General features: G+C 53.9%; 52 protein-coding genes (1 of these 52 cut by a window edge). 35 read left to right on the top strand and 17 right to left on the bottom strand.

Annotation, left to right across the window (positions count from 1 at the left end; genetic code table 11):
* Positions 1-623: 623 nt before the first annotated feature.
* From BS640_RS04125 to agp, 4 genes are all read left to right on the top strand, one after another.
* Positions 624-1,580, top strand: a complete 957-nt coding sequence (locus tag BS640_RS04125) for an extracellular solute-binding protein (RefSeq protein ID WP_017489872.1) — start codon at positions 624-626, stop codon at positions 1,578-1,580.
* 29 nt (positions 1,581-1,609) lie between these two features.
* The gene (locus BS640_RS04120; RefSeq protein WP_084911988.1) at positions 1,610-2,377 is read left to right on the top strand and encodes a molybdate ABC transporter permease subunit; all 768 of its coding nucleotides are present in this window, start codon (positions 1,610-1,612) and stop codon (positions 2,375-2,377) included.
* Between the two features lie 269 nt (positions 2,378-2,646).
* Positions 2,647-3,258, top strand: coding sequence for a lipid IV(A) palmitoyltransferase PagP (gene pagP, locus BS640_RS04115; RefSeq protein WP_206600908.1), 612 nt, complete (start codon positions 2,647-2,649; stop codon positions 3,256-3,258).
* A 141-nt stretch (positions 3,259-3,399) separates the two neighbouring features.
* Positions 3,400-4,695, top strand: coding sequence for a bifunctional glucose-1-phosphatase/inositol phosphatase (gene agp, locus BS640_RS04110; protein WP_017489868.1), 1,296 nt, complete (start codon positions 3,400-3,402; stop codon positions 4,693-4,695).
* 258 nt (positions 4,696-4,953) lie between these two features.
* Here agp and sseA read toward each other — a convergent pair whose 3' ends face one another.
* From sseA to BS640_RS04095, 3 genes are all read right to left on the bottom strand, one after another.
* The gene (gene sseA, locus BS640_RS04105) at positions 4,954-5,793 is read right to left on the bottom strand and encodes a 3-mercaptopyruvate sulfurtransferase (RefSeq protein WP_084911984.1); all 840 of its coding nucleotides are present in this window, start codon (positions 5,791-5,793) and stop codon (positions 4,954-4,956) included.
* A gap of 38 nt (positions 5,794-5,831) precedes the next feature.
* The gene (locus tag BS640_RS04100) at positions 5,832-6,383 is read right to left on the bottom strand and encodes a GNAT family N-acetyltransferase (protein ID WP_084911981.1); all 552 of its coding nucleotides are present in this window, start codon (positions 6,381-6,383) and stop codon (positions 5,832-5,834) included.
* Positions 6,384-6,483: 100 nt separating this feature from the next.
* Entirely contained in the window at positions 6,484-7,281 is a 798-nt protein-coding gene (locus BS640_RS04095) for a helix-turn-helix transcriptional regulator (RefSeq protein WP_017489865.1), read from the bottom strand.
* Between the two features lie 124 nt (positions 7,282-7,405).
* On the opposite strand from BS640_RS04095, the gene BS640_RS04090 reads away from it, so the two are divergent.
* On the top strand, positions 7,406-8,176 hold the full coding sequence (locus BS640_RS04090; RefSeq protein ID WP_084911979.1) for a class I SAM-dependent methyltransferase: 771 nt from the start codon (positions 7,406-7,408) through the stop codon (positions 8,174-8,176).
* A gap of 44 nt (positions 8,177-8,220) precedes the next feature.
* Here BS640_RS04090 and BS640_RS04085 read toward each other — a convergent pair whose 3' ends face one another.
* Positions 8,221-9,144: a DUF808 domain-containing protein gene (locus BS640_RS04085; protein WP_017489863.1), complete on the bottom strand. Its 924-nt coding sequence runs from the start codon at positions 9,142-9,144 to the stop codon at positions 8,221-8,223.
* A 375-nt stretch (positions 9,145-9,519) separates the two neighbouring features.
* Here BS640_RS04085 and BS640_RS04080 point away from each other — a divergent pair, with 375 nt between their 5' ends.
* The 9 genes from BS640_RS04080 to ppnP all read left to right on the top strand — a co-directional run bounded on the left by BS640_RS04080 (position 9,520) and on the right by ppnP (position 16,807).
* Positions 9,520-9,795, top strand: a complete 276-nt coding sequence (locus tag BS640_RS04080) for a YdgH/BhsA/McbA family protein (protein WP_017489862.1) — start codon at positions 9,520-9,522, stop codon at positions 9,793-9,795.
* A gap of 449 nt (positions 9,796-10,244) precedes the next feature.
* Entirely contained in the window at positions 10,245-10,823 is a 579-nt protein-coding gene (locus BS640_RS04075; RefSeq protein ID WP_017489861.1) for a class I SAM-dependent methyltransferase, read from the top strand.
* A 119-nt stretch (positions 10,824-10,942) separates the two neighbouring features.
* Positions 10,943-11,467 carry a shikimate kinase AroL gene (aroL, locus tag BS640_RS04070; RefSeq protein WP_017489860.1) on the top strand — a complete coding sequence of 175 codons (525 nt, stop codon included), beginning with the start codon at positions 10,943-10,945 and terminating at the stop codon, positions 11,465-11,467.
* 102 nt (positions 11,468-11,569) lie between these two features.
* Entirely contained in the window at positions 11,570-11,761 is a 192-nt protein-coding gene (locus BS640_RS04065) for a YaiA family protein (protein ID WP_017489859.1), read from the top strand.
* Between the two features lie 337 nt (positions 11,762-12,098).
* The gene (locus BS640_RS04060) at positions 12,099-12,863 is read left to right on the top strand and encodes an IclR family transcriptional regulator (protein ID WP_026110250.1); all 765 of its coding nucleotides are present in this window, start codon (positions 12,099-12,101) and stop codon (positions 12,861-12,863) included.
* A 119-nt stretch (positions 12,864-12,982) separates the two neighbouring features.
* Positions 12,983-14,578: an OPT/YSL family transporter gene (locus BS640_RS04055; protein ID WP_017489856.1), complete on the top strand. Its 1,596-nt coding sequence runs from the start codon at positions 12,983-12,985 to the stop codon at positions 14,576-14,578.
* A gap of 147 nt (positions 14,579-14,725) precedes the next feature.
* A complete protein-coding gene (locus BS640_RS04050) occupies positions 14,726-15,655 on the top strand; it encodes a DUF1177 domain-containing protein (protein ID WP_017489855.1) in 930 nt (309 codons plus the stop codon).
* A 4-nt stretch (positions 15,656-15,659) separates the two neighbouring features.
* Positions 15,660-16,337: an AroM family protein gene (locus BS640_RS04045; protein WP_017489854.1), complete on the top strand. Its 678-nt coding sequence runs from the start codon at positions 15,660-15,662 to the stop codon at positions 16,335-16,337.
* A gap of 179 nt (positions 16,338-16,516) precedes the next feature.
* Positions 16,517-16,807, top strand: coding sequence for a pyrimidine/purine nucleoside phosphorylase (gene ppnP / locus BS640_RS04040; protein WP_017489853.1), 291 nt, complete (start codon positions 16,517-16,519; stop codon positions 16,805-16,807).
* 82 nt (positions 16,808-16,889) lie between these two features.
* Here the strand turns inward: ppnP and rdgC are convergent, their stop codons facing one another.
* Positions 16,890-17,804 carry a recombination-associated protein RdgC gene (rdgC, locus tag BS640_RS04035; protein ID WP_017489852.1) on the bottom strand — a complete coding sequence of 305 codons (915 nt, stop codon included), beginning with the start codon at positions 17,802-17,804 and terminating at the stop codon, positions 16,890-16,892.
* A gap of 209 nt (positions 17,805-18,013) precedes the next feature.
* Here rdgC and mak point away from each other — a divergent pair, with 209 nt between their 5' ends.
* Positions 18,014-18,934 carry a fructokinase gene (gene mak, locus BS640_RS04030; protein WP_017489851.1) on the top strand — a complete coding sequence of 307 codons (921 nt, stop codon included), beginning with the start codon at positions 18,014-18,016 and terminating at the stop codon, positions 18,932-18,934.
* Positions 18,935-18,995: 61 nt separating this feature from the next.
* Here mak and eat read toward each other — a convergent pair whose 3' ends face one another.
* Together eat and BS640_RS04020 are read right to left on the bottom strand one after the other, a co-directional pair.
* Positions 18,996-20,360 carry an ethanolamine permease gene (eat, locus tag BS640_RS04025; RefSeq protein ID WP_017489850.1) on the bottom strand — a complete coding sequence of 455 codons (1,365 nt, stop codon included), beginning with the start codon at positions 20,358-20,360 and terminating at the stop codon, positions 18,996-18,998.
* Between the two features lie 55 nt (positions 20,361-20,415).
* On the bottom strand, positions 20,416-21,729 hold the full coding sequence (locus BS640_RS04020) for an aspartate aminotransferase family protein (RefSeq protein ID WP_084911976.1): 1,314 nt from the start codon (positions 21,727-21,729) through the stop codon (positions 20,416-20,418).
* A 271-nt stretch (positions 21,730-22,000) separates the two neighbouring features.
* Between BS640_RS04020 and BS640_RS04015 the strand changes: the two genes are divergently transcribed.
* The 3 genes from BS640_RS04015 (at position 22,001) to BS640_RS04005 (ending at position 25,757) form a co-directional block, all read left to right on the top strand.
* Positions 22,001-23,011 carry a phosphotransferase enzyme family protein gene (locus BS640_RS04015; protein ID WP_084911974.1) on the top strand — a complete coding sequence of 337 codons (1,011 nt, stop codon included), beginning with the start codon at positions 22,001-22,003 and terminating at the stop codon, positions 23,009-23,011.
* Between the two features lie 248 nt (positions 23,012-23,259).
* Complete coding sequence (gene qhpR, locus BS640_RS04010) at positions 23,260-24,273, top strand: AraC-like transcriptional regulator QhpR (RefSeq protein ID WP_225741561.1); 1,014 nt, start codon at positions 23,260-23,262, stop codon at positions 24,271-24,273.
* A gap of 419 nt (positions 24,274-24,692) precedes the next feature.
* Positions 24,693-25,757 (top strand): O-antigen ligase family protein, encoded by a 1,065-nt coding sequence (locus tag BS640_RS04005; protein WP_227952583.1) that lies wholly within the window; start codon positions 24,693-24,695, stop codon positions 25,755-25,757.
* A 45-nt stretch (positions 25,758-25,802) separates the two neighbouring features.
* On the opposite strand, the gene sbcC is transcribed toward BS640_RS04005, so the two are convergent.
* Positions 25,803-29,057: an exonuclease subunit SbcC gene (sbcC, locus tag BS640_RS04000; RefSeq protein WP_084911968.1), complete on the bottom strand. Its 3,255-nt coding sequence runs from the start codon at positions 29,055-29,057 to the stop codon at positions 25,803-25,805.
* Complete coding sequence (gene sbcD, locus BS640_RS03995; protein WP_084911965.1) at positions 29,054-30,292, bottom strand: exonuclease subunit SbcD; 1,239 nt, start codon at positions 30,290-30,292, stop codon at positions 29,054-29,056. Before sbcD ends, sbcC begins: the two co-directional genes overlap by 4 nt.
* Positions 30,293-30,512: 220 nt before the next feature.
* Here sbcD and phoB point away from each other — a divergent pair, with 220 nt between their 5' ends.
* The 5 genes from phoB (at position 30,513) to proY (ending at position 37,504) form a co-directional block, all read left to right on the top strand.
* Positions 30,513-31,202, top strand: coding sequence for a phosphate response regulator transcription factor PhoB (gene phoB / locus BS640_RS03990; protein WP_017489843.1), 690 nt, complete (start codon positions 30,513-30,515; stop codon positions 31,200-31,202).
* 86 nt (positions 31,203-31,288) lie between these two features.
* Positions 31,289-32,608 carry a phosphate regulon sensor histidine kinase PhoR gene (gene phoR / locus BS640_RS03985; RefSeq protein WP_084911962.1) on the top strand — a complete coding sequence of 440 codons (1,320 nt, stop codon included), beginning with the start codon at positions 31,289-31,291 and terminating at the stop codon, positions 32,606-32,608.
* Positions 32,609-32,916: 308 nt separating this feature from the next.
* Positions 32,917-34,017 carry a cobalamin-independent methionine synthase II family protein gene (locus BS640_RS03980; protein ID WP_017489841.1) on the top strand — a complete coding sequence of 367 codons (1,101 nt, stop codon included), beginning with the start codon at positions 32,917-32,919 and terminating at the stop codon, positions 34,015-34,017.
* Positions 34,018-34,632: 615 nt separating this feature from the next.
* Complete coding sequence (gene brnQ / locus BS640_RS03975) at positions 34,633-35,952, top strand: branched-chain amino acid transport system II carrier protein (protein ID WP_084911960.1); 1,320 nt, start codon at positions 34,633-34,635, stop codon at positions 35,950-35,952.
* Positions 35,953-36,115: 163 nt separating this feature from the next.
* On the top strand, positions 36,116-37,504 hold the full coding sequence (proY, locus tag BS640_RS03970; RefSeq protein WP_026110246.1) for a proline-specific permease ProY: 1,389 nt from the start codon (positions 36,116-36,118) through the stop codon (positions 37,502-37,504).
* A gap of 122 nt (positions 37,505-37,626) precedes the next feature.
* On the opposite strand, the gene ggt is transcribed toward proY, so the two are convergent.
* The 3 genes from ggt to BS640_RS03955 all read right to left on the bottom strand — a co-directional run bounded on the left by ggt (position 37,627) and on the right by BS640_RS03955 (position 40,947).
* Positions 37,627-39,402 (bottom strand): gamma-glutamyltransferase, encoded by a 1,776-nt coding sequence (gene ggt / locus BS640_RS03965; RefSeq protein WP_017489838.1) that lies wholly within the window; start codon positions 39,400-39,402, stop codon positions 37,627-37,629.
* Positions 39,403-39,633: 231 nt separating this feature from the next.
* The gene (locus BS640_RS03960) at positions 39,634-40,236 is read right to left on the bottom strand and encodes a peroxiredoxin C (RefSeq protein WP_017489837.1); all 603 of its coding nucleotides are present in this window, start codon (positions 40,234-40,236) and stop codon (positions 39,634-39,636) included.
* A gap of 129 nt (positions 40,237-40,365) precedes the next feature.
* Positions 40,366-40,947, bottom strand: coding sequence for an ACP phosphodiesterase (locus BS640_RS03955; protein WP_017489836.1), 582 nt, complete (start codon positions 40,945-40,947; stop codon positions 40,366-40,368).
* A gap of 268 nt (positions 40,948-41,215) precedes the next feature.
* On the opposite strand from BS640_RS03955, the gene queA reads away from it, so the two are divergent.
* The 5 genes from queA (at position 41,216) to secF (ending at position 46,868) form a co-directional block, all read left to right on the top strand.
* The gene (queA, locus tag BS640_RS03950; RefSeq protein ID WP_017489835.1) at positions 41,216-42,286 is read left to right on the top strand and encodes a tRNA preQ1(34) S-adenosylmethionine ribosyltransferase-isomerase QueA; all 1,071 of its coding nucleotides are present in this window, start codon (positions 41,216-41,218) and stop codon (positions 42,284-42,286) included.
* 147 nt (positions 42,287-42,433) lie between these two features.
* Positions 42,434-43,558 carry a tRNA guanosine(34) transglycosylase Tgt gene (gene tgt, locus BS640_RS03945; RefSeq protein WP_017489834.1) on the top strand — a complete coding sequence of 375 codons (1,125 nt, stop codon included), beginning with the start codon at positions 42,434-42,436 and terminating at the stop codon, positions 43,556-43,558.
* A 117-nt stretch (positions 43,559-43,675) separates the two neighbouring features.
* Entirely contained in the window at positions 43,676-44,008 is a 333-nt protein-coding gene (gene yajC / locus BS640_RS03940; protein WP_017489833.1) for a preprotein translocase subunit YajC, read from the top strand.
* A gap of 27 nt (positions 44,009-44,035) precedes the next feature.
* On the top strand, positions 44,036-45,883 hold the full coding sequence (secD, locus tag BS640_RS03935; RefSeq protein ID WP_084911957.1) for a protein translocase subunit SecD: 1,848 nt from the start codon (positions 44,036-44,038) through the stop codon (positions 45,881-45,883).
* A 70-nt stretch (positions 45,884-45,953) separates the two neighbouring features.
* Positions 45,954-46,868, top strand: a complete 915-nt coding sequence (secF, locus tag BS640_RS03930) for a protein translocase subunit SecF (protein ID WP_051040038.1) — start codon at positions 45,954-45,956, stop codon at positions 46,866-46,868.
* Between the two features lie 95 nt (positions 46,869-46,963).
* Here the strand turns inward: secF and BS640_RS03925 are convergent, their stop codons facing one another.
* The gene (locus BS640_RS03925) at positions 46,964-47,527 is read right to left on the bottom strand and encodes a DUF3251 domain-containing protein (protein WP_017489831.1); all 564 of its coding nucleotides are present in this window, start codon (positions 47,525-47,527) and stop codon (positions 46,964-46,966) included.
* Positions 47,528-47,677: 150 nt separating this feature from the next.
* Between BS640_RS03925 and nrdR the strand changes: the two genes are divergently transcribed.
* The 6 genes from nrdR (at position 47,678) to pgpA (ending at position 52,040) form a co-directional block, all read left to right on the top strand.
* Positions 47,678-48,127, top strand: a complete 450-nt coding sequence (gene nrdR / locus BS640_RS03920; RefSeq protein WP_009638660.1) for a transcriptional regulator NrdR — start codon at positions 47,678-47,680, stop codon at positions 48,125-48,127.
* Positions 48,128-48,168: 41 nt separating this feature from the next.
* Complete coding sequence (gene ribD / locus BS640_RS03915; protein WP_017489830.1) at positions 48,169-49,296, top strand: bifunctional diaminohydroxyphosphoribosylaminopyrimidine deaminase/5-amino-6-(5-phosphoribosylamino)uracil reductase RibD; 1,128 nt, start codon at positions 48,169-48,171, stop codon at positions 49,294-49,296.
* Between the two features lie 179 nt (positions 49,297-49,475).
* On the top strand, positions 49,476-49,946 hold the full coding sequence (ribH, locus tag BS640_RS03910; RefSeq protein ID WP_017489829.1) for a 6,7-dimethyl-8-ribityllumazine synthase: 471 nt from the start codon (positions 49,476-49,478) through the stop codon (positions 49,944-49,946).
* A gap of 20 nt (positions 49,947-49,966) precedes the next feature.
* Positions 49,967-50,380, top strand: a complete 414-nt coding sequence (gene nusB / locus BS640_RS03905; RefSeq protein ID WP_017489828.1) for a transcription antitermination factor NusB — start codon at positions 49,967-49,969, stop codon at positions 50,378-50,380.
* A 92-nt stretch (positions 50,381-50,472) separates the two neighbouring features.
* Entirely contained in the window at positions 50,473-51,459 is a 987-nt protein-coding gene (thiL, locus tag BS640_RS03900) for a thiamine-phosphate kinase (protein ID WP_017489827.1), read from the top strand.
* Between the two features lie 86 nt (positions 51,460-51,545).
* Positions 51,546-52,040, top strand: a complete 495-nt coding sequence (pgpA, locus tag BS640_RS03895; RefSeq protein ID WP_026110245.1) for a phosphatidylglycerophosphatase A — start codon at positions 51,546-51,548, stop codon at positions 52,038-52,040.
* A 72-nt stretch (positions 52,041-52,112) separates the two neighbouring features.
* Here pgpA and BS640_RS03890 read toward each other — a convergent pair whose 3' ends face one another.
* From BS640_RS03890 to xseB, 4 genes are all read right to left on the bottom strand, one after another.
* Positions 52,113-53,087 carry an aldo/keto reductase gene (locus tag BS640_RS03890; protein WP_017489825.1) on the bottom strand — a complete coding sequence of 325 codons (975 nt, stop codon included), beginning with the start codon at positions 53,085-53,087 and terminating at the stop codon, positions 52,113-52,115.
* Between the two features lie 159 nt (positions 53,088-53,246).
* Entirely contained in the window at positions 53,247-55,109 is a 1,863-nt protein-coding gene (dxs, locus tag BS640_RS03885) for a 1-deoxy-D-xylulose-5-phosphate synthase (protein ID WP_026110244.1), read from the bottom strand.
* A 68-nt stretch (positions 55,110-55,177) separates the two neighbouring features.
* Positions 55,178-56,107, bottom strand: coding sequence for a (2E,6E)-farnesyl diphosphate synthase (gene ispA, locus BS640_RS03880; protein WP_017489823.1), 930 nt, complete (start codon positions 56,105-56,107; stop codon positions 55,178-55,180).
* 6 nt (positions 56,108-56,113) lie between these two features.
* Positions 56,114-56,356, bottom strand: coding sequence for an exodeoxyribonuclease VII small subunit (gene xseB / locus BS640_RS03875; protein WP_009638651.1), 243 nt, complete (start codon positions 56,354-56,356; stop codon positions 56,114-56,116).
* 246 nt (positions 56,357-56,602) lie between these two features.
* On the opposite strand from xseB, the gene thiI reads away from it, so the two are divergent.
* Positions 56,603-57,671: the 5' portion of a tRNA uracil 4-sulfurtransferase ThiI gene (gene thiI / locus BS640_RS03870; protein ID WP_017489822.1), read on the top strand. Its footprint extends 380 nt past the window's final position; only the first 1,069 of its 1,449 coding nucleotides appear in the window; its start codon is at positions 56,603-56,605; its stop codon lies off the right edge, out of view.

Raw genomic sequence — 57,671 nt, 5'->3', positions numbered from 1 at the left:
CTTCATAGGCGATGTCCCGGGTTGCAGGGAAGTCGGGATATTCAACGGCATTGTTGAAATGGGTCAGGCATTTTTGGTCGAAGCGCGCTTTTTAATCTTTGAGCCAGCGATATTTCGCTTTCAAATATTTGCGGTCTGATCACGTCGTCCAGAAAATGGAGATCGTTAATCACCTCTTTAAGATACTCTCTTTGAATCTGATATTTCTTTTGGTTTTGCTCTAAACTGCGTTTTGATGCTGTATTTTTCAGAGGGATGGGTGGGTAAACCAAAAATCATACTGGCGCGTCAACGGACTTATTCGATTATCGATATAACAGAGTTTATCCAATGACGTAGGGCATAAATAATTATTGCACACCGTCGATATATTATTGCTGACCGGAAGAAAGGGTGCGGAGAGGATATTGCCAAGAGCAGAAATAATGCCTGTCGATCTCATTAAATTCTCTTTTGATATTATTATGTGGGCTCTTTTTTTATTTTAAAAACAATAAGGAAGAGGGCCAATAAAATAGGCCATTTGGGCGAATTAGAATATTGAATTTTGCTCAAAATGTCGCTTGATTTCTGAGAGGTCAAACTTTATCGTTGTATATCATAATGCATAACGGTGGCTTATCGTGCGTGAATTCTCCAATAAAAATCTCAATAAGAAATTAAAGAATCTCGGTTCTGGCCTGATGTTGGCCTCTATGGCATTCGCCAGTGCATCGGCAATGGCGCAGGACAACATCAACGTGACTTACGCCGGCTCGATGGGCGTGGTAATGGACAAATACCTTGGGCCCACCTTTGCCAAACAGGAAAAACTGAATTATCAGGGGCAGGGGCAGGGTGCATACGGCATGGCGAACCTGTTGGCGTCTAAAAAAGTGGTTGCCGATGTGTTTGTTTCAATCACACCGGGTCCTATTGATGTGTTGAAAAAGGCCGGTCTGGTAGACACCTCGGTACCCGTTGCGAGCACCAGCATGGTGATTGCCTATAATCCGAAGGGCAAGTTTGCCCAACTGTTTGCGGCGATAAAAGACCACAAGCCTGGCGCAGAGCCTTGGTGGAAGGTGCTGCAAACGCCGGGGCTGCACTTTGGCCGCACCGATCCTGCCACGGATCCCCAGGGGCAAAACATCATTTTCACCATGATGTTAGCCGAGAAATACTATCATCAGCCGGGTCTGACCAAAAAAGTGCTGGGTGAGACGACAAACCCTTCGCAAGTGCTGGCTGAAGGCGGTTTGTTGACTCGTCTCGAGGCGGGTCAGGTTGATGCCGCCTCGGGTTACGAAAGCGCGACGCGTTCGGCTAAACTGCCGTATATTGTGTTGCCGGACGAAATAAACCTGAGCAACCCTGAAATGTCTGCCAAGTGGTACGACAGTGTTAGCTTCAACATCAAGGACAGCGCAGGCAAAGAGAAAACCCTGCATACCCAACCGCTGGTGTTCTATGCCGCAGTGTTGAAGAATGCGCCAAATCCTGCGGCGGCGAAGCGTTTTGTCGCCTTTATGCAGAGTGCAGAAGGGCAGAAAATTTTCAGTGAAAATGGCTACGATAAACCTAAAGGCCATGATTATTAATCAGAATCGTGCATAACCAAGGTCGCCGGATGATCAGTCTGTGGCTGGCCATCCCGGCCCTTGCCCTGTTAGCTATTCCCTTTATCACCCTCGTCTCGGTCACACCGTGGCGAGGATTTCATCTTGCCTATGGCGACTGGCATTCGGTCAGTATTTCGTTGGGGCTAAGCGCGGTTTCGATTCCGATTATCGTGGTACTGGGCATTCCTCTTGCGCTTTGGATGTCGCGCAGCCAGAGCCGTTGGCGTCCATGGGTTGAGGTCGCTGTGATGGTGCCGCTGCTGACGCCGCCGTTGGCGATGGGCATACTGTTGGTATCCGCCTTTGGTCCTTACGGCACTGTTGGGGAAAACCTCTCGCGGTTGGGTATTTCGCTGACCAATAACGCGGGCGCTTTTGTGCTGGCGCAAGTTTATGGTGCGCTGCCTTACTTTGTGATGTCTGCTCGCGCCGCTTTCGAAGGCGTGCCTGCCGACGTTGAGGAGGCCGGTAAAACGCTGGGCGCCTCGCGCTGGCAGATCCTCACCCGCCTGACGCTGCCGATCGCCTCGCGCGGACTGGCGACGGGATTAGCGATAGCCTGGGTGAGGGTTATTGGCGAGTTTGGCATTGTGATGGTGTTTTGCTACTTCCCCCAGGGGATTCCGGTAAAACTGTTTATCAACCTGCAAAATGACGGCGTAGATTCGGTTTATTCTCTGCTGTGGATACTGTTGATTACTACTCTGCCATTTCCTCTGTGGTGTTTTTCGCGGATGGGAAATCGGAAGAAGGGCAATATGACGTTGGCAGAGTGAACAACGCAATAATTTCCCTGCGAAGATTAATTAATAATTTTCCTATATCGATTATTTTTTAAAAAAAGTAATGGTTATATTTTTGGCTTTATCAATTCTAACCTTTTATTGAAATATTTTTTATTCCCTCGCAGTCATCATGATTATCCCTATTTCTTCCAGTTAATTAAATTTTTAAGTGTTATGAAAGACGCTGTTTATTATATTGCATGGATTTTTACGTTATTGTAGGTGCTGTAGTATTGAATAATGATAGCCAAATGGTTTGTATGCGTATAAATAAAAAAATTTCCAAAACATTATTTATTGGATTATGCCTGACGGCCACGCCGGGGATGGCCGCCTCCTCACTCAACTCGACCATGTCGACAACTCCACCAGCGACGCAGCAGTCCGGATTCAACGGTGGGTGGGCTTCGTGGAAGAACGACGTTTCGAGCACCTGGAATGCCTCACCCGACCGGGATCTCTACCTACCGGTCATTACCTGGCATAACCGTGCCACCTACGACCGTGCCAAGATTGATAAATACAACGAGCGTCCCTGGGGCGGTGGTTACGGTATTTCTCGCTATGATGAAAACGGCGACTGGCACGGTCTCTACATGATGGTTTTCAAAGACTCATTTAACCAATGGGAGCCCATTGGTGGTTATGGCTATGAGAAGATCTGGCGTCCGGTGCAGGGTCAGAATTTCAGGCTCGGTTTAGGCTATACCGCCGCCATGACTGCGCGTGATAACTACAAATATATTCCTTTGCCACTCGTGCTGCCGCTGGTCTCTATCGGCTATCAGCGTCTGACCTTCCAGGCGACCTATATTCCGGGCACACACAATAATGGCAACGTGTTCTTTGGCTGGTTAAAGTTCCAGTTCTAAAACTTTCTCCTGTGGAATCAGCGCTGTGAGCCAGATCCCCCTCTGACACAGCCTGATCCTTTATGCTTGATTTCCCTTGTTTTTATGAGCCTTAACCCGCTATAAACATTAAGAAGTCATTTAATTCATCAGGAGAAACACGTGAAAAGAACGTCCCGTCTTGCGCTTTTAACTACCCTGGCCTGCGTCATTTCTGCTTCCCTGCCTGCTGTCGCTGCCGACAATAATCTCTCTTTAGAACAGGTGCTTATCTTTAGCCGCCACAGCATTCGCGCGCCGCTCTCTAACTATAATAATGCGTTGGGCAATGCGACCACCCACACCTGGCCAACGTGGAGCACCGAAGGTGGACTTCTGACCCCGAAAGGCGGGCAGGTTGAAGAGCACGTTGGGCAGTATTACCGCCAGTGGTTAGCGAAAAATAATCTGCTGCCGGCCAAAGGGTGTCCGCAACCGGGCGAGGTTTTCACCTACGCTAACAGCCTGCCGCGTACCATTGATACTGCCAAACATTTCCTCATCGGCGCATTTCCGGGTTGCTCGCTTCCTGTGGTGAATCGCGTTGAAGTCGGGAAAATGGATCCGGTGTTTAATCCGATTATCACCGCCGACGTTACGGATCAGTTTAAACAGGCGGCGATCGACGCCACCAATAAGTCAGCTGGACAGGCCGGACTCGATGGCCTGAATCAGCGTCTGACGCCGAACTATGCGTTGGTTGAAAAGGTCATGGATTTCAAAAATTCCAAAACCTGCAAGCAGGATAAGGTCTGCTCTCTTGCAGCACAGCCTTCGAATCTGGTGATCAATCAGGGCAAGGAACCGGGGATTTCGGGACCGCTGTCGTTGGGCACCGGAATTAGCGATGCCTTCATGCTGCAATATTATGAGGGTTTGCCGGAGAAGGACGTTGCGTGGGGCCAGATAAAAACGCCTGAGCAGTGGCGTCAGGTTGAGGAATTCAAAAATGCAGACCAGAAGGCCATCTTCAGCTCTGAGCAAATTGGTAAGAATGCCGCAGCCCCAACGCTGACGTTTATGTCAGGCGTGCTGGATAAATCGCAGGCTAAAACCGCCGATCAGCAAGCGGCGCAGCAGGCTCGGGTGACGTTGTTAGTCGGTCATGACTCGAATATTGCCGCCTTTGTTTCGGCGCTCAAGATTAAAGATTTCACTCTGCCGGGTCAGTATGAGCGTACACCTATCGCCGGAGCCGTGGTTTTCCAACGCTGGCATGATAAGAAAACTGACAAAGATCTGATAAAAATCGAATATGTATATCCAACTGCGATACAAATCCGTAACAACAGCACTTATAGCTTAAAAAATCCGTTACACCGCGTTGTTTTACAAGCTGAAGGCTGTCCTATTGATAATAAAGGATTTTGTTCAGCGGACGTCTTCAATCAAGTGCTGAAGGATTCCTTAAAAAACTAAGTTTTTCCTTATTTAAACAACTTGGATCTCATTTAATTACATTTAAGTAACAACATTGTGAATGATTCGATCTACAATGGTTGCCAGTGACACCCCAGAAGAAAGAAAGACTCTCTCTGATAGACCAGTTTGTTCTGCCCGTACCTCTGTGCGGGCTTTTTTTTGCCCGTAATAAATGCGTCTAAGGCTTTTTAAGGGAGGGCGTGCTGGAGGAGAGTAAAACTCGCAGGCGCATGGCCTGCGGGCAATAGCGTTCTTTTATTGGGTTTCAATCGGGTAATCTTTATTGATGTCGCCCCATTCCGCCCATGAACCGTCATAAATCAGCACGTCTTCAGCGCCAATCAGGTGCAGACCAAACAGCAGTGCGGCGGCGGTAACGCCTGAACCACAGCTGGAGATAGTGGGTTGCGTAGTATCAACCCCAAGACGCGAGAAGGTCTCTTTCAATGCCTGGGGTGATTTTATCCGACCGTTTTCAGTGAGTTCGGTGAAGGGTACGCTGAGGCTACCGGGAATATGGCCACCGTGCAGTCCCGGACGCGGCTCGGGCTGCTCGCCCCTGAAGCGTCCCAGAGAACGTGCATCAATAATTTGCACCTTCCCGAGTGCCTGCTTGACCTGTTCGGCGCTGACGACCACTTGGCTCTCCAGCCTGGCCTCGAAGTTGGCGGGAGGCAGCTTACGCTCCCCGCCTTCAGTCCGCTTGCCTTCCTTGAGCCAGGCGTTGAGGCCACCGTCCAGAATACGCACGTTGTTTGCGCCAAAGCGAGTCAGCATCCACCACACGCGCGGGGCGCTGAACAGATCACCTTCGTCGTAGAGTACGACAGCGCTGTTATTACTGATTCCGCGTTCGCTCATTGACTTACTGAATGCTTCAGCGTCAGGCAGCATATGCGGCAGGCCAGTGCTGCAATCAGAAATATCATCAACCTCGATATAGACTGCGCCAGGAATGTGCGCCTCAAGGTATTTACCATGAAAATCAATGGGCGGGTTAATGCCCGGCTTAGACTTGCGGCAGTCGATAATCACCAGACCTGATTGATCAAGATGTGAAGCCAACCAGTCGGTTGAAACGATAGATGAACTCATTATTCCTCGATCCTATTCTAATAGTGGTAGTGTCGACATTACGTCAGATCGCCGGGGATCAGTGAGTAAATCCACGCGTTGCTGGGCTGTCCATGAAAGTAAAGCCCGTTGCGATGCAGTCCTTCTTTGACCGCCCCAGACTTTTCGGCCACTCGGCAGCTGCGATGATTTTTTTCCATGGCGACTATCTCGAGTCTCGTCATGCCGAGCTCGTTAAAGGCAAAACGGGCAATGGCCTTCACTGCGGTCACAGCCAGCGATCTTCCGGTAAAATCACTGCGTATCCAGTAACCTATATTGGCGGTTTTATATTCGGGAACAATACGGTTAAGGGCTATAGAGCCAATTATTTTACCGCTGGCGAGGTCAAAAAGGCAGAAGCGATACTCCTGCCCTCGTTGCCTTTTTACATAGGAGTCAATGAGGTAAGTTCGGCTGTCTTCAAGGCTATAGCCGGTGGAACACCAGCTTTCCCATGCGGAAATATCTGCCATTGAAGACTGAATAGCATCAAAGTGCAAGGGCGCTTCCAATTCTGTCGGTACGCGTATCTCCATGCTCTCATCTTGATAAATCAGACGGCTCGTCATTTCCTTTCTCTCCCTCATTACTCGCCTCCTCGGCGTGAGATTCAGACTCACACATTCACTGAGATAATGTCAATCGAGCGATGCACAACGCGGAAGCTGCTTATGAATCAGAGGTTTGCTCGACCAGCATGACCAGTTTTAACTCATTGCTACCGGCCGGGAAAAAGGTTTGTTGCAGATAACGCACCGGCCCTTGTGAAGGGTGCATGAACAGCCGTTCTCCGCCTTCACGCGCCAGCACTTCCTGCTGCATCCACCATTGATTAAATACGCTGCTTTCTTCACGCAGGCTCAGCACCGTTTGGCGAATCTCATCTAAGTGGGCGTAGTGACTGGTTTCGGCACGAAATTCGGCGACGATGCGTTGCGCACGCGCCTCCCAGTTGACTAACAGCGTGCGCGCCAAGGGGTGAATGAACATAAACCGCAACAGGTTAGGACGATCGTCTCGGTCCAGCCAGCCGTAAAAAAGCTGCTCGGTTTGGGCATTCCAGGCCAGCATATTCCAGCAGCTGTCCAACAGATAACCGGGGCAATTGAGCTGATGCACGCACTGAGTGAGAGGTTCGTTCGGCGAGCGCACGGGCGCGTACGCCTGCGGATTTTTGATGCCGGCCAGACTGAAAAGGTAATCCTCCTCCGCAGGCTGTAGACGTAGCGCCTGCGCGAGCCTGCCGAGCGTTGCTGCCGAGATGGAAACGTCCCGGCCCTGTTCTATCCAGGTGTACCAGGTGGTGCTAATACCGCTGATTTGTGCCAACTCTTCACGGCGCAGCCCGCTGGTGCGACGGCGCGTTGAGTGCGGCAGTCCTACCCTCTCTGGTGTAGTTTTTTCTCGGTGAGCGCGCAGGAACGCGCCTAATGCCTTTGGGCCATTCAAGGGTTCTATTGTCGACATTGTTACGCTCATCAGGCTAATAGGGGAACTGCATAATACTAGTATAAATGCTCATATTGTACCCGTATAAAACCCGATATACAGTGTTGTTAAGCCAGACATCCCATGATTAAAAGGAATATAAATGGACAATAAAAACAGCCATGCGCAAAGCGTCAGCGAGCAGTTCAGCCCGAATGCCCAAAACTATTTAACCAGCGCGGTGCATGCCCAAGGGCCTGATTTGACCGGGCTGTCTGCGCTGCTCACGCCTTACTCCGATGCGCTTGTGGTCGACCTGGGATGTGGCGCAGGGCATGCCAGTTTTGCGGTGTCAAAGTCAGTTAAAAAGGTCATTGCCTATGATTTGTCGGCCGAAATGCTGGCCGTGGTCAAGCATGCAGCCGCAGACAGAGGGTTGAAAAATATCGAAACCCGGCAGGGTTATGCCGAGTCGCTGCCCTTTGAAGATGCAAGCGTTGATGTGGCGATCAGCCGGTATTCGGCACACCATTGGCACGACGTAGGCGCGGCGCTGCGTGAGGTTCGCCGTATCCTCAAGCCGGGCGGTAAAGTGGTGATGATGGATATCGCCTCGCCGGGGCACCCGGTGCTCGACGTGCATTTACAGACTATCGAGAAGCTGCGCGATACCTCACACGTGCGTAATTATTCCACCGGCGAATGGTTGCAAATGTTTAATGAGGCAGGGATCCGTATCGAATCTTTAACCACCGGCAAGCTGACGCTGGAGTTTAGCAGCTGGGTCGCTCGCCTGAAGACTCCCGAGCATTTTGTGGTGGCTATTCGCGAGCTGCAAAAGGCGTCGTCAGAGGAGGTCGTACAGTATTTCGCTATCGCACAGGACGGCACTTTTGAGACTGATACGCTGTTCATCGAAGCGAGTAAAATCTAAACAATGAAAACGGGCCGGTTTCTGGCCCGTTTCTCGCCATCGCGTTATTTCTTAAACAGCTTACCGCCGAGCATCACCACGGCCAGCACCAGTGCGCCGACCACAATGCCCACAGCCAGATCGCTTGCGCCGGTTATCAGTGAGTTTACCCAGCCCTGATGCCCTGTCGTAAAGCCTTCAAGCAGGCTGTGCATGAACGGCAGGCCGTGGCTAATAATGCTGCCACCGACCAGAAACATGGCGAAGGTGCCGACGATAGACAGCGTTTTCATTAGCAGGGGAGCCGCGTTGACGATGCCACCGCCAAATCCGCGCACTGCGCGCATGAATCCGCTCTTGCCGCTGAGCTTGCTGAGGTAAAGTCCGGCATCATCGATTTTCACGATACCGGCTACCAGCCCATAGACGCCCAGCGTCATCACGACGGCTATCGCACACATCACCATAACCTGGTCCAGAAACGGTGCACTCGATACGGTACCCAGCGAAATAACGATAATTTCTGCCGAAAGGATGAAGTCAGTACGGACCGCACCCTTAACCTTGTCTTTTTCCATTTTCGCCAGTGCTTCCGGGGACTGGCTTGCCGCCTTAAGCCTGGCCTTTTTTTCCGCCTCAGCCGCTTCGTCATGCGGCATAAACTTATGCGCGACTTTCTCAAAGCCCTCATAGCACAGATAGGCACCGCCAATCATCAGCAGGGGCGTTATTCCCCAGGGGGCAAAGGCGCTGATAAGCAGCGCGAGGGGCACGAGAATTGCCTTGTTGAGAAGTGAGCCTTTGGCGACGGCCCAGACGATTGGGAGTTCGCGGTCTGCTTTGACCCCGGAGACCTGCTGGGCGTTAAGCGCCAGATCGTCACCGAGCACGCTGGCAGTTTTCTTTGCCGCGACCTTACTCATTGCGGCAACGTCGTCAAGAATAGAGGCGATGTCGTCTATCAACGCCAAAAGGCTGGTTCCTGCCATAAAAGCTCTCCCGGGAGGTTATGATTTTTAGAGATATGTTTTTAGAATTTCTATCGTTAAAAGAATCATATCAGCGATTGCTATAAAGCGTCGATTCGTGCGACGCTGTTCCTCGCCGTTAAATCGCTATTTTAGTTTCTCCCCTGTGCACCATTGGCGCGCTTTTTTATTACATTTCCTCCTTAATTGAGCCTCGTGAAATAATTTTTAGTCTTTCCTCCTCATTTTCGCCATAAAGCTTGAACAACTTTACTCCCCATGACTCCGCCTTTCGTTTAATGAACGATAATTAATACCAAGGAGAACATCCTGCTCACTAATTATCGTCAGGCTATCCGACACTGTTTAGCCATAAAAACGTCTAAGGCGGAAACCATGAAAATTTTACCTCTCATTGCAGCAGCACTGTTTGCGACCGCGTCATTCTCTTCTCTGGCCGCAACGGAAATTAACGCAGCCCAGGCACAAAGTAACAATTATCAATCACTCGGCGTCGTTGACGTAGCTCAAGGCAATACTGAAGACATGAGTCTGAAAGCTGCGGTGAATGCGAAAGCCGCACAGGAAGGGGCGACTCACTATCGCGTTATCGGGGTAAGCACTCCGGGTGACTCAAGCCTGGCCCGCGCCAGCGTTGAGCTTTACCGTTAAGTTCAGTTTTTTACGATTACCAAGAACAGACCGTCGAGTGTGGGGACTACCCTCAAACAGAGGTTGCGCCAGCGGCTTCTGTCCCCAGTGTCTCACTCGACGGTTTCCTTTTACCTGATAAATTTAGCCTGCCTGTAAACTCCCTCATCGGCTTTTTTTCCTTATTTTAAATTTTCCGCTATATTTTCTATAGCCATTCAATCGATTAGTTCTGCTATTATCCTTTACTCCGCTCGAAAGACTTATTTTGCCTAACCTCAATTAATGAAAAGGAGAGGGTAGAGTTATCTTTTGCTAAATCATCTGAAAATTTCCATACATCACAGGAATTAAGACGTTTCTTATTTAGAATTAATTTAAAAGGATTTTTTAAAATAATTAACGCAAATAATTATTCCTTAAGAATTTTTCGATGTGATAGTGGTCTACATCCCCAGGGGGTTATAAATATGTTGAATGCGACAAGACTGACTATCAATGCGACAAGGTTGACCATCAAAAATCAGTTTTCCTATTTGCAGAACTTTATCTCGTCGCCGCGCACCTTCGGGACGCTGGCGCCCTCATCGCCTTGGCTGTGTCAGACCATGGTGAATCAGGTCGACTGGACCAAAACGTTGAAGATTGCCGAATTTGGCGCGGCAGACGGAGTCCTGACCAAGCGTATCCTTGATAAAATGCGCGCCGACGCGCAGGTTCAGGCGTTCGAGATCCAGCCTAACTTCATTCATAAACTGAATCTTATTGAGGACAGGCGGTTGCAGGTAATGGGCTATTCCGCTGAGCATCTGGAAGGCGACTTTGACGCCATCTTCTGCTGTCTGCCGCTGTTGTCGATCCCCACGCGGGTGAGCATGAAGATATTGCAGCGCGCTCAACAGCGTCTGAGAGAAAAGGACGGGGAGCTTATTCTGTTTCAGTACAGCCATCTGTCAGAGAAGCTACTGTCACGCTATTTCAGCTGGAAAAAAATTCGTGTAGTAAAAAACTTTCCACCGGCATTGGTGTATGTATGTAAGCCATTATAATATAAAGGTTATTGATGTAATATTTTCTTTACACCATGTTTACAGGGATTGCCAATTTATTTTTTATCGGTATGATGCCTTAGGTTCAAAGATGTCTCTGGCACATAAGGATAGCGGTAATGACGCAACCCATTTTCATGATAGGCGCTCGTGGCGCAGGTAAAACAACGGTCGGCAGAGCCCTCGCGCAAGCGTTAGGGTATGATTTTGTCGATACCGATATTTATCTGCTCCAAACTTCACAACTTAGCGTTGCGGAGATTGTAGCCCGTGAAGGTTGGTCAGGTTTCCGTCGTCGTGAATCTCAGGCTCTGCAAAATATTAGCGCTCCGCACACCGTTGTCGCGACGGGCGGGGGCGTAATCCTGTCTGCCGAAAACCGCCAGTTCATGCGCGAGACAGGCCAGGTTATCTACCTGCGCTCTCCGGCCAGCACGCTTGCACACCGCCTTGAGGACTCGCCTCAGGAAGATCAGCGCCCCACGTTGACCGGCAGGCCAATTAACGAAGAAATAACTCAGGTGCTGAACGAGCGCGAAGCCTTATACCAGCAAGCTGCTCATTTCGTTCTCGATGGAACGCATACGCCTTCGATGGTGGTTGAGGACATCCTCGACGCGCTCGCCCTGCAGCTCGCCCGCTAGTTACCCCCGCCGGTTTTTAGGAGGCTTCCGAGCCTCCTGCTCACTGTAAAAGCCCCTCGTTGTCTATACTTAAGTCACCGAGATAATTTACAGGAGTTCCTTATGCCTTCTAACCCCCCTTATCCACGTAAAGCTGAAATCATTACCGTTGAGAAAGGACTGCCGGGTCAAACAGAAATCTGGTACGAATTACGCGCCGACCATCCAAAGCCTGATACCCTGATTAGCGAACATAAATCGAAGAAAGAGGCCGAGGATTCTAAACGCCGTTACGAAGATGAAGACATCAGCTGAAGGCCAACGCTTTTCCCAAAATACATTAGCCACTCTGTACGATGATGATTGCCCCGACGCTGCCCTGTCACCAGAGCAGCGTCTTTTAAAATATATCGTCAGCGAAACGTTTCTCCGAAATTCGGAGTTATACACTCCATTTTTTGCCTTTAGTGAAATTTATCACTAAATCATGTTTGGCTGGCGAACAAAGTTTCCTCTATCTGCGTGGTGAAAACTATCATCCGCTGGTTTCTCCCCCCTGCTAAAAAATAAACAACTTGACGCTTTAACGTATCGGCATTAATTTTCATTCACCTTAATCAGGAACTGAGTTCCTAATAGTGGAACTTTCGCCGTGACAACACTTGAAAACGCTTCCGCAGTCTTAAAGCTATTCGCGCAAAAAGGGATAAGGCAGGGTCATCCAGGTCTTTCTTTTAGCGACGTTGTCGAGCAGTTGGGGTTGCCAAAGAGCACGGTGTCTCGTTTGTTGATGACCATGGAGACGCAGGGCTTGCTTGAACGCGACCCGGAAACGCGTCTGTACAAGATTGGAAAGCTGCTGTTGGCGGTGTCGAGTCATTATCTTTCTACGCCGCTGGTAGATGCCTGTTCGCCGTACATTCAGCAGCTGAGCAAGCAAACTCAGTGCACCGGCTACATCTCGATGCTGGAAGGTCGGGATATCATGGTGATGCGGATGTTTCCGGGTCGCACCTATCTTCAGGTCGTGACACCGGCCGGGAGTTTACTGCCTGCTGCAGAAACGGCGATAGGACGAGCGATATTAGCGAGACAGACTAACCAACAGGTGATAGATAGGTATCGCGAAGGGTATCGGGTGAGTTCACCTAACTCGCCGCAGACCCTTGAGGCGCTGCTGGCGACGCTTGCCGAGATCCGCGAAAAGGGTTGGTCATTTGCTAATAACGAGACTTTACAAGGGATTAGCACGTTAGCAACGAGCATTTCTAATAAGCATCGTAATGAAACCGTGGGCCTTTGTTTGTCTTTCCCGTCGCCGTTCGACGGCAATGATTTGCCCGCCGAAATACGTGAAGGCATCGTGGCAGTGACGCGCCAGGTAGCAGAGAAATTAGGCGATGAGTATTGGCTATAGACCAATAACGGGCCGTAAGAACCATAAAAAATTTGACCATAAAAGAGCGCAAATACTTATATAAATCATAGCGCCAACACCAGGAAACCATTGCATTTTCGCCAACATCAGGGGACTTTATGACAGGCAATACTGGGAGTGACAGCAGGGTGACCGACGGGAGTTATAATCCACTAAAAGAGATCGGCACCCTGGCTGTGATGATTCTGCTTTCGATTTTAGGCGCCATTATCGGCGTTCAGCTAATTACCACTCTCGGCGTTACGCCTAATACCTCAATCATCGGTGCGCTGTTTGCGATGTTGCTGGCACGCATCCCGATGAAAGCCTTCCAGCGTTATCGCTCTATTCATACCCAAAATCTCGCACAAACCGTTATTTCTTCAGCCACTTTTGGTGCGGCCAACAGCCTGCTGATGCCAATCGCTATCCCTTATGTGATGGGGCAGCCGCAGCTGATTCTGCCCATGTTTTTCGGCGTTTCTGCCGCGATGCTACTGGATGCCTACCTGCTTTACCGTATGTTTGACACTAAAGTGTTCCCTGCCAGCAATGCGTGGCCGCCGGGGGTGGCAGCCGCCGAGGCTATCAAGGCTGGAGACAAGGGCGGGCGTGAGGCCTGGCTGTTGGTCGTTGGCGTGGTGGTCGGCCTCGGCGGTGCGATGCTCAAGATCCCGATGGCGGCCTTTGGTACCGCATTTATCGGCAATATCTGGGCCTTGGGCATGTTCGGGATAGGCCTGCTGATTCGCGCCTATGCGCAACCGATTGCCGGTGTCGATATCAATGCCTTGTATATTCCACACGGCATGATGGTCGGCGCGGGCCTGGTGTCGCTGTTCCAGGTTATTCAGGTCATTCGCCAAAAACGTGCGGATGCCAAAGCCACCTTTACCCAGCCCGGTAATGAAGTTCGTAAGGCGCTGGGACTCGGCGCAGTGGGCTATATCGCGATTGCCGCGGCGCTGGCGCTGGCGGGCGGTATTTATACCGAGATGACGGTGAGTATGTTGATTGGTTTCATCATCTATGCCGCCTTCGCCGCGTTCTTCCACGAGCTTATCGTCGGTATCGCCGCGATGCACTCAGGCTGGTTCCCGGCCTTTGCCGTCGCGCTTATCACACTGATTGTCGGCATCCTGATTGGTTTTCCGCCGGTCGCACTGTGCATCCTCACCGGCTTTACCGCCGCGACGGGGCCGGCCTTTGCCGACATGGGCTTTGACCTTAAAGCCGGCTTTATTCTTCGCGGCTATGGCAAAGACTTGCAGGTCGAGCTTGCCGGTCGCCGTATTCAGCTTTTCGCCGCATTGATTGCCTTCCTTATCGCGATTCCGGTGGTGTGGTTCGCCCACATCGGCTATTTCGCGCAGGACTTGGTACCGCCGGTTGCACGCGTGTATGCCAAAACTATTCAGGCCGGTGCACAGCCGGGTATCGCTCACAGCCTGCTGATTTGGGCGATTCCGGGCGCAATTATCCAGCTGATGGGCGGACCTAAACGTCAGCTTGGCGTACTGCTGGCAACCGGCCTGTTGATCAACAGCGTAATGGCGGGTTATGCGGTCGTGCTGGGGATCGTGCTGCGTATCCTTATCATCCGTATCTGGGGTGAGAAGGGGCGTACGCCGATGGAAATTCTGGCCGCAGGATTTATCGCAGGAGACGCACTCTACAGCTTCTTCAGCTCTGTTTTCAGCAGTAAAGGCAAGTAATCAGACCCAAAGATATTGTGCTAACACCAGGGCTCCCATGAGCCATTATTGATAAATAAACTGGCCTTCTAAGAAGGTCAGATTAACGCGGTTGTTTTGGTTATTGCGCAGCGTTGCGTCAACCGCGTTGTTGCTGAGGAAGATGTCATGAGTTTGCTACAGACCCTTACCGTATTTGAACTGATCGACAATGCGCACGTCAGCGGCCAGGATATCGTCGACCTGTTTGCCGACTATCCTTCCGTGACCGCCAGCACGCATCGCGCGTCTGGTGCCAAGGGCGCAACCGATTTTATCCGCATTACCATTCCGGGCAGCGCCGGTAAAAGCCTGGGGGGCGATGCGCCTACGCTGGGTATCATCGGTCGTCTTGGCGGCATCGGTGCACGCCCAACGCGCATTGGTCTGGTTTCTGACGGTGACGGCGCCATCGCTGCCATCAGCAGTGCACTGAAGCTTGCCGATATGCAACGTAAAGGCGATGTGCTGGCCGGTGACGTGATTGTGACGACTCACATCTGTCCCAATGCGCCGACGCGTCCGCACGATCCGGTCGACTTTATGGACTCACCTATCGATGATGTGACCATGAACGACAACGAAGTGGTCGACGGCGTGGATGCCATCCTTTCTATCGATACCACCAAGGGTAACCGTATCATCAACCATAAAGGTTATGCGCTTTCTCCTACGGTGAAAGAAGGCTATATCCTGCGTGTGTCTGAAGACCTGCTGCGCATTATGGAGATGACCAGTGGCCGTCCGGCGGTGACCTTCCCTATTACTACGCAGGACATCACGCCTTACGGCAACGGCGTTCATCACCTGAACAGCATTCTGCAACCCTCGACGGCGACCACCGTGCCGGTGGTTGGCGTAGCGATTACCGCTGAATCCGTCGTACCCGGTTGCGGTACCGGTGCCAGCCATGAAACAGACATCGCTCTAGCGGTGAAATTCGCCGTTGAAGTGGCCAAAGAGTTTGGACGCGGCACCTGTCATTTCTACGATGCCGACGAATATCAACTGTTGTTGTCGCTGTACGGAAGCTTGCGTCACCTGCAAAGCAGAGACTAAGAAGATGATGACCTCCTTCGCTACCCTGACCATTGGCCAGGCACCGCGCAGCGACATAATGCCGCTGCTGGACGAATACCTGCCGCCTGACATGGTCACCCATACCGGACTGTTGGACGGACTGACGCTGGCACAAATCGAGCAACGTTTTTCCCCAGGGCCGGGAGAGGACGTGCTCGTGTCTCGCCTGTTGGACGGCACTCAGGTCAGGCTCGCCTCTCCGCGCGTTGAGCAGGCGTTGCAGCAGAAGATTGACTGGCTGGAAAGCGAAGGATGCAACACCATTTTGCTGCTCTGTACCGGCGTGTTCCATAACCTGCGTGCGAAAGAGGCGATGCTGCTTGAGCCCGACAGGATCATTCCTCCGCTGATCAACGGCATTGTCGGTACGCATCAGGTGGGGATAGTGGTGCCGGTGGTTGAGCAAATAGAACATCAGGCAGGCAAGTGGAGCAAGCTTAGCAAAAAGCCGTGCTACGCGACCGCCAGTCCTTATGTGGCCGACGAGCAGACGCTTATCGAGGCTGCGCTGTCTCTAAAAGAGCAAGGGGCACAGGTCGTGCTGCTCGACTGCATCGGTTATCAGCGTTCGCACTGCGATATTATTCAGAAGCAGCTCGACGTGCCGGTCGTGCTGTCTAATTCGCTGGTGGTAAAGCTCGCCGCCGAATTGCTTTATTGATATCGCACAATTTCACAGAGTCGCACCTGCAGACCGCAAAATCAATCAGCCCGTTGCCGCTTTGCGGGCTGGCTCGACAGACGCTTACGCCGCGATAAAAATCAGTGACAGAAGCTTGCCTCTGCCCATAATATGGAGTTTCTAAGTTTTTGAATATTTATCGCGAAGGACCCATCTTTATGTTGAAAAATAATGAGTATTTTGACGGGAAAGTTAAGTCGATTGGTTTCGACAGCGACAGCCTCGGCGCGCTTAGCGTAGGCGTTATGGTGAAGGGTGAGTACACGTTCGGGACCGGCAAGCCGGAAGAGATGACCGTCGTGAGCGGTTCCTTGACCGTTCTGCTGCCGGGTTCAGAAGGCTGGCAAACCTTCACCGCGGGTGAAACTTTTTATGTGCCGGGCAACAGCGAATTCAATCTGCAAGTGCCTGAGACCAGCTCTTACCTCTGCAAATACCTGTCTAAATAAAAGGCTTCGCTCCGGCTAACCTTTTTACTTGAATGAGTTGCGCGCCAATCATCTCGCGCAACTCATCGTGCGAGCGTCAAAATTAACGCTGCGCTTCTCCGCCTAAAGCCTCAATCAGATTCGCAATCAGTGCCGCCAATTCGCCGGTCATTAGAATAAAGTCGGCATCAAAACGCGCTGCAAAGTCTTCACGATCGATATCGTCATTCTGTTCGCGGATTGTATCGGCAAACTTCAGGCGCTTGATGCTGCCGTCATCGGCCAACACCACCTGAATACGCTCCTGCCAATCGACAGCCAGCTTGGTGACCAACTTGCCGCTTTCGATGTGGTTGGCAATCTCGTCGCTGACCAGCGCCTGCTTCTTGCAGCGGATCACTCCACCTTCTTCCAGAATCGCTTTCAGCTCAGCTTCGTCCTGCAGGGCAAAACCGGCCGGAGGTTCGCCTGAACGTACCCATTCGGTCAGCGTCAGTTCAATAGGGCTTTCCATGGTCAGCGGGACTACCGGCAGCGAGCCGAGGCTCTTACGCAGCAGCGCCAGCATATCTTCGGCTTTCTTGGCACTGCCTGCATCCACGATAATCAGGCCGTTAACGGTATCGAGCCACATAAAGGTCTGGCTGAAGCGGCTGAAGGCGCGCGGCATCAGCGTGTGCAGCACTTCATCTTTCAGCGAGTCTTTCTCGGTCTTTTTCAGTTTACGGTGCTGTTCACCTTCTATCTGATCGATCTTTGCATTCAGCTCTTGCTTGACCACTGAAGAAGGCAGGATCTTGGCTTCGGTGCGCGCACAGATAAGGATCTGGCCGCCGCTAACGTGGGTCAGGGCATCGCCGCCCTGAGAACCCATCGGCGAAACCCAGCCGGTTTTCGCCATATCCTGGCTGCCGCACGGGGTAAAGGTAAATGCGCTAAGCTGTTTTTCCATCTCGTCGGCAGACAGTGAGATTTCACGGCTTAGGCGATAAACCAGTAAATTTTTAAACCATAACATGATGTTATCCCTGTCTTGTCACGCTCGCAGCGTGCTATTAAATGGTAAGCAGGGCGGCATGATAACCAATTGAGCGGCATCAGTCCCTAAGAAAAATTCGTAGCCTGTGAGGTTGAGCATCCCGAGCCTTTTAAGAGCACTTACCCCCCGCAGTGTGATGAGTTTGTTATAAACTGAAGAAATAAAAAAACCGGCAATGGAGAAATATTTTGCGTATAGGAATCGATCTCGGTGGCACCAAAATTGAAGTCATCGCGTTGTCAGATGAAGGCCATGAGTTGTACCGCAAACGTGTGGATACCCCTCGCAACGACTACGAAAAAACGCTGCACGCGATTCAGGGACTGATTAACGACGCCGAAAAGGCGACCGGCCACCGTGGCAGCGTCGGGTTGGGCATTCCGGGCACGCTTTCCCCGTTCACCGGCAAAGTGAAAAATGCTAACTCGGTGTGGTTAAACGGCCAGAAACTGGATGAGGATTTGGCGCTGCTGCTGGGGCGTGAAGTGCGTATCGCCAACGACGCTAACTGCCTGGCAGTTTCCGAAGCTACCGACGGCGCTGGCGCGGGTAAGAAAACGGTATTCGCCGTGATCATCGGCACTGGCTGCGGTTCAGGCATTGCGTTGAACGGCGAAGCCCACGCGGGCGGCAACGGTATCGCGGGAGAGTGGGGGCATAATCCTCTGCCGTGGCAGGACGAAGATGAAATCCGCTTCCAGCAGGAAGTGCCGTGCTACTGCGGCAAATCGGGCTGCGTGGAGACCTTTGTCTCTGGCACCGGTTTTGCCGAGGACTATTTCCGCCTTTCCGGCCAGCGCCTCAAAGGTTCTGAAATCATCGAGCTGGTCGAGCAGGACGATCCTGTGGCCGATCTCGCTCTCGGCCGCTACGAACGCCGGCTGGCAAAAGCGTTGGCCAACGTGGTGAATATTCTCGATCCCGACGTCATCGTGCTCGGCGGCGGGATGAGTAACGTCGACAGGCTCTACCACACGTTGCCTCTGCTGCTCAAACAGTGGGTATTCGGCGGTGAGTGTGAAACGCCAATCCTTAAAGCGGTTCACGGTGATTCCAGTGGCGTGCGCGGTGCGGCCTGGCTATGGCCGGAAGGGCGCTTCTCCCTGTAACGTTTCCTGCAAAAACCAAAAGGCCTGCCACGTTCGCAGGCCTTTTAAATTTCAATGCAGATTAATCCCCTGAAAGCATCGTATCCGGTGCCGCCGCGTTGCGCTGTGCCTTGGTCGCCCCGAAGTAGAGGTAGGCGACCAGCATAAAGACCAGGAAGATACCGGCAATCTCCAGATTGAACCATACCATCGCAATCAGGCATACCACCGCCAGACAAAGCGCAATGGCTGGCACAACAGGATAGCCCGGTGCGAGGAAGCTGCGGGCCAGATCCGGGGCGGTTCTGCGCAGCTTAAACAGGCTGAGCATGCTCATGATATACATCACGATCGCGCCAAACACGGCCATAGTTATCATCGCCGCCGTCAGCGACATGCCCTGTAAATTCACCACGCCGTCGCTAAATATTGCCGCGATACCAATTACACCGCCAAGAATAATGGCGCGATGTGGCGTCTGAAAGCGCGACAGTGTCGCCAGTCCGGCCGGCAGATAGCCTGCACGAGCCAGCGCAAAGAACTGGCGCGAATAGCCGAGAATAATGCCGTGGAAGCTGGCTACCAGCCCGAACAGCCCAATCCATACCAGCATGTGCATCCAGCTTGAATGTTCACCGACCACCATCTTCATCGCCTGAGGCAGAGGATCGTTGATGTTGGCAAGTTTGCTCCAGTCACCTGCGCCACCGGCCATGATCATCACGCCGATCGCTAACACAACCAGAGTAAGGATCCCGCTGACGTAAGCTTTCGGGATCGTACGTTTCGGATCTTTCGCTTCCTCGGCGGCCATAGCAGCGCCTTCGATAGCCAGGAAGAACCAGATGGCAAACGGGATCGCCGCGAAAATACCCGACACCGCAGGCAGTCCGAAGTGTTCGCCGCCGGACCAGCCGTTGAGCACGAAATTGCTGATGCTAAAGCCGGGAGCCACCACCCCCATAAACACCAGCAGCTCAAGCACTGCCAGCACGGTAACCACCAGTTCAAACAGAGCCGCGAGCTTGACGCCCAGAATATTTAGCGCCATGAACAGCACGTAAGCGCCCAGTGCCGCAACCTTTGGGTTGAGGTGTGGGAACTGCACGTTCAGATAGGCGCCAATCGCCAGTGCAATTGCCGGTGGTGCAAACACGAATTCAATCAGCGTCGCCATCCCGGCTACCAGGCCGCCGGTCTCGCCAAAGGCGCGGCGACTGTAGGCGAACGGACCGCCGGCGTGCGGAATGGCGGTAGTCAATTCGGTAAAGCTAAAGATAAAGCAGGTATACATGGTGGCGACCAACAGCGTGGTCACCAAAAAGCCGAGCGTTCCGGCTACGCCCCAGCCATAGCTCCAGCCAAAATATTCGCCAGAAATGACCAGTCCAACGGCTATCGCCCACAGGTGCAGGGTGCCTAGCGTCGGTTTAAGCTGTGTTGTCATGTTGCTCTCCTGAAGATAAATGAACGGCACGCCCGCCCAATCAGGCGGAAAAAAATCAGTACATTTTGCGCAGCACTTTCTCCAGGCTTTCGACCAGGATCAGGCTGTGCTCGGCGGTGAACACCAGCGGCGGGCGGATTTTCAGGATATTGGCGTGTGGGCCAGAAGCGCCGATCAGTACGCCCTCCTCACGCAGTCCATTGACCACGGCGAGCGCGGTTTCTGAGTCTGGTTTGCCGTCCGGCGTGGTGAAGTCAACGCTGACAAACAGCCCCGCGCCGCGCACGCTGCCGATGGCCGGGAAACGGGTCGCCAGTTCGCTGATGCCGTCGAGGATAGCCTTGCCTGCACGGCCGACGCTTGGAATAAGCTCTTCCTGTTCAATCACTTCCAGCACCGCCAGGCCAACTGCCGATGACACGGTGTTGCCGCCGAAGGTATTGAAATAGCTCGACTCGCTGCCGAAGCGCTCGAGGATATGCGGTTTGATAGTGATGCCGGCCATCGGGTGTCCGTTGCCCATCGGCTTGCCGAGGCTGACGATGTCCGGCAGTACGCCGTGACGCTGGAAGCCCCACATGTGTTCACCGGAACGACCGTAGCCAGGCTGCACTTCATCGGCGATATACAGCGCGCCTGCCTTGTGAATCTCGTCGATCGCTTCTTTCAGGAAACCGGCCGGGTCAAAGAAGCCGCCGTCGCTGGTGAAGAAGGTATCAATCATCAATGCCGCCGGTTTGATGCCGTGGCGGTGCATATCGGCCAGCGCCGCGCGAACGTCGGCGGCAAACTTCTTGCCTACCTCTGCCGGGTTGGCTGGGTTATGAATCGGCGCAGGGATAACGCGGGCATCGCCGTTCACCTTGACGTAAGGACCCATCGAGGCTGAAAGGCCGGCGATCGCCTTGGTCATGCCGTGATAGCTAAATTCGGTGACGATCACGCCGGTCCCGCCGGTGAAATCTTCGGCGATGCGCAGCGCCAGGTCATTGGCTTCGCTGCCGGTACAGGTAAACATCACCTGGCTCAGTTCAGATGGCATGGTCGAAACCAGCTTTTCGGCGAAGTTAAGCACGTTATCGTGTAAGTAGCGCGTGTGTGTGTTCAGAGTAGAAGCCTGACGAATCAGCGCCTCGAGTACGTAAGGGTGGCAGTGGCCGACGGAAGGTACGTTGTTGTAAACGTCGAGATAACGTCTGCCCGCCGCGTCAAATACCCACACACCTTCACCGCGCACCAGATGCACCGGATTTTTGTAGAACAGCTGATAGGCAGGACCGAGCAGGCGGCGGCGACGTTCGATCATCTCCAGCGCTTCGGGTGAAACGTTTGAGCTGGATGCGGCATCAAAGGCATTAGTTTTCAGCATGGTAGGTTCTCTCCTGACGGATACGATTCGATTTTTCTCCGGCTGACCCCTGTCATCCGGCGAGTGAAGTTGTTTCGATAATGCACCGCGTTACCTCACAAAACTTGACCGCAGCGCGCTCAGTCCTGCACGCCAGAGTCAAGTTGACCGCTCGACGCCGAATTTGGTGTGCTGAAGTCAACAATTGGCCGTCCCGGGTCAAGCGAAGAACCGTTGTCGCTCGCATTCTGATAGCACAACCCCCTATTTGAGCTGCCCGGAGTGAACCCTGATGAATGCAAAACAGTCTGATACCCTGGACAACGCCAGCCTGCAACAGCTCGCTGCCAAGGCGTTAACCCGTTATCCCGATGCGCTACAGGGTGAACTCGCCCTGATCTGCCGTTCAGAAAATGCCACCTTTGTCGTGAAGCTTGCCGACGGCAATCGTCTGGCGCTGCGCGTGCACCGCGACGACTATCACCAGCGTAACGAGATAGAGAGTGAGCTGGCGTGGCTCGACGCGCTGCGCGAAACCGGCATTCAGGTGCCAGAAGCGCTGGTAACGCAAGACGGCGAGCGTGTGCAGACTTTGTCACTGGGCGAAGGTGCCAGCCGCCACGTGGTGCTGTTTAAATGGATTGAAGGGGAGATGCCCACCACAGAGGTCGATCCGCGCGCCTTTGCTCAGCTCGGCGAAGTGACGGCACGCCTGCATCAGCACAGCCAGCGCTGGCAGAAACCGAGCGGGTTTAAACGTATCGTCTGGGACCACCAGACCATGACCGGCGAAAAAGGCCACTGGGGACGCTGGCAGGATGCACCGGGTCTCCAGCCGAAAGACCATCCGATCGTCGAGGAGACCCTGCGCCGCGTTAGCCGCATTCTGGAAAAATACGGCAAGAGCAGTCAGCGCTATGGCCTGATCCATGCCGATCTGCGCCTCACCAACCTGCTGCTGCACAAAGGAGAGACGCGGGTGATCGACTTCGACGACTGCGGCATGGGCTGGTACATGCACGACGCGGCGGCGGCGATTAGTTTCGTCGAACATCATCCCCGTGCGTCAGAGTGGGTGGAGCACTGGCTGGCGGGGTATCAGCGCGTCTGTGCCCTCAGTGAGGACTGTTTGGCGGTGATCCCGACGATGATTATCCAGCGCCGTATTCAGCTGCTGGCCTGGGTGGGATCGCACGCGACGACCGAGATGGCGCTGAGTCTGGGCGATAATTGGGTCGCCGACAGTTTGAAACTTTGCCAAGCCTACCTCGCAACCGAGCAGTGCGCGCTGGCGGTGAGTTAAGCGTAATTTAACGACACACTGCACGGTTTGCGTGCAGTGTGCACTTTCCCTTGATATGCCAGCAAACTCCCCTTAAACCACCGCACCGGCTAAGTGCCTGACCTTAAAGCCCCTGATTTTTTCCTGATAATTCTTTCTCTGGTATGAAAATTGCAGCAACTCGTCTAGACAAATTAACCACAGTGGAAACGCGTATGCAGATTGACGTATTGCGGCAGTCAACCTTGTCAGGCTACACAGAGGCTGAGATGAACAGCAATCGCGGCGTATTGGCGGCGGCGGCCAGTGGGCTGAGCGATTTTATTATTACTAAAGGGGCCGACGTGGATCGCGTGCTGGGGATCTGCCATATCGATCCCGAGCTTTTGCAGCGTCCCACCTTGAGTCTCGGCCTGACCAACTATTGTCAGGTTCTGGAGGAGGCGGCCAGGCAGTCGGGTTGTGATAACTTCGGTTTGCATTACGGCAGGCAATTCAAACCACAGTCATTAGGCTTGATTGGTTACATTGGTCTTTGTTCGTCTTCGGCCGAAACCGCGTTGCAAAACGTGGTGAACGCCTTTCCGTTTCATCAGCACAATACGCTGACCCGTTTGGTCGACAAGGGCGAGTATTATCGCTTTGATTATCAGGTTCGCCACGGCGGCATCCTGTGTAAACGTCAGGACGCCGAGTTGACGCTGGGGATGATCCTGAATCTGCTGCGCCACGGTTTAGGCAGAAACTGGGCACCGCGCGAGGTGCATTTCGAGCATCCAAGGCCGGAGCAGTGGCACGAGCACTGCAAGATCTTCGACGCGCCAGTCTATTTTGATCAACCCTATAACTCGCTGATCATCGCCAAGCGGGATCTTCAGCGATCGATGCCCGAGCAGGATCAAACGTTGCTGTTGGTGATGCAGGATGCTATCCGCCGTTTGAACGCCGACAATCTGACGCAGCAGTCGGTGGTCGATCGCGCGAGATCGCAGGTCAGACAGAATTTGACCCTCGGCGAGCCGGTGCTCGACGACGTAGCCGACAAGATGGGCATGTCACCCAGCTCGCTGCAACGCCGGCTGCGTGAACAAAACCTGACGTTTACCCTGCTGGTGGACAAGGTGCGCTGCGAGCTGGCAACGCACTATCTTCAGCAACAGCAGCTGCCGATTTCAGAGATGGCACTGCTGTTAGGTTACTCCGAGGTCAGTGCCTTTTCGCGGGCGTTTCGCCGCTGGTTTGGCCTCAGTCCGCGGCAGTGGCGTCAGGAAAGGCAGCACTAAATTCTCTCTCATGGCGCAGTCCGCTAGGCTGCGTGATGCTCTTCGCATTCACGGCTGAAGTTTGCGCGCCGGCACTAAACCTAAACTGTAGGGCTACGAGATTATAAATTCGGAACAATAAAAATCGATTAAACCCCTCGAATATGGCAGTCTGCTACGCTTGACAGCATTAAATTTATAGCAAATCTTTGTGAGCAATATGGGAAATTAGCATGGCGTCAGGCTTAATTGGGCGGGATAGATTTAACCACTATCTCTTTATTGTCGTAGTAGCGCTTTTAATCTGTATTTTACCCTCCGGCTATACACATGAAAAAACCAGCAGAGAGATTTTCTACCTCTGCAGCTATTTATCAATAACCGGCATCGTTATAAATTATAAAGAATTCAAAGGAATATTCCTCTCTTCACGTTACGCCTTGCCGCTTTTTGCCCTCGCAGCGCTGTATGCCGTCTGGTCACTTTTTGCGGTTTATGTCACCACTGACAAAGCGAACGAATGGCTGTTGTTCACTTCGGCCAAACGCTGGTTTTTGAGCGGGCTGATAGCCCTTTATATCTGTTGGGGCGCGCGAAAGCAGCGACTTTCGGCGGCTACGCTGCAACGTTGCGCCTTGGCGTCGCTATTTGTGGCCTTTGCCGCCGCCAGCGTTTATGGCATCTGGCAACATTTCACTGACCCCGAACGCATCATCCTCGGCATCAACCGCGCCACGATGACCGCCTATGCCTATAGTGCGCTCGCGCTGTCGGTCATGACGCTGATTGGCCGCAGCTGCACCTCGTCGAAAAAATATCTCGCTATTCTGCTGATGTCGCTGGTGTCGTTGTACGTTATTTTCCTCACCGAGACGCGTTCAGCGATGGTATTACATCTGCTGCTGGTGGTCCTGCTGGTGCTGGCGATGCTGTGGAAGGACAAGAAACTCACCGCTAAATCACTGAGTATACTGATTATATTAGTGGTAGCCGTCGTGGGGGTAGGGTCGCGCTGGTCGATTGTACAGTCACGCTTTGACGTCACGATGAGCGAGTATCATCTCTACGAGAAGGGCGATGATCAAACCTCCTTGGGGTCGCGCTTTACGATGTGGAAAATGGGGCTGATAACCTTTGAACAGCATCCGTTCGGGCAAACCGAGACCGGGCGTAACCAGCGGATCGAACAGTATTTGCTGAGCCATAATCAGCCAAATTCCTGGGCGCTGCGTTACATCCAGGTTCACCTGCACAACGAGTTTATTCAGACTGCCTCTCTGTCGGGGATTTTTGGTATCGCGACCCTGTTGTTCTTCTTCGGTATGCTGATTTTCCGTAACGGCATTTCGGGGCTGCTGCTGAATCCGGTGTCTATGGTGGCATTGTCGGCCTTCCTTTATGGATTGACCGACGTGCTGCTGATTTCTGAAGAGTACATTGTGCTATTTTCAACGCTGATTCTGCTGTCGGCGCTGAGTTGCCGAACAGAGAAAGAAAACGCCTGATGAAAGGGGGGCCGCCGAGGAGAATTCGGCGGCCCCCGCAATGAGCTAGTCGTTTACCTTGAACGCATTGTCCAGCCGACTGATCCCTAATCCATTTACTTTCTTCACTTTTATCTGCACCGGAATACGGTCTTTCATCGCCTCGACGTGGCTAATTACGCCGATGGTTTTTCCACTGGCGTTCAGGCTGTCGAGTGCGTCCAGCGCGGTGTCGAGCGTGTCGGCGTCGAGCGTGCCGAAGCCTTCGTCGAGGAACAGCGAGTCGATGCGCGTTTTGTCGCTGACCAGATCCGAAAGCGCCAACGCTAGCGCCAGACTCACCAGGAAGCTCTCACCGCCGGAGAGCGTGCGGGTATCGCGCACTGCGTCGGCCTGCCAGGTATCGACCACTTCAAGCTCGAGTGCATCGCTGGTTTTGCGCTGCAGCAGGTAGCGACCGTGCAGTTTGTCCATCTGCCTGTTGGCCAGATAAACCAGATGCTCCAGCGTTAATCCCTGTGCAAACCTGCGGAACTTGGCACCGTCGCTTGAACCAAGAATCTGATTGAGGTAGCTCCAGTCGTCATACAGCTCCTGCGACTGGGCAATCTGCGTAAACAGCGCCCGTTGCCCGGCCTGGCGCTGGCTGTCGCTCTCAAGCTGGCTGCGCAGTTCGCCCTGACGCTGCTGCATCGTTCGCAGCTGGGCGTTCAACGCGGCTATCCGTTCCGCCAGGGCATCGGCCCGGCTGGTATGTTGATCGATACCGGCTGGGCGCGACTGAAGATGCTGTTCCAACTGCTCGCTGGCCTGCTGCAACAACGCCTCACTCTGGACTTGCTGCTGGCTGAGCCGGTCTTTCAGCGCCTGAAGCTGCTGGCGTAAAGACTCGTCAATCAGTGCCGCATTAACGGCCTCTTCATCGGCAAACGCGCTGGACGCCAGCGCCTGCTGCCACTGAGTTTGCGCCCGTAGCAGGTCGGTCTCGCACTGGCGCTGACTCTGCTGCAGGCTGAGCACTTGGCCGCCGAGCTGGTCGAGCTGTTGCTGCACCGCCTGCAATTGCTCATGAGCCTGATGGCGCGCCCGTTCTGCTGCCTGTTGCTGTTGGCGCAGGTGTTCGCGGACCTGTTTAACCTGTTGCTCGCCAAACAGGCTATGGCGCTGGCTGCGCAGTTGCGTGAGTAACTGCTCACTTTCGGCCAGTGTCTTGGCTAACTGCTCGACCTGCTGCTGAACCTCGGCATGCTGCTTGTGCAGCGTCAGAGCACGTTCGTTTTGAACCACGGCCTGTTCTTTAACCTGAGCCTGTTCGGCCTGCGCTGCGTACAACGCTTCCTTCGCGCGTTGAACGGCCTGCACGACGTCATCATGCTGACGGATCAACTGCTGGCACTGCTGTTCTTTTTCTTCACATTCCCTGAGCCAGTGTTGCAGCGCCTCGCCGTCTTGCAGGGTAAAGCCAAGGATCAGTGATCCGCAGGCCTGCTGCCACTGTTCGAGATATTCAGCCTGCTGTTTTTCGTCCTGTTGCAGGGCGCTTTGTAGCCGTTTTTGCTGCTCAAGCAGTCCTTCGGTGCGCGTGCGCAGCTGTGTGCCGGTGGTCTGCAGTCTGTCGGTTTCTTCACGCATTTTCTGTACGCGCAGCGCAGTTTCGGAGGGACTGACTGCCTGATAGGCCTCGATGGCCGGATGCGTCGTCGAGCCACACAGCGGGCACGGACAGCCGGTTTGTAGCCGTGCGCGTTCCGCTTCAAGGCTAACAATCAGCTGCTCCTGCGCCAGCAGTTTTTCTACATCGTTGAGATGCTGTTTCTGCTTTTTATACTGTTCGCGTGCATCGCTAAGCTGCTTTTCTGACTCGGTCAGTTCGTTCTGGCGCGCCGCGTACTCCTGCCGCTGCCTTTCGATACGCTGCGACAGTTGTTGATAGAGTGGCTGTAGGGTTGAAAGTTGCAGGCGCACCGGACGCAGCCTGGCAAGCTCTGCCTGTTGGCTGCGCAAAGTGGCCTGTGGAGACTGAGCCTCGAGCACGCTGTGCTGCTGAGTCTGGGTGTTTAACGCGGCCTTGAGTGCTTCTTCAGTGGCCTGAAACTGACGGGTTTTTTCCGCCGACGCCGCCTGCTCGGACACCCACTTTTTCCGCGACTCGTTCAACGCATGCAGCTGATTTTGCTGCTTAAGATGAGACTCGCGGTCCTCGTTTAGCTTCGCCTGTAAAGCCTCTATTTTGACGTCCAGCGGTTGAACCTGTTGCTCAATCAGCTCTTCCTGACGCTGCTTCTCGGCGGCCTGCTGTTGCTGGTTCTCTAGCGCCTGACCCAGCGCCTGAGTGAGCGGGTTTTTCGCCTGTTGCAGCTGTTGTTGCCGTTCACTCAGCTGCGTTATCTGACGCTGTAACTCGGTCTGCTGCTGTTGACAGCGCGACCGTTCGTTGAGCAACGGGCGGAGCTTTTCGGCCGGTTCACTGCGGGCAAGCTGCTCGAGCTGCGGCTGTGCCTGCTGTTTTTGCTGCGCCACGTCGGCAACATGCTGGCGGTACTGTTGCTGCTTTTGCTGGTTACTTTGCCATTGCTGCAACCAGTTCAGGCCGTGCTGTTGCAGTGCCGTTTGCTGACTCAATTCGGTTTCCTGCAGGCCCAACTGCGCGAGTTCCTGCTCCCGCTGCTGGCGCTGCTCGTCGTTCAACAGTTCGATACCTGCGGCGCGTTGGTGCAGCAGGTCTAGCTCGACTTTTGCCTGCTTGTGACGCTCGAAAACCTGAGCCGACAGGCGTCCGTAAATCTCGGTGCCGGTCAGCTCTTCAAGCAGTTCTGCGCGCTCGTTGGCCTTGGCATTAAGAAACGCGGCGAACTGACCCTGCGAGAGCATCATTGATTTGGTGAAACGGCCGAAGTCGAGGCCGGTCAATTCGGCGATAGCCGGCAGCTTGTCGCGGACCTTATCAGCCAATATCTTGCCGTCGGCCAACTGCGCGAGTTCGACCTTGGGGGCCTGTAGGTTGCCAGTCGGAGAATTCCCCGCGCGGCGCTGGCTCCAGAACGCCCGATAGCCAACGCCCTTGACCTCAAACTCCACCTCCGCCAGCGATTCGGCGGTGTGGCGGGTCATCAGCTCATTTTGGCTCGGCGAGACGTCAAGGCGCGGCGTCTGGTGGTAAAGTGCCAGACAGATGGCGTCGAGCAGGGTGGTTTTCCCCGCCCCGGTCGGGCCGGTAATAGCAAACAGACCGTTGCTGGCAAAGGGTTCGGCGGTGAAATCGATTTTCCACTCACCTTCCAGCGAGTTGAGGTTTTTTAGGCGCAGACTGAGGATTTTCACGGCGCGACGTCCTCCGCAGAATGACCGCTCTCAACCTGTTCAAGCACCTGAGAAAACAGCGTGCGGATGCGCTGCTGGCGACCCTCTTCGGGAGCATTTTCCTGCGCCAGACGCCGTTCAAAGACTTCGGTAACGCTCAACTCTTTCAAGGTCTCTTTCTCTTGTTGTTGCAGGCCCAGCAAGCGCTGCTCCTTGCTGCGCCGCAGCAGTACGACTTCGACCGGCAGCGGGTCGGTAAGCAGCTGCACCCGCCGCTGAATGTCGCTGAGATAGTCCTGTGTCGCGACCTCGATATCCAGCCAGACCACTTTCCCGTTCTCGAGGCCGGCATACGGCAGCAGCTGTTTTTCGATTTCGGCCAGCGTCCCTTTGATAATTTCCATCGGCTGTGAGCGAGGAATAACCAGTGTCTCGACGGCGTTGAGCCTGTCGGCGGTGAAATCGAGCAGGTAAACGCTCTTTTCATTGCTGGCTTCATCGAAACTGAGCGGAATCGGTGAGCCGCTGTAGCGAATATGCTCAGTTTTGGCGATTTTTTGCGCCTTGTGGATGTGCCCGAGCGCAACGTAGTCGACCGGCGGGAAGGCCTGCGCGGGGAATGCATCGAGCGTACCGATGTAAATGTCGCGCACTGAGTCGGTGGTGCTGACGCCCACGGTAGTCAGGTGCCCGGTGGCGATAATCGGCAGGGCGCCGCCGAGCTCATCGCGCCTGTCACAGGCCGCCTGATAAAGCGAGGCATAGTGCGCGGCGATGGCCTCCTGCAACGCCAGCTGTTTCTCTTTGCCGGACTGTCCGGCCTGGCTTGAAAGCAGGTCACGCGGGCGCAGGAACGGGATAGCGCAAAGTATCGCCCCCGGTTGCCCCTGGCGATTTTTCAGGGTCAGCACCTGACGCGACAGATCTTCGCCGACGGTGGCAATCACCTGGGTATTCAGGCAGGAAAGCAGCTCGCGCGATTCATTTAAGGTGGCGACGGAATCGTGATTCCCTGCCAGGACGATGAGCTGACAGCCTGTGCGCTGAAGGTCGACCACAAAGCGGTTATACAACTCGCGCGCGTAGCTTGGCGGCGAGCCGGTATCGAAAATATCCCCCGCGACCACCACCGCATCTATTTGATGTTGTTCAACCTGTTCAATCAGCCAGTTGAGAAAGGCCTGATGTTCGGGAGCGCGGCTTTTGGTAAAGAAGTACTGACCGAGGTGCCAGTCAGAGGTATGAATGAGTCGCATGGGGGTCTCGCGGTGGCGGTAACAGGCGACAAGTATAAACGCCGAGGGTAGTGGCTGTCGCCGAAAAACCTTTTCAATGACAAATGCCTGGGTCAAAAATAACGCCTTGGCTACACTTAAACGCAGCGTAAATTCTTTTCATAAATCTGTCACAAAAGTGACGCATAATGACGCCCGAAATCAAAATTAAGTTCGCTAACTTATTTGGCAGGCTATCAAAATGGCTAGACGCATATTAGTTGTGGAAGACGAAGCACCGATCCGTGAAATGGTTTGTTTTGTGCTTGAGCAGAATGGTTATCAGGCCATTGAAGCTGAAGATTTCGACTCGGCGGTCAATCGTCTGATTGAACCTTACCCTGAGTTAATTTTGCTGGATTGGATGTTGCCCGGTGGGTCAGGCATTCAGTTTATCAAACACCTTAAACGCGAAGCGCTGACCCGAGATATTCCGGTGATGATGCTCACCGCAAGAGGTGAAGAGGAAGACCGTGTGCGTGGGCTCGAAGTCGGCGCCGATGATTACATTACCAAACCCTTCTCTCCCAAAGAGCTGGTGGCCCGTATTAAGGCCGTTATGCGCCGCATCTCTCCAATGGCGGTCGAGGAAGTCATTGATATGCAAGGCCTTAGCCTTGACCCATCCTCGCATCGCGTTATGGCGAACGAGCTGGCGTTGGACATGGGCCCAACCGAATTCAAACTGCTGCACTTCTTCATGACGCACTCTGAGCGCGTCTATAGCCGTGAACAGTTGCTCAATAACGTCTGGGGCACTAACGTTTATGTAGAGGATCGCACGGTTGATGTGCATATCCGTCGCCTGCGTAAAGCGTTGGAAACCAGTGGGCACGACCGCATGATCCAGACGGTTCGCGGAACAGGCTACAGGTTCTCGACTCGCTACTAATACCCTTCATCTTTCATGTTGCAGATGCGCAGGCAACATGAAAGATATTGGGTAGGCATCTCTATCACTCACAGCGGAGATACTGTGTGTTAGAACGATTATCCTGGAGGCGTCTGGCTGGTGAACTGTTTATGTTCTGCTGTCCTGCGCTTATCCTCGCCATTTTTATTGGTTATCTGCCCTGGCTGCTGCTGGCTTCCGTGCTAGCGGCGTTGGGTTGGAACTATTTTAACCAACTAAAGCTTTCCCACTGGCTGTGGCTCGATCGCAGCATTACCCCTCCTAGTGGACTATGGAGCTGGGAACCGCTGTTCTATGGCCTTAATCAGATGCAGATGCGAAATCGCCGCCGGCGACGCGAGCTGGCGCTGTTGATTAAACGTTTTCGCAGCGGGGCGGAATCGCTCCCTGATGCCGTGGTATTGACCACCGAAGAGGGCAATATTTTCTGGTGTAACGGCCTGGCTCAGGAGCTTCTGGGCTTCCGCTGGCCGGAAGACAACGGCCAGCACCTGTTTAACCTGCTGCGCTATCCTGAACTGCGTGTTTGGGTGCAGAGTCGAGATTTTACCCGCCCGCTGACGCTGCACCTTAATAATGAGCACTACGTCGAGTTTCGAATCATGCCGTATTCGGAAGGACAACTGCTAATGGTGGCCCGCGACGTGACGCAAATGCGCCAGCTCGAAGGGGCCAGACGCAACTTCTTCGCCAACGTGAGCCACGAGCTACGCACACCGTTGACCGTCTTGCAGGGCTATCTGGAGATGATGGACGATTCCACGCTGGAGGAGCCTTTCCGGAGCAAGGCACTGGACACTATGCAGGAGCAGACGCGGCGGATGGACGGTTTGGTCAAACAGCTGCTGACGCTATCGCGCATCGAGGCTGCCACCAATATCGATCTACAGGAAAAAGTCGATATCCCGGGCATGCTGGGCATGCTGGAGCACGAGGTTGCTGCGCTGAGCGCTGGACGCCACGAAATCGTGTTCAAGATTAACGAACATCTCAAGGTGTTTGGCAACGACGAGCAGCTGCGCAGTGCGGTATCGAATCTGGTGTATAACTCGGTGAACCATACGCCGCCCGGCACGCGCATTGAGGTGAGCTGGCAGCAGACGGCGCAGGGCGCACAGTTTCAGGTCAGTGACAACGGGCCGGGCATTGCTCCGCAGCATATTCCGCGTCTCACCGAGCGATTCTATCGGGTAGACAAGGCGCGTTCGCGTCAGACCGGTGGCAGCGGCCTCGGGCTGGCTATCGTGAAGCACGCACTGAGCCATCATCATTCCCGTCTGGATATTGACAGTGAGGTCGGTGTCGGTACCCGCTTTATGTTCACGCTGCCTAACCGGCTGATAGTCACTAACGCACCCGCTGAGAACCAGCGTGTTAAGCACTGACGCTTACCTTAAACGGGCCTTTGATGGCCCGTTTTCTTTTTCACTCTCCCGCAAAATGCCTCGTCGATTTCATTCAAAATGAAATCATCACACGTGATCATGAATATTTTTCAAGTGATGTGAAAATTACTCGTTTTGTGATGAAGACTATTCATGGCAGCATAGCCTTTAAGCCGTTTAGACATCCAGAAGTCTATATATCACTCAAAGTAACTATTCACATTGTGAACTAACTCGCTTTGACCTTGGGCTACCCTTTAATTAATTGCAGCGGCGTAACGCGCCGAAGCGTTTGTCAGGAGTTGAAAATGTCACAGCCAAACCCAGTCTATCGTGCCGAAGTTGTTGGTAGCTTCCTGCGTCCGGAAGCACTGAAAAAAGCCCGTCAGCAGTTCAAAGACGGTGAAATCGATGCGCAGCAGCTGCGTGCGGTGGAAGACACCGAAATCCGTCGTGTGGTAGAACAGCAGCGCGAAGCCGGTCTGCAAGTGGTCACTGACGGCGAATTCCGCCGTGCGTGGTGGCACTTTGACTTCTTCGAAGGCCTGCAGGGCGTTGAAGGTTATGATGCAGAGCAGGGTATTCAGTTCAACGGCGTGCAGACTAAATCACGCAGCATCAAAGTGGTCGATAAGATTGCCTTTGGCGACCACCCAATGCTGGAGCATTTTCATTTCCTGAAAAGCATCAGCGGCGACGCGGTAGCGAAGATGACCATTCCTAGCCCAAGCGTGATGCACTTTCGTTATAACCGCGATGCGGTAAAAAATGTATATCCAAACCTGGAAGACTACTTTGACGATCTGGCGCAGGTTTACCGTGACGCGATTAAAGCCTTCTATGACGCAGGCTGCCGTTACCTGCAGTTGGACGACACCGTCTGGGCCTACCTGTGCTCTGAAGATCAGAAGAAGCAGATTGTGGCACGCGGTGATGACCCGCAGGTGCTGGCCAAAACTTATGCGCGCGTATTAAACAAGGCGATTGAAGGCAAGCCTGACGACCTGATCATTGGTCTGCATGTGTGTCGCGGGAACTTCCGCTCAACCTGGATTTCCGAAGGCGGTTATGAGCCGGTAGCCGAAATCTTATTCGGTACCGTGAACATCGACCGTTTCTTCCTGGAATACGACAACGAACGTGCAGGCGGCTTCGAGCCTCTACGCTTCATCAAGCCGGGTCACCAGCAGGCAGTACTGGGCCTGATTACCACCAAAACCGGTGAGCTAGAGCAGGCGAAAGACGTGGAAGCACGTATCAAGGAAGCGAGCGAATATCTAGACATCAACCAGATCTGCCTAAGCCCGCAGTGTGGCTTCGCTTCTACCGAAGAAGGTAACAGTCTGAGCGAGAAGCAACAGTGGGATAAGCTGAAGCTAGTGGTCGATTTAGCCGCTAAGATTTGGTAAAGCTTGATCTTTCGAGCTACAGCGGCGTTCGCTTCCTTCGCTCACCCCAGTCACTTACTGATGTAAGTTCCTGGGGATGAGCTTAGTCGCTGCCTTGCGGTAGCTCGAAATCTCTGCGCTTTGTCTACGCTTTAATAGTGCAGGGAGATCAAAAACTTGGCTATTGCAAATTGAGTTGTTGCGTAATGGTTAAGAATGCACCGCATAATTGTGCGTGAATTGGCTATAAATTGGTTGTTTCACGCACTTTTCATTTCATTAAAGCTTAAAATAGTCATTTGTCGCTCAAAAAACATACGCATCATGTGGTGATTTTGTGTCTATATCCAGTTAATCTCTCTGTTGTGCCTTTTAAATCCAGTTGATGACTCTGCTTTTGGGATCAAGACTTGCCTTCATGCACTATAAAAGCGTACCTTAGCGCCGCTGCCACTCGCACAACCCCTGCATAATAACGTCGTTTTTTAACATATCGTCAGGCGTTTTCAGCTCACTCTCGTACGTTGGATTGGGCCACTTGCGCCATCCAGGGTTCAGGGATTCTCCTCGGAATTTGAGCCGAGTGTCAGCATCGGACACTTTTATTCATTTTGCACAGGCATCACGACATCCATCATGAGTCATCGTTTAACAACCAAAGATATTCTGGCACTGGGCTTTATGACCTTTGCCTTATTCGTCGGCGCGGGGAACATCATTTTCCCACCGATGGTCGGTTTGCAGGCTGGCCACCACGTTTGGTGGGCGGCATTCGGCTTTATGATTACTGCCGTGGGCCTACCGGTCATGACCGTGGTCGCGCTGGCTCGCGTGGGTGGCGGTATCGACGCGCTGAGTACGCCAATTGGCCGTAAAGCCGGTCTGCTACTGGCCACCGTCTGCTATCTGGCCGTCGGGCCGTTGTTTGCCACGCCGCGCACCGCGACCGTTTCTTTTGAAGTCGGTATCGCTCCACTGACCGGTGACGGTGCAACCCCTCTGCTGGTTTACAGCCTGATTTACTTTGTGCTGGTCATCGGCATCTCCCTCTATCCGGGTCGTCTGCTCGATACCGTTGGGCACGTTCTGGCACCGCTGAAAATTGCTGCTCTGGCTGTTCTGGGTATTGCCGCCGTCCTGTGGCCTGCCGGTCAGCCACTGCCTGCCACCGAAGCCTACCAGACCCAGCCGTTCTCAAACGGTTTCGTGAACGGTTATCTGACCATGGACACCCTGGGTGCGCTGGTATTCGGCATTGTTATCGTTAACGCGGCGCGTTCTCGCGGCGTGAAAGACGCCAAACTGCTGACCCGTTACACCATCTGGGCGGGCCTGATTGCCGGTGTGGGCCTGCTGCTGGTATACCTCAGCCTGTTCAAAATGGGTGAGAATACCGCCTCCCTGGTGCCTCAGGCCCAGAACGGTGCGGTTATTCTGCACAGCTACGTTCAGCAAACCTTTGGTGGCATCGGCAGCTTCTTCCTGGCGGCGCTTATCTTTATCGCCTGTATGGTCACGGCTGTTGGCCTGACCTGTGCCTGCGCCGAGTTCTTCTCACAGTATCTGCCGCTGTCTTACAAGACGCTGGTATTTATTCTGGGCCTGTTCTCTATGCTGGTTTCAAACCTGGGTCTGAGCCACCTGATCCAGATTTCTATTCCGGTGCTGACCGCCATTTATCCGCCGTGTATTGTTCTGATTGTCCTGAGCTTTACACTGCGCTGGTGGAATAGCTCGTCGCGTATTATCGCGCCGGTAATGCTGGTGAGTCTGATTTTCGGTATCATCGACGGCATCAAGACTTCAACGTTTGCCACCATGCTGCCTGCATGGACCACGAAATTGCCACTGGCAGAGCAGGGACTGGCGTGGTTACCGCCGTCCATTCTGATGCTGGTGCTGGTTGCGGTTTACGACAAGGTGTGCGGTGAGCGTAAAGTGACAGCGCATCAGTAATGAGCGCTAACTGTCTGCCATATAATCAGTGGCAACAGCGTTGATTAAGCTTTCGCCAATTTAGGCCACGGAATTGTTTCCGTGGCTTTTTCGTTGGCACAGGGGGATGGAATTTCTCCATCATCTCGTTTTTAGACCGCGCTTTATGATTTGGAATTTTTGAATGCAACACTCTCTAGATACACAGTCGGCTGAGACACCCTCAACTTCGCTTAAACGCGGACTGAGCACCCGACATATTCGCTTTATGGCGTTGGGGTCGGCTATCGGTACTGGCCTGTTCTACGGCTCGGCTGACGCTATTAAAATGGCAGGCCCAAGCGTGCTGCTGGCTTATCTGGTCGGCGGGATTATTGCTTTTATCATTATGCGCGCGCTGGGCGAGATGTCGGTGAATAACCCCCAGACCGGCTCGTTTTCACGCTATGCACAGGATTACCTGGGGCCGCTGGCTGGCTACATCACCGGCTGGACTTACTGCTTCGAAATTCTGATTGTCGGCATCGCCGACGTGACGGCCTTCGGCATCTACATGGGGGTCTGGTTCCCCGACGTACCGCACTGGATGTGGGTGCTCAGCGTAGTGCTCATCATCGGCGGTATCAACATGATGAGCGTCAAGGTGTTCGGTGAGCTGGAGTTCTGGTTCTCGTTCTTCAAAGTTCTGACCATCATCGTGATGATTGCAGCCGGTCTGGGCATCATTATCTGGGGTATTGGCAACGGCGGTCACCCGACCGGCATCAGCAACCTGTGGAGCCACGGTGGATTCTTTAGCCACGGTATCATGGGGACCATACTGTCATTACAAATGGTGATGTTTGCCTACGGCGGTATCGAAATCATCGGTATCACAGCCGGTGAAGCGGAAGACCCAAAGAAAACCATTCCTAAAGCCATCAACTCCGTGCCATGGCGTATTTTGGTTTTCTACATGGGAACACTGTTTGTTATCATGTCCATCTTCCCATGGAACCTGGTCGGGACGCAGGGCAGTCCGTTCGTACTGACCTTCCAGCATATGGGCATCGCTGCCGCCGCGACGATTCTTAACTTTGTGGTCATCACCGCGTCGCTATCGGCAATTAACGCCGATATCTTTGGCGTGGGCCGAATGCTGCACGGCATGGCGGTACAGGGGCAGGCGCCTCAGGTGTTCAGCAAAGTTTCCCGCCGCGGTACGCCGTTTATGACGGTTATCGTGATGATGGCTGCACTGCTGGTTGCGGTGTACTTGAACTACATCATGCCGGAAAGCGTGTTCCTGGTGATTGCCTCGTTGGCTACCTTTGCCACCGTGTGGGTATGGATAATGATTCTGTTCTCGCAGATTGGCTTCCGCCTCAAGCTGAGCCGTCAGCAGATTGCCGAGCTGGAATTCCCGATGCGCGGCGGTATCTTCACCTCGATTGTGGCCATCATCTTCCTGTTCTTCATCATCGGACTGATTGGTTACTTCCCAGATACCCGTATGTCGCTCTACGCGGGCGGTGTTTGGGTTCTGGCGCTGCTGGTGAGCTACTGGATTAAATCGCGCAACAAAGCCGGATAACGGCGCTAACACGGCAATAAGAAAGGGAGGTAAGCAAGTGCTTACCTCCCTTTTTAACATGGCTTATCGGGTCATCTATGTTGCTGTGATTAGGGAGCGCACCCCATAGCGCGCGCGGCCAATCAGTAACCGATCGCCGCGCCCGCAGGACGACGTACGTCGTTGGCACCGTACAGATAGCCTTCGCGCACTTTTCCCGATACCGCCGCATCATTACCCGAACTCTGCGGGGTCACGCCCGCCGCACCCGGCAACCCGACCATAATCAGCTCCGCTGCTCCCCAAGGGGTCTGCTCGACCATCTTGTAGCCCATCTTCTGCAGCAGGTTGAGGCTGTCGGCCGACACCCCGCGCTGCTCGTAATAGACCTCGTCAGGCAGCCACTGGTGGTGAATGCGCGGGGCGTTGACCGCTTCCTGTGGAGGCATGCCGTAGTCAATCACGTTAAGCGCCGTTTCCAGCGTGATGGTGATGATGCGAGACCCGCCCGGTGAACCGAGAACCATAAAGGTTTTGCCGTCTTTAGTGATTAAACTCGGGCTCATCGATGATAGTGGGCGCTTACCGGGGGCAATGGCGTTCTTGCTGCCCTGCACCAGACCATACATGTTTTTCTCACCGACCTTGCTGGTGAAATCGTCCATCTCGTCGTTAAGGAAGAAGCCGGTACCCGGTGCAATCTCTATTGAACCAAACAGACCATTAATGGTGTAAGTGGTTGAAACCGCATTGCCGTCTTTATCTACAATCGAGTAATGCGTGGTCTCAGGCTTCTCGTGCGGTTCCATGCCAGGCTGCACCTGAGAAGAAGGCGTTGCCTTATCGGCCTCAATCTTCTTGCGAATATCTGCCGCGTAGCTCTTGCTCAGCAGACGGTCGACCGGGTTCTTCACGAACGCCGGATCGCCGAGGAAGGTGTTGCGGTCCATGTAGGCATGACGCATTGCTTCAGTCAAATAGTGAATCGACGCCGCCGAGTTGAAGCCCATGCTCTTCAGGTCGTAACCTTCAAGAATATTCAAAGTTTCACACAGCGTGACGCCGCCTGAGCTCGGCGGTGGTGCAGAGACAAACTTGTAGCCGCGATAGCTACAGGTGACCGGTGCGGTTTCAGTGACCTTGTAGTTGGCAAAGTCGGCGGCGGTGATAATACCGCCGCCTTTTTTGGAGGCTGCCTCGACCGCGGCCGGGATTTTGCCTTTGTAGAAAGCGTCGGGGCCACGTTTTGAAATTGCTTCCAGCGTGTTGGCGAGGTCTTTCTGAACCAGTCGATCGCCCGGCTGCAAAGGCGTGCCGTCTTTTCTCAGGAAGATTTTCGCCACGTCAGGCTGGTCTTTGAACTTGGCCGTTTTGGTGTCGAGGATGTCGGTATCGGCGCGGGTCAGCACAAATCCTTGACGCGCGAGCTTGATGGCCGGAGCCATTACCTGGGCGCGCGTGAGTTTACCGTATTCACGCTGGGCGTGATCCAGACCCATCACCGTGCCCGGCACGCCGACGGCGAGATAACCGTACAGGCTGGCGCCTTTTTTGATATTCCCCTGTGCGTCGAGGTACATATTGGCGCTGGCAGCCGCAGGTGCCATTTCACGGAAGTTAATGAAAGTATCTTTTCCATCGGCCAGATGGACGGTCATAAAGCCGCCGCCGCCAATATTGCCGCAGCACGGGTTAACCACCGCTTCGGCATAGCCAACGGCTACTGCGGCATCAATAGCATTACCGCCTTTTTTGAGGATATCAACGCCAACCTGCGAGGCCAGGTATTGCGAAGTAACGACCATACCATTTTTGGCTTCAACTGCCGGGGCTGACGCCGCGTGCAGAGCGCCACTCACCAGCAGTGCGCCTACGGTTAATGGTACGGCTAACGGCCTTGCCCAGTGCTTTAAAGACATAACAACTCCTGTTTATACCCTGTCAGTGTGTTTTTTTGAAAAAAACGGATCCAATGAAATAACATCGGTAAGCTCTTATGTTATTTAACATTTAAGGAATAAAGGCAAGCAGGAGTATCAGCAGAAAGGCAAAAGTGTGGCGGGGCGAAAATTATCCGGGCATAAAAAAACGGCCAGCAAGGCTGACCGTTTCGGTAAAAGGGGATTGGCTGATGCCGATAATCGAAACGATTACAGGTTAACAGCGTTCTCAGACAGGTAAGCAGCAACGCCAGTTGGAGAAGCGTCCATACCTTTTTTACCTTTTTCCCACTGAGCCGGGCAAACTTCACCGTGCTCTTCGTGGAATTGCAGTGCGTCAACCATACGCAGCATTTCGTCGATGTTACGGCCCAGCGGCAGGTCGTTAACAACCTGGTGACGCACGATACCTTTATCATCGATCAGGAAAGAACCACGCAGTGCAACGCCCGCTTCTGGGTGTTCGATGCCGTAGGCTTTCTGGATTTCACGTTTAATGTCAGCAACCATCGCGTATTTCACTTTGCCGATGCCGCCATTCTCAACCGGGGTGTTACGCCATGCGTTGTGAACAAACTCAGAGTCGAAAGAAACGCCAACAACTTCAACGCCTTTAGACTGGAATTCTTCGTAACGCTTGTCGAAAGCGATCAACTCGGATGGGCACACGAAAGTGAAGTCCATTGGCCAAAAGAACACAACGGTGGCTTTACCCGCGGTATGTTTTTTAAAGTTGAAGTTTTCAACAACTTCGCCGCTGCCAAGTACAGCTGCTGCGGTAAAATCTGGGGCCGGACGCGTTACCAGAACCATAAAAACTCCTTTCTAGTATAGGTAAATGAAGAGGGGTGATGAAATCAGCGGTCAGTATAAGGGCAACGAGTAGGGGAATAAACCCCATGGGACCAATCGATCAGATAGCACTCGGCTATCAACTGTGATCTAGATCTGCTTCTCGCGCGCCTGTTGCATCATTTGCGGATAAAACTGCCAGAACTGTCGCTCTAGCTGGGCATATTCGCGCTCTACGTCATAAAAAGAGCCCGCTAAGGCTGCGAGCCTCGGGCGTCGATTGGCCATGCCTTGTAATACATCCTTAATAAAGGATAAGTCAGCATAGCGCTCCATCCAGCGCTGCGGCCAGAGGTAGAGGTTAAGGTTACGAAAACGCTCTGGGGTCTCTGCCAGGTTTGGCTCGATTTGCTGCCGACACTGGTTGATAAAGAGCGGCAGCGGCGTGTCAGGGCACAGTTTGTCCCAGTGCAGCGACAGGAAATGGTCCCATACGACGTCGAGCGTGATGGGCGCGACGCGGCGGTAATCGGCACTGAAAAACTCGCGGGCAACTTTGACTTCCGGCAGGGAGTCGGTCATCACGTCAACGCGACGATGCATGCGGATACCGTCAGTCACCGCGCTGGCGTAAAGCCCCTCGGGGTTGCCGCGAACGAAGTCGGCCATCAGGTTTCCCAATAGCGAACTGTCGGCCAATTTGGCCAGATGAAGGTGTGCGAGAAAATTCATTCCGGCAGTATAACGTCTTTATCCTGAAAATTACCCCAGGGTTTCCTGATTTATTCCGGTGAAAGCTTGCAGGGGCAACCCGCTAGCTCTAGACTAAGCCGCCTGTTTTATCCTGCAACTCTCATGCAGCAGATGCGTTGGCCACGCCCGCTCACCCTGGTCACTGACTTGAGTCACATCTTGGGGAGGGGCGAGCCTGCCGCCTTCTTGCAACGCGAGCTGTCTGGATAAAAGATTAATATCTTAAGTTAATGTGGAAATATCAGCTATGCGCGTTGCCGATTTTACGTTCGAACTTCCTGAGTCCCTGATTGCTCGCTACCCGCAAAGTCAGCGCAGCGGGTGTCGTTTACTGTCTCTGGACGGACCGACCGGAGAACTGACGCACGGTATCTTTACAGATGTGCTGGATAAACTGAACCCGGGCGACCTGCTGGTTTTCAACAATACCCGCGTTATTCCTGCGCGCGTATTCGGTCGCAAGGCGAGCGGCGGCAAGATTGAGGTGCTGGTCGAGCGCGTTCTCGATTCACACCGCGTGCTGGCACACGTTCGTGCCTCCAAAGCACCCAAGCCGGGCGCAGAACTGCTGCTGGGCGACGCCGAAAACATCAAGGCGACCATGGTCGCGCGCCACGACACGCTGTTCGAGTTGGAATTTAATGAAGATAAAGATGTCTTTACTCTGCTCGATGAAATCGGCCATATGCCGCTGCCACCTTATATCGATCGCCCGGACGAAGACGCCGACCGTGAGCTTTATCAAACGGTTTACAGCGAGCGTTTAGGCGCCGTGGCGGCGCCGACCGCTGGACTGCACTTTGATCGGCCGCTGATGGACGCGCTGAAAGAGAAAGGCGTCGAGCTGGCGTTCGTTACGCTGCACGTTGGGGCAGGCACCTTCCAGCCGGTGCGCGTCGAGACCATTGAAAAGCATGTGATGCACGCCGAGTACGCCGAGGTTCCTCAGGAAGTCGTCGATGCCGTTCTTGCCTGTAAGGCGCGCGGTAATCGCGTGGTGGCCGTAGGCACCACCTCGGTACGTTCGCTCGAGAGTGCGGCCAACGCCTGCAAAGACGGTCTTATCGCCCCTTTCTACGGTGATACCAGTATCTTTATTTTCCCAGGTTATGAATACCAGGTCATTGATGTGCTGATCACCAATTTCCACCTGCCAGAATCGACGCTGATCATGCTGGTTTCCGCGTTTGCAGGCTATAAAAATACCATTAACGCCTATCATCAGGCGGTAGCGGAAGAGTACCGTTTCTTTAGTTATGGTGATGCTATGTTCATCCACCGTAACCCGCTGGCACCACAAGAAGTGGTCGGCGAGTAGTTTTTTATCTGCCCATTGGTGGGCTATCTTTGGGAACATCCCCAAAATTATCCAAAATATTTCAACATGCAGCCCACCGCGCAGCATGTTGAAAGATAGAGGATAAAGCTATCGGACTGTTTTTCCGGTGTGGAGAAGAACGTGAAAATGAAGTACGAATTACAAACTACCGATGGCCGCGCGCGTCGTGGTCGTCTGGTGTTTGAACGTGGCGTGGTTGAAACGCCAGCCTTTATGCCTGTGGGCACCTACGGCACGGTAAAAGGCATGACGCCGGAAGAAGTCAAAGACACCGGCGCACAGATCCTGCTCGGTAACACCTTCCACCTGTGGCTGCGCCCGGGTCAGGAAATCATGAAGCTTCACGGCGACCTGCATGATTTCATGAACTGGCATGGCCCAATCCTGACCGATTCCGGCGGCTTCCAGGTGTTCAGCCTGGGCGCAATGCGCAAGATTAAAGAAGAGGGCGTGCACTTCCGCAACCCGATCAACGGCGATCCGGTGTTCCTCAGTCCTGAAAAGTCGATGGAGATTCAGAACGATCTCGGTTCTGACATCGTGATGATCTTCGACGAATGTACGCCGTATCCTGCTGACTGGGATTACGCCAAACGTTCGATGGAAATGTCCCTGCGTTGGGCAAAACGTAGTCGCGATCGCCACGACGAACTGAAAAATAACAATGCGTTATTCGGAATTATTCAGGGCAGCGTTTACGAAGATTTACGAGATGTATCGATAAAAGGGCTGGTAGATATCGGCTTTGATGGTTACGCTGTGGGCGGTTTGGCTGTCGGCGAGCCAAAAGAGGACATGCACCGTATCCTTGAGCACGTTTGTCCGCAGATTCCTGAAGACAAACCGCGCTACCTGATGGGCGTGGGCAAGCCGCAGGACTTGGTCGAAGGCGTGCGTCGCGGTGTTGATATGTTCGACTGCGTGATGCCAACGCGTAACGCCCGTAACGGACACCTGTTTGTGACCGACGGGGTGGTGAAAATCCGCAATGCCAAGCATAAAGATGACACCTCGACCCTGGATGAACACTGTGATTGCTATACGTGTCGCAATTATAGCCGTGCCTACTTGCATCATCTCGACCGTTGCAACGAAATACTGGGTGCGCGCTTAAATACCATCCACAACCTGCGTTATTATCAGCGTCTGATGGCCGGTTTACGCCAGGCTATCGAAGAAGGTAAATTAGAGCAGTTTGTGACTGAATTTTACGAGCGACAAGGCAAGCCGGTTCCGCCTTTAAACTTCTGAGGTCGAGCAAGAGATCCTCTTTCTCCTTAGAGTAAGAGGATTTGACTGTTCGGCGGCAAAGATTTTTTTTAGTATTTTATTAACAACTTGTTTTATAACAACAATGAGGGAATTTAAATGAGTCTTTTCATTTCTGATGCCGTCGCAGCTACTGGCGCACCGTCACAGGGAAGTCCTTACTCTCTGGTTATCATGCTGGTGGTATTTGGTCTGATTTTCTATTTCATGATCCTGCGCCCGCAGCAAAAACGTTCTAAAGAGCACAAAAAACTGATGGACTCCATCGGTAAAGGTGATGAAGTCATGACAACCGGCGGTCTGATCGGTCGCGTAAGCAAAGTAGCCGAAACCGGTTACGTTGTTATCGCGCTGAACGACACCACGGAAGTGATGATCAAGCGTGACTTCGTGGCTGCCGTTCTGCCGAAAGGTACGATGAAGGCGCTTTAATTTTTGATTTTCCCGAAGGGAACTGCCGTGTTAAACCGTTATCCTTTGTGGAAGTATCTGATGCTGATCTTCGTGATTATCGTCGGACTGCTTTATGCGCTTCCCAACCTTTATGGTGAGGATCCGGCTGTTCAAATTACTGGCGCTCGGGGTTCCGACGCCAGTGTTGCAACGCTGGACCAAGTCAGAGATGTACTGAATAAAGATAAACTCGTCAGCAAGTCTATTGCGCTAGAAAACGGCTCAATCCTTGCGCGATTCAATGACACCGACGTTCAGCTGCGTGCCCGCGATGCCCTCACCGCGGCGCTGGGTGACAAATTTGTTATTGCACTGAACCTGGCTCCTGCGACGCCTTCTTGGCTGACCATGCTGGGTGCCGAGCCTATGAAACTGGGCCTCGACCTGCGCGGCGGCGTGCACTTCCTGATGGAAGTCGACATGGATACTGCACTGGGCAAACTGCAAGAGCAGACCATGGACAACATGCGTAGCGACCTGCGTGACCAGAGCATTCCTTATGCCACGGTTCGTAAGGCCGACAACTACGGCGTGGTGCTGACTTTCCGTGATTCCGCGACCCGCGACAAAGCTGCAGGCTATCTGGCGCCTCGCCATCGTGACCTGGTATTCACCAACAGCGGTGACAACGATATCCGTATCGTGATGACCGATGACCGCCTGAGCGAAGCCAAAGAGTACGCCGTACAGCAGAACATCAACATTCTGCGTAACCGTGTGAACCAGCTGGGTGTTGCCGAGCCGTTGGTACAGCGTCAGGGTTCTGACCGTATCGTCGTCGAGCTGCCGGGTATTCAGGACACGGCGCGTGCCAAAGAGATTCTGGGTGCGACCGCAACGCTTGAGTTCCGTCTGGTTAACACCAACGTTGACGCTACTGCAGCGGCCAGCGGACGTGTCCCTGGCGACAGCGAAGTCAAGCTGATGCAGGACGGCCAGCCGGTTGTGCTGTACAAGCGCGTGATTTTGACCGGTGACCACATCACCGACTCCACCTCAAGTCAGGACGAATATAACCAACCCCAGGTTAATATTTCCCTCGACAGCGCGGGCGGTAACATCATGTCCAACTTCACTAAGGACAACATCGGCAAGCCGATGGCGACCCTGTTTGTGGAGTACAAGGACAGCGGCAAGAAAGACGCTAACGGTCGTGCCATTCTGGCGAAGCAGGAAGAAGTTATTAACGTCGCGACCATTCAGTCACGCCTGGGTAACAGCTTCCGTATCACCGGTGTGAACGATCCAAATCAGGCTCGTCAGCTGTCACTGCTGCTGCGCGCCGGTGCGTTGATTGCGCCAATTCAGATTGTTGAAGAGCGGACCATCGGTCCAACCATGGGTGCGCAAAACATTACTCAGGGTCTGGAAGCTTGTCTGTGGGGCCTGCTGGCATCAATCCTGTTCATGGTGGTGTTCTACCGTAAGTTTGGTGTGATTGCGACAACCGCGCTTATCGTCAACCTGGTGCTGATTGTCGGGATCATGTCCCTGCTGCCGGGCGCGACGCTGACCATGCCGGGTATTGCGGGTATCGTACTGACGCTGGCGGTGGCGGTTGACGCCAACGTACTGATTAACGAGCGTATCAAGGAAGAACTGCGTAACGGGCGTTCCGTTCAGCAGGCCATCCATGAGGGCTACAGCGGTGCGTTCTCCAGTATCGTCGATGCAAACGTCACGACGTTGATCACGGCAATTATTCTGTATGCGGTCGGTACGGGATCGATTAAGGGCTTTGCAATCACCACCGCTATCGGTGTTGCAACCTCTATGTTTACGTCGATCGTCGGTACACGTGCCATCGTCAACATGCTTTACGGCGGCAAACGCATCAAAAAGCTGTCTATCTGAGGAGTGCGTTGTGGCACAGCAAGAATATACTGTTGAACAACTAAACTACGGCCGTAAAGTCATCGACTTCATGCGCTGGGACAACGTGGCTTTCTGTATCTCAGGCCTGTTGTTAATCGCCTCTATCGCGATTATGGGTGTTCGCGGGTTTAACTGGGGTCTGGACTTTACCGGTGGTACGGTCATTGAAATCACCCTGTCTCAGCCCGCTAATCTCGACACTATGCGAGATTCGCTGGCGACGGCCGGTTTCAAAGACCCGATCGTGCAGAACTTCGGCAGCAGCCGTGACGTGGTAGTTCGTTTACCACCGCTGTCTTCCGACAGTGCCGGTCAGGAACTGGGTAACAAGGTCATCAGCCTGATTAACGCCGATGTTGACAAAACCGCGACCGTTAAACGTATCGAGTTTGTCGGCCCAAGCGTCGGGAGTGATCTGGCGCAGGCCGGTGGCATGGCGCTGCTGCTTGCGTTGATCTGTATCCTGATTTACGTCGGTTTCCGTTTTGAATGGCGACTGGCGTTGGGGGCGGTTATCGCACTGGCGCACGACGTCGTCATTACTATGGGCGTGCTGTCGCTGTTTAAGATTGAAATTGACCTGACCATCGTGGCATCTCTGATGTCGGTCATCGGTTACTCTCTGAACGACAGTATCGTGGTATCGGACCGTATTCGTGAGAACTTCCGCAAGATCCGCCGCGGTAACTCTTACGAAATCATGAACGTGTCCCTGACCCAAACGCTAAGCCGCACCATCATGACCTCGGCGACCACGCTGATGGTTGTGCTGATGCTTTACATCTTCGGGGGTCCTCTGCTTGCAGGCTTCTCACTGACGATGTTGATTGGTGTGACCATCGGTACCGTTTCTTCAATCTATGTTGCCTCTGCGCTGGCTCTGAAGCTGGGCATGAAGCGTGAACATATGCTGCAGCAGAAGGTCGAGAAGGAAGGGGCGGATCAGCCCTCACTTCTTCCTTAAGCACGGCAGGCCCCTCGCAGGAAGGGTCGATTGATTTGATGTAAAAAAAAGCCTCGCAGTTCGCTGCGAGGCTTTTTTATTGGGCAAAAGCGGCGTTAGGGTTTGGCGTCCGCATTGCCTTCTGGAATCAGCGTCAGGTGGTGCAGGTGAACGAATCCCAGCGTTTCTGGTGTGATATTGCTAAAGCGTACTTCGGTGGTCTGCTCGCTCGACGGAAGCAGTCTCGGAGTAACGGTAATAACCTGAGACTGCATATCGACGGTCAGCGGCTTGCCGGTCACCTGGTCAATCTGACCCCAGTCGACGACGGCGCTGAAGGCAGGCAGCGCTTTGCCCGAGGTAGACTTAATTTTTAATACAGCGCTGGTGCCGGTACTGTCTTGCGCAATCGAGTCCAGTGAAAGGCTCAGTTGGGCAAAATCGGTGTTCAGTAGGGCAGGTGTTTTGGCCTGCGGCAGCAAATAGACACCGTTGGTAGACTGGCGATTGAGCGTAGTCTGATGCTCAAGCGCACCCGCGAGATCGGTCAGACGATCAAGTTTCTGATTCAGCTGATTAACTTCGGTCGTCAGGGTCGATACTTCAGGATTTTGCGCCGCACATCCAGCCAAACTGAACAGGGCGGTTAAGGCGAGAATGGCACGATAAGAGGGAGTCATTGACCTGATGTCCTTTATTCAGATTTCTATACTGATACAAGAGTTAGTGCCAAAGTTTATCACGATAGTGCGCCGACGTTGCGACAGCCTTTGTTGTCGCGGCACTTCGGGGTAAACTACTGTCCAGATAATATCCGAGCAGGAAGTTCTATGCATTGTCCATTTTGTGCCGCCGTTGACACGAAAGTTATAGATTCACGCCTGGTGGGCGATGGATCACAGGTCCGCCGCCGTCGCCAGTGTCTGGTATGCAGCGAGCGCTTCACCACCTTTGAGGTGGCAGAGCTCGTGATGCCGCGGGTTATCAAGAGTAACGAGGTCCGTGAACCGTTTAATGAAGATAAACTTCGTAGCGGTTTCCTCAAGGCGCTCGAGAAGCGGCCGGTCAGCTCGGACGACGTTGAAATGGCGATCAGCCATATCAAATCTCAGCTTCGCGCCACCGGAGAGCGTGAAGTGCCTGCCAAAATGATTGGTAATCTGGTGATGGACGCATTGAAAGGCCTCGATAAAGTGGCCTATATCCGCTTTGCGTCCGTTTATCGCAGCTTTGAAGACATCCGTGAGTTCGGCGAAGAGATCGCGCGACTTCAGGATTAATCCCGCTACTTACGACTCCGTTCACCACAACAGGGAAGGCTATGTTTAACGACGATTTCTATATGGCGCGCGCCTTTGAACTTGCGCGCAAAGGGCGCTTTACCACAACGCCAAACCCTAACGTCGGCTGCGTTATCGTGCGCGACGGTGAAATCGTTGGAGAAGGCTTCCACCTTAAGGCCGGTGGCCCACACGCCGAGGTCCACGCGCTGCGCATGGCCGGTGAGCGTGCTCGTGGCGCGACCGCCTATGTCACGCTAGAACCCTGTAGCCACCATGGCCGCACGCCGCCGTGCGCCGACGCGCTGCTTGCGGCGGGCGTGTCTCGCGTGGTGGCCGCCATGCAGGACCCTAACCCCGAGGTTGCCGGTCGCGGCCTCTATCGCCTCAAAGAGGCGGGCGTCGAGGTAAGCAATGGTTTGATGTTGAGTCAGGCCGAAAGCGTGAATCTCGGGTTCCTCAAGCGTATGCGCACCGGTTTCCCTTACGTCCAATTGAAAATGGCTGCTTCGATTGACGGTAGAACCGCTATGGCCTCTGGCGAAAGCCAATGGATCACCTCGGCAGCGGCGCGTCAGGACGTGCAGCGTTTTCGCGCGGAGAGTTCGGCCATTCTGAGTTCAAGTGCGACGGTGCTGGCCGACGATCCGTCGCTGACCGTGCGCTGGAGCGAGCTGGGCGAAGAGACGCAGCGCCAGTATCCGTCAGAGTTTGCCTCCACCGAGGGCGTGCGTCAGCCGCTGCGCGTCATTGTCGACAGCCAAAACCGCGTGACGCCTCAGCATAAGCTGGTGCAGCAACCCGGTGAAACGCTGCTGGCGCGCTTGCAGGCCGATGACCACGTCTGGCCGGAATCCACCCAGCAGTTGCTGGTGCCTGCGACGTCGAGCAACCGCGTCGATCTGGTGATTCTGATGATGCAACTGGCGAAGCGTCAGGTGAATTCGGTGTGGGTCGAGGCCGGTGCCGAGCTGGCTGGCGCGCTGTTGCAGGCCGGACTGGTCGATGAGCTGATTGTTTATATGGCGCCGAAACTGTTGGGCGACAGCGCTCGCGGACTGTGCGTGCTGCCGGGACTCGAAAAACTGGCCGATGCGCCCACCTTCGAATTTAGCGACGTTCGTCAGGTAGGACCCGATCTGCGTTTACGCATGAAACCGGTCTATTAAGGCCTGACGCGTGACCCATATTTGTCTCTGTCTGAGCAGGTTTACAAAACCGTGTGTCCAGGCAGGGGAATAATATGATAGAATCCGCCCCCCTGCGGCTAAGCATGGGCTGGGTCGACGCTATTAGTATTAAGTTTTTAATAAAAACATAATGATTTAACCCATCCTAAGGAAACTCTATGAACGTTATTGAAGGTGTTGTAGCAACTCCTAACGCGAAAATAGCCATCGCGATTGCCCGTTTTAACAATTTCATCAACGACAGCCTGCTTTCTGGCGCGATTGATGCGTTGAAACGTATTGGCCAAGTTGCAGACGACAACATCACCGTTGTATGGGTTCCAGGTGCTTATGAACTGCCGCTTGCGACACGTGCGCTGGCTAACAGCAAAAAGTATGACGCCGTCATCGCGCTGGGCACTGTTATCCGTGGGGGTACCGCCCATTTTGAATTCGTTGCTGGCGAATGCAGCTCTGGCCTGTCCAGCGTTGCGATGAACAGTGAAATTCCGGTTGCCTTTGGTGTGCTGACAACAGAAAGCATTGAACAAGCCATCGAACGCGCGGGAACCAAAGCCGGTAACAAAGGTGCAGAAGCTGCCCTTACCGCGCTTGAAATGATCAACGTTATCAAGGCCATCAAGGCCTGAATCTAGTTAAGGGGAATTCCGTGAAACCTGCTGCTCGTCGCCGCGCCCGTGAATGTGCCGTTCAGGCGCTTTACTCTTGGCAGTTGTCTAAAAACGACATCGCCGATGTTGAATTACAGTTCCTGACCGAGCAGGATGTCAAAGATGTCGACATTACCTATTTCCGTGAGCTGCTGTCTGGTGTTGCCACCACGGCCGACAAGCTCGACGCGCTGATGGCTCCGTATTTGTCTCGTCAGCTCGATGAACTGGGTCAGGTTGAACGTGCAATTCTGCGTCTGGCACTGTTTGAGTTGAGCAAGCGTCAGGACGTTCCTTACAAAGTGGCTATCAACGAAGCTATCGAACTGGCTAAAACCTTCGGTGCAGAAGACAGCCACAAGTTTGTCAACGGTGTGCTGGACAAAGCAGGCCCGCACATTCGTAAGAAGTAACGTTCCTCATCAAAGAACGCGTTTCATTAAGGCCGGATATCCGGCCTTAATGCATTGTAAAACGCAGGATCGAAATTTTTTGGAATAATACTATGGCATGCGGCGAATTTGATTTAATTGCGCGCTATTTCAACCGTTATAGAACGGCTCGTCAGGATGTACAGTTAGGCATTGGCGATGACTGCGCCCTGCTGACCGTCACTGACAAGCAGCAAATAGCAGTCAGTACCGACACCCTTGTCGAAGGCATTCACTTCCTCAAAACCATTTCACCCGCCGATTTAGGCTATAAAGCGCTGGCCGTTAACCTCAGCGATTTGGCCGCGATGGGTGCCGATCCGGCCTGGGTTTCACTGGCGTTAACGCTGCCGGAGGTCAATACCGACTGGCTTGAAGCCTTCAGTGACAGCCTGTTTGAACAACTCGATTATTACGGCATGCAGCTGATTGGCGGCGATACGACGCGCGGCCCGTTAAGCATGACGCTGACCATTCAGGGCCTGGTTCCGGCAGGACGCGCGCTGTTGCGCAGCGGCGCACGGGTAGGCGACTGGATCTTCGTCACCGGCACCCTCGGTGACAGTGCCGCCGGACTCGCCATCCTGCAGGACCGCCTCGCGGTCAATGACGACAAGGCGAGTCAGGCATTAATTAAACGTCATCTGCGTCCCCAGCCCCGCGTTTTACAAGGCCAGGCGCTACGTCAGCTGGCGAACTCTGCTATTGATATTTCCGACGGCCTTATCTCTGATCTACGCCATATTCTCAAGGCCAGCGACTGTGGTGCACGTATCGACCTCGATTTGCTGCCATACTCGCAGGAGATGCAGCAGTACGTCGACCCTGAGCAAGCGGTGAAGTGGGCGCTTACCGGGGGAGAAGATTACGAACTGTGCTTCACGGTGCCGGAAATCAACCGGGGAGCGCTGGAAGTTGCGCTGGCACAGCTGGGCGTGCGCTTCACCTGCGTCGGCCAAATTGCGCCGCTTTCCGAAGGCATTAAATATCAGCGCTCCGGTGAAACCGTAGAGCTTGAATGGCAGGGATTCGATCATTTCGCACAGGAGGTTGCCTCATGACCGTCGAAAATAACGCTCGCGGCAACGCAGGAAGCAAGAAACGTCCGATGCGCCACAAGGGCCGCACCGGCAATGACGCAGTGGATATGGCGGCAGCAAAAAAAAGGCTGAACTTGCGCAACCCGTGGCACCTGTTGGCGACCGGTTTCGGCAGCGGTCTGTTCCCGGTGGGACCGGGTACCGCAGGGTCGATTGCGGCAATCCCGTTCTGGATTGTGCTGACCTATTTACCGTGGCAGGTTTACTCGCTGGTGGTGATGTTCAGCATCTGTATCGGCGTATACCTGTGTCGCCAGACGGCAAAAGACATGCGGGTTCACGACCACGGCAGCATCGTATGGGATGAGTTTGTCGGCATGTGGATAACCCTCATGGCGTTGCCGACCAATGATTGGCAGTGGGTGGTGATAGGTTTCGTGGTATTCCGCGTGCTGGATATCTGGAAGCCGTGGCCGATCCGCTGGTTCGACCGCAACGTGCAGGGCGGTATGGGTATCATGATTGATGACGTGGTGGCCGGGGTCATCGGCGCGGCGATTATCTATTTCATCGGACATCACTGGCCAACCGGCCTGCTTTAATCGGTAGCGCAATAAAAAACGGGCGTCTGAGGTTTTCCCCGACGCCCGTTTTGCTTTTAACGAGTCTTGAAATTATTTAAAGCCTGTCGCCTGATGTGGCTGATAGGCCATCTCCAGCTCGGCAATCTCTTCAATACTCAACACCACGTCCAGTGCGGCTATTGCATCTTCCAAATGCCCGGCGCGTGATGCTCCGATAATGGGTGCGGTGACCACCGGTTTGCTCAGGATCCACGCCAGGGCGATTTGGGCACGGGGAACGCCGTGGTCTTCGGCGATTTTGGCAACCCGTTCGGCAATTTTGGCATCCGCCTCTTCGGTATCGCCGTACAGCGTTGGGATCACCTCATCGGAAACGGAACGCGCGGTGCTTTCACCCCATGGGCGAGTGAGTCGTCCGCGTGCCAGCGGGCTCCAGGGCAGCACCGCGATGTTTCTCTCGAGGCACAGCGGATGCATCTCTTTTTCTTCCTCGCGCTGGATAAGATTGTACTGGTCCTGCATCGAAACGAATGAGGCAAAGCCGTGCTGTTGCTGCAGATCCAGTGCCTGCCTGAACTGCGCTGCGTGCATCGATGATGCGCCAATAAAACGTGCCTTCCCGGCCTTAACCACGTCGTTGAGCGCCTCCAGCGTCTCTTCGATAGGCGTGTCGTAATCCCAGCGGTGGATTTGCAGCAGGTCAACGTAGTCGGTGCCCAGTCGTTTCAGGCTGTCGTCGATGGATTGCATAATCGACGCACGCGACAGTCCGCCCTTGAGGTTGGAAAGCGGGAAGAACACCTTGGTCGCCAGCACGTACTGGTCACGCTTCAAGTATTCACCCAGGACTCTACCGACGATTTCTTCGCTACTGCCGTCGGAATAACTGTTGGCGGTGTCGAAGAAATTGATGCCGGCGTCTATCGCCTGTTTGATGAGAGGGCGGCTGCTCTCTTCCGGCAGTGTCCAGGCGTGTTTCCCGCGTGAAGGTTCACCGTAGGTCATACAGCCGAGGCACAGGCGCGACACGTTCAGCCCGGTGGTTCCAAATTGTGTAAATTGCATGATTTCTCCCGCATCAGCTTAAAAACTTACGCATAAAGTTAAGCCTTAACTGTAGCTCAGTCTGAGAGGGCGCGAGGAAAGGGGCACCGCGGGGGAAGGTAAATCCCCCTTTTTGCTAAAGAAAAAGGGGGAGGATGACGGCCTATTAGCGGGGAGTTATCAGGCGAGCCAGTCGTTTATCTGGCGCACAATGCCTGCGGCATCGAGACCGAGGTCGCTGCGGATCTCTTCCTGCGTACCCTGCGGCACAAACAGGTCAGGCAGACCGATGTTCAGCACCGGGACACAGACACGTTTAGACATTAGCAGTTCGTTAACGCCGCTGCCCGCACCGCCCATGATAGCGTTCTCTTCTACGGTCACCAGTGAATCGTGGCTGGCAGCCAGAGAAAGGATGAGTTCGTTATCCAGTGGTTTGACGAAGCGCATATCGACCAGCGTAGCGTTAAGCTGCTCTGCGGCTTCTCGCGCCTCCGGCAAAAGGGTACCGAAGTTGAGAATGGCAATCTTCTCACCCTCACGGCGAACTACGCCCTTACCGATAGGCAGCGAGGCCAGCGGCTCACAGGTTGCACCGGTGCCGGTACCGCGCGGATAACGCACCGCGACCGGACCCTGCTGGTGGTGGTAACCAGTGTGCAGCATCTGACGGCACTCGTTCTCATCGCTTGGCGTCATGATTATCATATTCGGGATGCAGCGTAGGAACGACAGGTCGAATGCGCCCTGATGGGTTTGTCCGTCTGCGCCGACAATGCCGCCGCGGTCGATGGCGAACAGCACCGGCAGATTCTGGATAGCGACGTCGTGGATCACCTGATCGTAGCCACGTTGCAAGAAGGTCGAATAAATCGCCACCACCGGTTTGTAGCCGCCGATGGCCAGACCTGCTGCGAAAGTCACCGCGTGTTGCTCGGCGATCGCCACGTCAAAATATTGCTGCGGATAGGTCTTGGAGAATTTGACCATGCCTGAGCCTTCGCGCATCGCAGGCGTGACGGCCATCAGCTTGCTGTCTCCGGCGGCCGTTTCACACAGCCAGTCGCCGAAGACTTTCGAATAGCTCGGCAGGCCTTCTTTGCTCTTAGGCAGCGTTCCGCTGGCCGGGTCGAATTTCGGTACCGCATGGAAGCTGATGGGGTCATTCTCGGCTGGCGCATAGCCTTTGCCCTTGCGGGTCATGACGTGCAGCAGCTGAGGGCCTTGCAGGTCGCGCATGTTTTTCAGCGTCTGGGTCAACGCCACCACGTCGTGGCCGTCAACCGGTCCGATGTAGTTAAAGCCCAGCTCTTCAAACAGCGTACCCGGCACGACCATGCCTTTCAGGTGCTCCTCGGTACGACGGATGAGCTCCTTAATAGGTGGAACACCCGACAGCACCTTTTTTCCGCCTTCGCGCAGGCGCGAATAGAGCTTGCCCGACAGCAGCTGCGCCAGGTGGTTGTTCAGTGCGCCAACGTTTTCGGAAATCGACATTTCGTTATCGTTAAGCACAACCAGCATGTCAGATTTGATATCTCCGGCGTGGTTCATCGCTTCGAAGGCCATACCGGCGGTGATGGCACCGTCACCAATAACACAGATCGTTCGACGGCCTTTACCTTCGCGTTCGGCGGCAACGGCCATGCCGAGCCCCGCGCTAATGGAGGTTGAGGAGTGGCCGACCGACAGTACGTCGTACTCACTCTCGCTGCGCCACGGGAACGGGTGCAGACCCTCTTTCTGGCGGATGGTCGAAATCTTGTCGCGACGGCCGGTCAGAATTTTATGGGGATAGGCCTGATGGCCTACGTCCCAAACCAGATGGTCGAAAGGGGTGTTGTAGACGTAGTGCATGGCGACAGTCAGCTCTACGACGCCGAGACCGGACGCAAAGTGGCCGCTCGACTTGCTCACGCTGTCCAGCAGGTACTGGCGCAGCTCGTCACAGAGCTTCGGTAAGCTTTCTTTCGGAAGCGAGCGGAGTTCTTCGGGGTTCTCCGCCAGTGCCAGCATGGGGTATTTGGCTATATCAAGACTCATTGGTTACTCATATAAGAGGCTCATCCAAGCAGTATGGAAATATCGCGACGACAGCGGTTTACGGGCAATCAGCTGTCACGCTCAATAACAAAGCGGGCTAATGCCAGCAATGGGGCCGTGTTGTAAGAATGTGTGGCCAGCTCGTCCAGGGCGGCAACGGCTTCCTGATAAAGGTCTTTGGCTTTGGTCTGTGCGCCTTCCAGCCCAAGCAGGGCGGGATAAGTACTTTTACCAAGCTGTTGATCTGCACCCTGACGCTTGCCCAGCGTGTGGGTATCACCAATGACATCCAGAATATCGTCCTGAACCTGGAAGGCGAGACCGATGGCCTCGGCGTAACGGTCAAGCAGCGGTAGCGCAGCTCGACCGCGAGCACCGGCTGCCAGAGCGCCGATGCGAACGGCGGCGCGAATGAGCGCGCCGGTTTTATGGCGATGGATACGCTCCAGCGCCTGTAAATCAACCTGCTTGCCTTCGGCCTCGAGGTCTAAGGCCTGACCCGCACACATGCCCGCTACGCCGCTGGCGCGCGCCAGTTCGGAGATCATCGACAAGCGATCGCTCACCGCGACCTCGGGCATCTCTACGTCGGCCAGAATCGAAAACGCCAGCGTTTGCAGGGCATCACCGGCCAAAATGGCATTGGCTTCACCGAATTTCACGTGGCAGGTCGGCTGGCCGCGACGCAGGTCGTCGTCGTCCATCGCAGGCAGGTCATCGTGAATGAGTGAATAAGCGTGAATGCATTCGATGGCAGCGGCAGGCGCGTCCAGGCTGGTTAATTGCAGGCCAAAAAGTTGTCCGCTGGCATACACTAAATAAGGACGCAGGCGCTTTCCACCCAGCAATGAACCATGGTGCATCGCGGCAACCAGCGGCGTGTCGGAAAATGGCAGTTCGGCGACATAGCCTTCAAGAACGCCATCGACACGCTTTTGCAGCTCACGGAGCTGATGACTGAAGCTTTTCGCTTCGCTTTGTTGTTCTATTTGGGACATCAGGAATTACTCAGCTTCCGGTGTAAAAGGTTGCAAAGGGGCATCGTTATCGCTGTCGAGCAGGATCTGCACGCGCTGCTCGGCCTGCTGTAACTTTTGTTGTCCCTGACGGGCAAGCTGTACGCCCTGTTCAAACTCATTCAGCGCGTCCTCCAGCGGAAGTTCTCCTGATTCAAGGCGAGCGACGATTTGTTCAAGTTCAGCCAATGCAGTTTCGAAATTGGCAGGTGGTGCAGCTTTTTTTGGCATAATTCTCTTTCAATATCGAAGGTCTGGGAGCCGTAGGATATCCCTATGATAACGTCGGCGCAGGTAACCAGCTATTATGATGCATCCTTTTGCGCGCAAAGTACCCGATTAAAGTGCTATACTCCGCGCCGCAGAATATATTGGTAAGCGCAGTATTCGTGAATCATACGTTTACCAATAGTTGATTCTAGATCCTTATTCTCACACTTACGACCCAGTATTCTCACCCGCTAACAAAAGAATGCCATGAAGTTTATCATTAAATTGTTCCCAGAAATCACCATCAAGAGCCAATCTGTGCGTTTGCGCTTCATTAAGATACTTGCAAGCAGCATTCGTAACGTTGTGAAGAGCAGCGATGAGACCCTGGCCGTCGTGCGCCACTGGGATCATATCGAAGTTCGCAGCAAAGACGAAAGCAAACATGACCAGATTGTTGAATTGCTCTGCCGCATTCCCGGTATCCATCACGTACTGGAGGTCGAAGACCGCCCGTTTAATGATGTTCACCATATTTTCGAGCAGACGCTGGAAGCCTACCGCGAAGAGCTCGAAGGTAAAACCTTCTGCGTGCGCGTTAAACGTCGTGGCAAGCACAGTTTCAGCTCTGGCGACGTAGAGCGCTACGTCGGCGGCGGCCTGAATCAGCATATCGCGTCGGCCAAGGTTGATCTGACCAGCCCGCAAGTCACCGTTAAGCTCGAAATCAACGATGACCAGCTGGTGCTTATCAAGCGCCGCTATCAGGGCCTGAGCGGATACCCTATCGGCACGCAGGAAGACGTCATGTCACTGATTTCCGGTGGCTTTGACTCCGGCGTCTCTAGCTACATGCTGATGCGTCGCGGCAGCCGCGTGCATTACTGCTTCTTTAATCTGGGCGGTTCCGCGCATGAAATCGGTGTGAAACAGGTCGCTTATTATCTGTGGAACCGCTTCGGCAGCTCGCACCGCGTACGCTTTATCTCTATCGATTTCGAACCGGTGGTTGGCGAAATCCTCGAAAAGATCGAAGACGGTCAGATGGGCGTCGTGCTCAAGCGTATGATGGTTCGCGCCGCCTCTGCCATTGCCGAGCGCTACGGTGTGCAGGCCTTGGTGACAGGGGAAGCACTGGGCCAGGTATCAAGCCAAACGTTGTCCAACCTGCGACTGATCGATAACGCGACCGATACCCTTATCCTGCGCCCGCTAATTTCTCATGACAAGCAGCACATCATCGATATCGCCCGCGAAATCGGCACCGAGGACTTTGCGAAAACCATGCCTGAATACTGCGGCGTGATTTCCAAAAGCCCGACCGTAAAAGCGATTA

Origin of the sequence: Rouxiella badensis, from assembly GCF_002093665.1 — a bacterium.
In the GTDB taxonomy this organism is placed as follows: domain Bacteria; phylum Pseudomonadota; class Gammaproteobacteria; order Enterobacterales; family Enterobacteriaceae; genus Rouxiella; species Rouxiella badensis.
Note: the sequence above shows the minus strand (reverse complement) of the source record. Positions and strands in the feature narration are given on the sequence as shown.

What these genes read in the sequence shown, in the direction of transcription:
- ggt (WP_017489838.1), bottom strand. Translation starts at nt 39,402, where the DNA reads ATGTCTTTAAAGCACTGGGCAAGGCCGTTAGCCGTACCATTAACCGTA.
- qhpR (WP_225741561.1), top strand. Translation starts at nt 23,260, where the DNA reads ATGAACAGCAATCGCGGCGTATTGGCGGCGGCGGCCAGTGGGCTGAGC.
- BS640_RS03955 (WP_017489836.1), bottom strand. Translation starts at nt 40,947, where the DNA reads ATGAATTTTCTCGCACACCTTCATCTGGCCAAATTGGCCGACAGTTCG.
- secF (WP_051040038.1), top strand. Translation starts at nt 45,954, where the DNA reads ATGCGCTGGGACAACGTGGCTTTCTGTATCTCAGGCCTGTTGTTAATC.
- BS640_RS03980 (WP_017489841.1), top strand. Translation starts at nt 32,917, where the DNA reads ATGTCACAGCCAAACCCAGTCTATCGTGCCGAAGTTGTTGGTAGCTTC.
- proY (WP_026110246.1), top strand. Translation starts at nt 36,116, where the DNA reads ATGCAACACTCTCTAGATACACAGTCGGCTGAGACACCCTCAACTTCG.
- BS640_RS04065 (WP_017489859.1), top strand. Translation starts at nt 11,570, where the DNA reads ATGCCTTCTAACCCCCCTTATCCACGTAAAGCTGAAATCATTACCGTT.
- tgt (WP_017489834.1), top strand. Translation starts at nt 42,434, where the DNA reads ATGAAGTACGAATTACAAACTACCGATGGCCGCGCGCGTCGTGGTCGT.
- ribH (WP_017489829.1), top strand. Translation starts at nt 49,476, where the DNA reads ATGAACGTTATTGAAGGTGTTGTAGCAACTCCTAACGCGAAAATAGCC.
- aroL (WP_017489860.1), top strand. Translation starts at nt 10,943, where the DNA reads ATGACGCAACCCATTTTCATGATAGGCGCTCGTGGCGCAGGTAAAACA.
- BS640_RS04090 (WP_084911979.1), top strand. Translation starts at nt 7,406, where the DNA reads ATGGACAATAAAAACAGCCATGCGCAAAGCGTCAGCGAGCAGTTCAGC.
- xseB (WP_009638651.1), bottom strand. Translation starts at nt 56,356, where the DNA reads ATGCCAAAAAAAGCTGCACCACCTGCCAATTTCGAAACTGCATTGGCT.
- BS640_RS03960 (WP_017489837.1), bottom strand. Translation starts at nt 40,236, where the DNA reads ATGGTTCTGGTAACGCGTCCGGCCCCAGATTTTACCGCAGCAGCTGTA.
- BS640_RS04055 (WP_017489856.1), top strand. Translation starts at nt 12,983, where the DNA reads ATGACAGGCAATACTGGGAGTGACAGCAGGGTGACCGACGGGAGTTAT.
- BS640_RS04085 (WP_017489863.1), bottom strand. Translation starts at nt 9,144, where the DNA reads ATGGCAGGAACCAGCCTTTTGGCGTTGATAGACGACATCGCCTCTATT.
- pagP (WP_206600908.1), top strand. Translation starts at nt 2,647, where the DNA reads ATGCGTATAAATAAAAAAATTTCCAAAACATTATTTATTGGATTATGC.
- BS640_RS04100 (WP_084911981.1), bottom strand. Translation starts at nt 6,383, where the DNA reads ATGACGAGCCGTCTGATTTATCAAGATGAGAGCATGGAGATACGCGTA.
- thiL (WP_017489827.1), top strand. Translation starts at nt 50,473, where the DNA reads ATGGCATGCGGCGAATTTGATTTAATTGCGCGCTATTTCAACCGTTAT.
- BS640_RS04080 (WP_017489862.1), top strand. Translation starts at nt 9,520, where the DNA reads ATGAAAATTTTACCTCTCATTGCAGCAGCACTGTTTGCGACCGCGTCA.
- eat (WP_017489850.1), bottom strand. Translation starts at nt 20,360, where the DNA reads ATGACAACACAGCTTAAACCGACGCTAGGCACCCTGCACCTGTGGGCG.
- BS640_RS04045 (WP_017489854.1), top strand. Translation starts at nt 15,660, where the DNA reads ATGATGACCTCCTTCGCTACCCTGACCATTGGCCAGGCACCGCGCAGC.
- BS640_RS03925 (WP_017489831.1), bottom strand. Translation starts at nt 47,527, where the DNA reads ATGACTCCCTCTTATCGTGCCATTCTCGCCTTAACCGCCCTGTTCAGT.
- BS640_RS04050 (WP_017489855.1), top strand. Translation starts at nt 14,726, where the DNA reads ATGAGTTTGCTACAGACCCTTACCGTATTTGAACTGATCGACAATGCG.
- dxs (WP_026110244.1), bottom strand. Translation starts at nt 55,109, where the DNA reads ATGAGTCTTGATATAGCCAAATACCCCATGCTGGCACTGGCGGAGAAC.
- ribD (WP_017489830.1), top strand. Translation starts at nt 48,169, where the DNA reads ATGTTTAACGACGATTTCTATATGGCGCGCGCCTTTGAACTTGCGCGC.
- yajC (WP_017489833.1), top strand. Translation starts at nt 43,676, where the DNA reads ATGAGTCTTTTCATTTCTGATGCCGTCGCAGCTACTGGCGCACCGTCA.
- nrdR (WP_009638660.1), top strand. Translation starts at nt 47,678, where the DNA reads ATGCATTGTCCATTTTGTGCCGCCGTTGACACGAAAGTTATAGATTCA.
- brnQ (WP_084911960.1), top strand. Translation starts at nt 34,633, where the DNA reads ATGAGTCATCGTTTAACAACCAAAGATATTCTGGCACTGGGCTTTATG.
- sseA (WP_084911984.1), bottom strand. Translation starts at nt 5,793, where the DNA reads ATGAGTTCATCTATCGTTTCAACCGACTGGTTGGCTTCACATCTTGAT.
- BS640_RS04120 (WP_084911988.1), top strand. Translation starts at nt 1,610, where the DNA reads ATGATCAGTCTGTGGCTGGCCATCCCGGCCCTTGCCCTGTTAGCTATT.
- BS640_RS03890 (WP_017489825.1), bottom strand. Translation starts at nt 53,087, where the DNA reads ATGCAATTTACACAATTTGGAACCACCGGGCTGAACGTGTCGCGCCTG.
- pgpA (WP_026110245.1), top strand. Translation starts at nt 51,546, where the DNA reads ATGGCGGCAGCAAAAAAAAGGCTGAACTTGCGCAACCCGTGGCACCTG.
- BS640_RS04095 (WP_017489865.1), bottom strand. Translation starts at nt 7,281, where the DNA reads ATGTCGACAATAGAACCCTTGAATGGCCCAAAGGCATTAGGCGCGTTC.
- ispA (WP_017489823.1), bottom strand. Translation starts at nt 56,107, where the DNA reads ATGTCCCAAATAGAACAACAAAGCGAAGCGAAAAGCTTCAGTCATCAG.
- ppnP (WP_017489853.1), top strand. Translation starts at nt 16,517, where the DNA reads ATGTTGAAAAATAATGAGTATTTTGACGGGAAAGTTAAGTCGATTGGT.
- phoB (WP_017489843.1), top strand. Translation starts at nt 30,513, where the DNA reads ATGGCTAGACGCATATTAGTTGTGGAAGACGAAGCACCGATCCGTGAA.
- queA (WP_017489835.1), top strand. Translation starts at nt 41,216, where the DNA reads ATGCGCGTTGCCGATTTTACGTTCGAACTTCCTGAGTCCCTGATTGCT.
- BS640_RS04020 (WP_084911976.1), bottom strand. Translation starts at nt 21,729, where the DNA reads ATGCTGAAAACTAATGCCTTTGATGCCGCATCCAGCTCAAACGTTTCA.
- rdgC (WP_017489852.1), bottom strand. Translation starts at nt 17,804, where the DNA reads ATGTTATGGTTTAAAAATTTACTGGTTTATCGCCTAAGCCGTGAAATC.
- BS640_RS04015 (WP_084911974.1), top strand. Translation starts at nt 22,001, where the DNA reads ATGAATGCAAAACAGTCTGATACCCTGGACAACGCCAGCCTGCAACAG.
- BS640_RS04075 (WP_017489861.1), top strand. Translation starts at nt 10,245, where the DNA reads ATGTTGAATGCGACAAGACTGACTATCAATGCGACAAGGTTGACCATC.
- sbcD (WP_084911965.1), bottom strand. Translation starts at nt 30,292, where the DNA reads ATGCGACTCATTCATACCTCTGACTGGCACCTCGGTCAGTACTTCTTT.